General features: G+C 72.8%; 10 protein-coding genes (2 of these 10 cut by a window edge). 2 read left to right on the forward strand and 8 right to left on the reverse strand.

The window, feature by feature from the left end:
• The 8 genes from OHA17_RS03930 to OHA17_RS03965 form a co-directional block, all read right to left on the reverse strand.
• A protein-coding gene (locus OHA17_RS03930) for an SDR family NAD(P)-dependent oxidoreductase (RefSeq protein WP_406504060.1) crosses the window boundary here: on the reverse strand, positions 1-8,606 show its 5' portion. It extends 550 nt beyond the left edge of the window; 8,606 of the gene's 9,156 nt are visible here — the first part of the coding sequence; the start codon lies at positions 8,604-8,606; its stop codon lies off the left edge, out of view.
• A gap of 36 nt (positions 8,607-8,642) precedes the next feature.
• Positions 8,643-15,056: an SDR family NAD(P)-dependent oxidoreductase gene (locus tag OHA17_RS03935; RefSeq protein ID WP_406504062.1), complete on the reverse strand. Its 6,414-nt coding sequence runs from the start codon at positions 15,054-15,056 to the stop codon at positions 8,643-8,645.
• Positions 15,057-15,067: 11 nt separating this feature from the next.
• A complete protein-coding gene (locus OHA17_RS03940) occupies positions 15,068-43,627 on the reverse strand; it encodes a type I polyketide synthase (protein WP_406504065.1) in 28,560 nt (9,519 codons plus the stop codon).
• Positions 43,628-43,981: 354 nt separating this feature from the next.
• On the reverse strand, positions 43,982-44,713 hold the full coding sequence (locus tag OHA17_RS03945; protein ID WP_406510628.1) for a LuxR C-terminal-related transcriptional regulator: 732 nt from the start codon (positions 44,711-44,713) through the stop codon (positions 43,982-43,984).
• A gap of 326 nt (positions 44,714-45,039) precedes the next feature.
• The gene (locus OHA17_RS03950) at positions 45,040-47,742 is read right to left on the reverse strand and encodes an AAA family ATPase (RefSeq protein ID WP_406504067.1); all 2,703 of its coding nucleotides are present in this window, start codon (positions 47,740-47,742) and stop codon (positions 45,040-45,042) included.
• A gap of 3 nt (positions 47,743-47,745) precedes the next feature.
• Positions 47,746-50,544: an AAA family ATPase gene (locus OHA17_RS03955; protein ID WP_406504069.1), complete on the reverse strand. Its 2,799-nt coding sequence runs from the start codon at positions 50,542-50,544 to the stop codon at positions 47,746-47,748.
• A gap of 19 nt (positions 50,545-50,563) precedes the next feature.
• A complete protein-coding gene (locus tag OHA17_RS03960) occupies positions 50,564-53,467 on the reverse strand; it encodes a helix-turn-helix transcriptional regulator (protein WP_406504071.1) in 2,904 nt (967 codons plus the stop codon).
• 405 nt (positions 53,468-53,872) lie between these two features.
• Positions 53,873-54,904, reverse strand: a complete 1,032-nt coding sequence (locus OHA17_RS03965; RefSeq protein ID WP_053730243.1) for a GDP-mannose 4,6-dehydratase — start codon at positions 54,902-54,904, stop codon at positions 53,873-53,875.
• Positions 54,905-55,300: 396 nt separating this feature from the next.
• On the opposite strand from OHA17_RS03965, the gene OHA17_RS03970 reads away from it, so the two are divergent.
• Positions 55,301-57,091 (forward strand): ABC transporter ATP-binding protein, encoded by a 1,791-nt coding sequence (locus tag OHA17_RS03970; RefSeq protein ID WP_406504073.1) that lies wholly within the window; start codon positions 55,301-55,303, stop codon positions 57,089-57,091.
• Positions 57,088-57,671: the start of an ABC transporter ATP-binding protein gene (locus tag OHA17_RS03975; protein WP_406504075.1), read on the forward strand. 1,240 nt of this gene lie beyond the right edge of the window; only the first 584 of its 1,824 coding nucleotides appear in the window; the start codon lies at positions 57,088-57,090; its stop codon lies off the right edge, out of view. Before OHA17_RS03970 ends, OHA17_RS03975 begins: the two co-directional genes overlap by 4 nt.

Here is a 57,671-nt window from a genome sequence, read left to right on the forward strand (position 1 = left end):
ACCCGTTCCCCGGCGGCGAAGCCGACCAGGGGCAGCGCGCAGACGTGCCGTTCGCCCCGGAAGGGTGCGGCGAACCTGGCGTACTCGTGGACGCCGCCGTTGGCGGTGGGTGTGCTGACGCAGATCATCCGCGGTTCGGCGGGGCCTTCGGCGAGCGTGGTCGGCAGCGGCAGTTCCTCCAGTTCGGCTGTGTTCTCGAAGGTCTGGCGCAGGCCGGTCAGGGCCCGCAGCATGAGCCTGGCCTCCGGGAACTTGCCGTTGTCCATGGCGTCGAGGAACAGCCGCTCCAGCGAGTCGGGTTCCGGCCCGGCCAGGAGCAGGCTCCCCGCGGACGCGGAGCCGGCGAGTCCGGGCTGTACGGCGAATTCGCTGCGCAGCCGTGCGCCGAGGTCGGCGGAGGTCTTGGTGTCGAAGACCAGTGTCGCCGGCAGTTGCAGTCCGGTGGCCGTGGCGAGCCGGTTGCGCAGCTCGATCGAGGTCAGCGAGTCGAGACCGAGCTCGTAGAAGTCCCGGCGGGGCTCGATCTCCGCCGGGGACGCGTAGCCGAGGATGAGGGCGGCCTCGCCGCGGACGAGGTCGACGAGGTGGCCGACGCGCTCGCCTTCCGGCAGCTCCAGCAGTTGCTGGGCGATGGTGGCCGGGGTGCCGGACGTGCTCGTGGCGTTCGAGGCGGTCCGCCTGCTGTGGCGGACCAGGCCGCGGAACATCGGGGGAATCTCCCCCTGCGGCACCCGGGCGCCGGGGATCAGGCCCACCGCCATCACGACGGGCTCGACGTAGTCGCGAGCGCTGTCGAACAGTTCCATGCCCTCCTTGATGGAGACCGGCGCCATGCCGTTGAGCCGCATGCGCGCCACGGTGGCCTGGTTCAGCGATTCGGCCATGCCGCCGCCGTCCCAGTGGCCCCACACCAGCGACTGGCCCGGCAGGCCCAGGGCGGCGCGGTGCCGGACCAGGCCGTCGAGGAAGGCGTTCGCGGACGCGTAGTTGGCCACGCCCGGGGCGCCCAGCACGCCGGAGACGGAGGAGAACATGATGAACCCGGCCAGGCCGAGGTCCTTGGTGGCCTCGTGCAGATGCCAGGCGGCGTCCACCTTCGGGCGCAGCACCGGCGTCAGGCGCTCCGGAGTCAGCGCGGTCACCACGCCGTCGTCGAGGACACCGGCGAGGTGGACGACCGCGGTCAGCGGGTGCTCCGCCGGGATGGCGGCCAGGAGTCCGGCGAGCGCGTCCGGGTCGGCCGTGTCACAGGCCACGATCGTGGGCAACGCGCCCAACTCCCGCAGTTCCTCGGCGAGTTCGTCCGCCCCGGAAGCCTTCGGGCCGCTGCGGCTGACCAGCAGCAGGTGCCGGGTACCGTTCGCGGCGAGCCACCGGGCCAGTTCGATGCCGAGGCCGCCGGTACCACCGGTGATCAGTACGGTCCCCTCGGGGTCCCACTGCGACGGCCGTGTCTCGGCGTCGGTGGGCAGCCACGCCAGCCGCCCCATGAGCACCGCCTTGTCGCGCACGACGAACTGGGTCTCGCCGGAGGGCAGCAGGCCGGGCAGCGCCTCGACGAGCACCGCCAGGTCGCCGCCGTCACCGTTCTCGTCCAGCTCCTCGACGTCGGCCAGGACGAAGCGGCCGGGGTGTTCCGCGATCGTCGAGCGCACCAGGCCCCAGAGGGCGGAACCGGCCAGGTCACCGCCGTCCACCGCACCACGCGTCAGGAACACCAGCTGGGAGGTGGTGAAGCGCGCGTCGGCGATCCACTCCTGCGCCAGCAGCAGGGCCTGGGTCGTCAGCTCGTGCACGGCCGCCGGGAAGCCGTCCTGCGCGCGGGGCACGGGAACCACGACCAGGTCCGGGGTGCCCGTGATGTCGGCGAGTGAGGCGGTTCCCAGGGGCGCCAGGACGGTGCTCCGGAGATCGGGTACGTCCTCTGTGCGCGGTGCCGGGATCCACTCCAGGCGCAGCAGCCGGTCCCGCTGGCTGCGGACGGCCCGCTTGGGAGCTTCCGCCAGGGCGCGCAGTGTGAGGTGGCGCGCCGACAGGACGGGTTCCCCGGCGGCGTCGACCGCCGTGACGCTGACGGAGTCCGCACCGGTCTTCGTGATCCGTGCCCGTACCGCCGAGGCGCCGGAGGCGTGCAGCGACACGTCCTTCCAGGAGGCGGCGTAGGAGAGGCGCTCCTCGTCGCCCGCGCCGCTGAACGCGGTGCCGTGCAGGACCGCTTCGAGCAGTGCCGGGTGCAGGCCGAAGGACGGGGCGTCGGAGGCGAGGCCGTCCGGGAGTTCGGCTTCGACGAACGTGTCGTCGCCGCGGACCCAGGCCGCTTGCAGCCCGCGGAAGGCGGCGCCGAACTCCGTCCCGTCGTAGTAGCCGTCCACGTCGACGTCGGAGGCGTCGCGGGGCGGCCAGTCGGACGCGTCGAAGTCCGCGGTGTGCTCGCCGGTGGTGAGGGTGCCGGTGGCGTGCCGGGTCCACGGTTCGTCCGGTGTGGCCTGGGGCCGTGAGAAGAACCGGATCTGCCGGTCGCCCTCGTCGTCGGGGGCGCCCAGCCACACCTGGAGCACCAGGGCCGTGCCGTCGGTGAGCGCCAGCGGTGTGTCGAGGGCGAGTTCGGCGACGCGGTCGCAGCCGAACTGGTCGCCGGCCCGGACGGCCAGTTCGACGAAGCCGGAGGCCGGGAAGACGGCCGTGCCGCCCGCCACGTGGTCCTTGAGCCAGGGGTGGGTCTCCATCGACAGGCGGCTGGTGAACAGCATGCCGTCGCCGTCCGCCAGCGGCACCGCCGCGCCGAGCAGCGGGTGCTCGGTGGGCAGCAGACCCGCGGAGGTCACATCGCCCGCCAGTGCCCTGCGCTTCGGCCAGTACCGCTGGCGCTGGAACGGGTAGGTGGGCAGGTCGACGTGGCGGGCGCCGGTGCCGTCGAAGATCCTGGCCCAGTCCGCGTCGACTCCGGCGACGTGCAGCTGCGCCAGGGTGGTGAGCAGGGCCGTCTCCTCGGGGCGGTCCTTGCGCAGGGCGCTGACGGCGACGACGGCGCCGACACTGCCGTCGGTGCCATCCACGTTGTGCGGGACCATCCCGGTCAGTGCCCCGTCGAGGCCCAGCTCCAGGAAGGCCGAGACGTCCTCGGCGGCCAGGGTGCGTACCGCGTCGGCGAAGCGGACGGGCTCGCGGACGTTGCGGACCCAGTAGTCGGCGCAGCGCATCAGGTCGTCCGAGGCCCGTTCGCCGGTCACGGTCGAGACGAGGGGGATGCGCGGCTCCTGGTAGGTGAGGCCCTCGGCCACCTGGCGGAATTCGTCCAGGATCGGGTCCATCAGCGGGCAGTGGCCGGCGACCCGCACCGCCACCTGCCGCGTCTTGCGGCCCTCGGCGGCGAATGCCTCGGCGATGCGCTGTGTGGCGGGTCCGTCGCCGGCGATGACGACGGCCTGCGGTCCGTTGATCGCCGCGATCGAGACGCCGTCGACGAGCCGCGCGGTCGCCTCCTTCTCGCTCGCCTGGATCGCCACCATGATGGCGCCCTGGCCCTCAAGGGTGTTCATCAGCCGCCCGCGGGCGGCCGCCAAGGTGCAGCCGTCCTCCAGCGAGAGGACCCCGGCGACGTGCGCGGCGGCGATCTCTCCGAACGAGTGCCCGCCGACGAAGTCGGGGCGGACGCCCCAGGATTCGACGAGCCGGAACAGCGCCACCTGGATGGCGAACATGGCCGGCTGGGTGAACACGGTCCGGTCCAGCCGCTCGGCGTCGGTGAGCATCACCTCCCGCACCTCGTCGTCGAAGTGGGCCAGTACCGCGTCCAGTGCCTCGGCGAACACCGGGAACCGGTCGTACAGTTCGCGGCCCATCCCGACCCGCTGCCCGCCCTGGCCCGGGAAGAGCATCGCCAGCGAGCGGTCCTCGGCCGTACCGCGCGCCACCTCGTCCCCGGCCAGCAGCACCGCGCGGTGCTCGAACAGCGGCCGCCCGGTGGCCAGCGAGAAGCCCACGTCGGCCGACGCGAGTTCCGGCCGCTCACCGACCCAGTCCCGGAGCTGCCCGATCCCGTCGGCCAGCGCCTGGGGCGACCTGCCCGACACCAGCCACGGAACGGCCTGCGGCTCGACGGGCCGGGTGTCCCGGTCCGGCCGCTCGGCGCTCTCCGGTGCCTGTTCGAGGATGGCGTGGGCGTTGGTGCCGCTCATGCCGAACGAGGAGACCGCGCCGCGGCGCGGGCGGCCGGTGTCCGGCCAGTCGGTCTGCTCCGTGAGGAGCTTGACGTCGCCCGCCGTCCAGTCGACGTGCGAGGAGGGCGTGCCGATGTAGAGGGAGCGCGGCAGCACACCGTGCCGCAGCGACAGGACCATCTTGATGACGCCGGAGACGCCGGCCGCCGCCATGGTGTGGCCGATGTTCGACTTGAGCGAGCCCAGCATCAGCGGCTGTCCCTCGGCCCGGTCCTGACCGTAGGTGGCGAGCAGCGCCTGGGCCTCGATCGGGTCGCCCAGGGCCGTGCCGGTGCCGTGCGCCTCGACGGCGTCCACGTCGCCCGTCGAGAGCCCGGCGTTCGTCAGGGCCTGGCGGATGACGTGCTGCTGGGACGGGCCGTTGGGTGCCGTCAGGCCGTTGGAGGCGCCGTCCTGGTTGACGGCCGAGCCGCGGACGACGGCGAGGATCTCGTGTCCGTTGCGGCGGGCGTCGGACAGCCGCTCCAGGACGAGTACGCCCACACCTTCGGCCCAGCTCGTACCGTCGGCGTCGTCGGAGAACGCCTTGCAGCGGCCGTCCGACGCCAGCGCACCCTGCCTGCTGAATCCGGCGATGCTCATCGGCGTGGACAGCAGCGTCACGCCGCCGGCCAGTGCCAGCGAGCATTCGCCGCTGCGCAGTGCGTGGGCCGCCAGGTGGAGCGAGACGAGCGAGGAGGAGCATGCGGTGTCGACGGTGAGGGCCGGGCCCTCCAGGCCGAACGTGTAGGAGAGCCGCCCGGAGAGGACGCTGCCGGCGAGCCCGGTGCTGGCGTGGGCCTCGACGTCCTCGCTGGAGTTCATCAGGATGCTGCCGTAGTCGGAGCCGCTGGTGCCGACGAAGACGCCGGTCTCGGTGCCCCGCAGGGACACCGGGTCGATGCCGGCCCGCTCGATGGCCTCCCAGGAGGTCTCCAGCATCAGCCGCTGCTGCGGGTCCATCGCCATGGCTTCGCGAGGGGAGATGCCGAAGAAGGGGGCGTCGAAGTCGCCGAGGTCGTCCAGGAAACCGCCCCTGGACGAGGAACTGCGGCCCTGGTCGCCCTCCGCCCCGCCGAGCAGGGTCTCCAGGTCCCAGCCGCGGTCCGTCGGGAAGGCGGAGATGCCGTCGCGCCCGTCGACGACGAGCCGCCACAGGTCCTCCGGGGACCGAACATCGCCGGGCAGCCGACAGGCCATGCCGACGATGGCGACCGGATCGTCGGCGGACGCCGTGCTGATCGCGGCGGGGGCGTGAGCCTCGTCGTGCTCGTCGAGGAGGACGGCGATGAGGTGGCCGGCGAGTGCGGTGGGGTTGGGGTAGTCGAAGACGAGGGTGGCGGGCAGCCGCAGGCCGGTGGCCGTGGAGAGCCGGTTGCGGAGTTCGACGGCGGTCAGCGAGTCGAAGCCCAGGTCGTGGAAGTCCCGCCGGGTGTCGATCGCCTTGGCCGAGGCGTGCCCGAGCACGGCGGCGGCCTCGGTCCGTACGAGATCGACCGTGAAGGCGCTCCGCTCGTCCGGGGTCAGCTCCGTCAGTCGCCGGGTCAGTCGCAGGACCGCTTCGGTGTCGCCAGCGGAGACGGCGGCCGTACGGCGGGCGCCCTTCTCGCCGGAGTCGGCGAGGGTCAGCGTGGCGCCCAGCAGCGGGTGCTCCGCAGACCGAAGACCCGCACCGGTCACATCCCCGGCGAGGCCGGCAGGCCGGGGCCAGTACCGCTCGCGTTGGAAGGGATAGGTCGGCAGGTCCACACGGTGGGCGTCGGTACCCACGAACCACGCGGCCCAGTCCACCGCCACACCCATCACATGCAACCGCGCCAACGCCGTCAACAGCGCCAACTCCTCAGAACGGTCCTTACGCAACGCACTGACGAACACCGCAGCCTCGTCCGCACCATGCTGCGCCATCGCCGTCAACACACCATCCGGACCCAACTCCAAGAAGACCGACACACCTTCAGCCTCAAGCGCCCGCACACCATCCGCAAAACGCACCGTCTCCCGCACATGCCGCACCCAGTAATCAGGCGAGCACACCAACTCCCCGGAAGCGAGTTCCCCCGTCACGTTCGAAACGATCGGGATCTCCGGCGCCCTGAACGCCAGCCGCTCCGCGACCTTCCGGAAGTCCTCCAGCATCGGCTCCATCAACACCGAATGGAAAGCATGACTCACCGACAGCCGCCGCGACTTGTGCCCCTCACCCGCCAACTCCCCGGCCACCCGCAGCACCGCGTCCTCAGCCCCCGCGATCACCACCGCCTCGGGACCATTGACCGCCGCAACCGACACCCCGCCGACCAACCACGGCCGAACCACACTCTCAGCAGCCTCAACGGCCACCATCGCCCCACCCACCGGCAACGCCTGCATCAACCGCGCCCGCGCCGCCACCAACACACACGCATCCTCCAGCGACAACACCCCCGCCACATGCGCCGCCGCAACCTCACCAACAGAATGCCCAGCCACAAAGTCCGGACGCACCCCCCACGACTCCACCAACCGGAACAACGCCACCTCGAAGGCAAACAACGCCGGCTGCGTAAACCCCGTCTCGTCCAAACCCTCCACATCACCAAACATCACGTCCCGAAGCCCAACCTCGAAACGCTCCAACACCGCATCCAACGCCCCCGCAAACACCGGAAACCGGCCATACAACTCCCGACCCATCCCCACCCGCTGCGCACCCTGCCCCGAGAACAACACCGCGGTCTTTCCGGCCGTGTCCTCGGCGAAGCCGCGTGCTACCTCGACGGTCTCGTCGCCCTCGGACAGCAGTACCGCACGGTGCTCCAGGTGCGCCCGGGTGGTGGCCAGCGAGAATCCCAGGTCGATCGGCGACAGACCGGTCAGCGCGGTGATCTGCTCGCGCTGTGCGGCGAGCGCATCCTCGGACTTGCCCGATACCAGCCACGGCACGACCGCCGGCACAATCACCGGCGCGAGCTTCGGAGCGGTCTTCGGCTCACGGTCGCCCTGCTCGTTTTCGTCCTGCTCGGTCTCGTCCCGCTCGCCGGGTTCCTCGGCGAGCGGTGCCTGTTCAAGGATGACGTGGGCGTTGGTACCGCTGATGCCGAACGACGACACCCCGGCCCGCCACGGCCGGTCGGCCCTGGGCCACTCCCGGGACTCCGTCAGCAGTTCCACCGCACCGGATTCCCAGTCCACATGCGACGACGGCACATCGGCGTACAGGGTCTTCGGCAGGACGCCGTGCCGCAGTGCCAGGACCATCTTGATGAGTCCGGCCGCGCCGGCGGCCGCCTGCGTGTGGCCGAGGTTGGACTTCACCGAGCCGAGCAGCAGCGGGCGTTCGGGGTCGCGGTCCTGGCCGTAGGCGGCCAGCAGCGCCTGGGCCTCGATCGGGTCGCCCAGGGTCGTGCCGGTGCCGTGCGCCTCGACGGCGTCCACGTCCGAGGGGGAGAGACCGGCGCTCGCCAGGGCCTGCTGGATCACCCGCTGCTGGGACGGCCCGTTGGGGGCCATCAGGCCGTTGGAGGCGCCGTCCTGGTTGACGGCCGAGCCCCGTACGACCGCGAGCACGGGGTGCCCGTTGCGGCGGGCGTCGGAGAGGCGCTCGACGACGAGGATGCCGACGCCTTCGGACCAGCCGGTGCCGTCGGCGTCGTCGGAGAACGCCTTGCACCGGCCGTTCGCCGCCAGCCCGCCCTGCCGGGTGAATCCGGCGAAGCTCATCGGCGTCGACATCACCGTCACGCCGCCGGCCAGTGCCAGCGAGCACTCGCCGCTGCGCAGTGCGTGGGCCGCCAGGTGGAGCGAGACGAGCGAGGAGGAACACGCGGTGTCGACGGTGAGGGCCGGACCCTCCAGCCCGAAGCTGTACGAGAGCCGCCCGGACAGGATGCTGCCCGCCAGTCCGGTGCTGCCGTGGCCCTCGATGTCCTCGCTGGAGTTCAGCACGGCATTGATGTAGTCGACGCCGCTCGTGCCCACGAAGACACCGGTCCGGGTGCCCCGCAGGGAGACCGGTGCGATGCCAGCGCGCTCCAGTGCCTCCCAGGAGGTCTCCAGCAGCAGCCGCTGCTGCGGGTCCATCGCCACGGCTTCACGGGGCGAGATGCCGAAGAAACCCGCGTCGAACGAGGCGGCGTCGACGAAGCCGCCTTCGGCGGTGGCGCTGCTGCCGCCTCCCTCACCGCTGAGAATGTCGAGGTTCCAGCCACGGTCCGTGGGGAATGCCGAGATGCCGTCGCGACCGTCGTCCAACAACTGCCAGAGGTCTTCCGGTGAGCGAATTCCGCCCGGCAGCCGGCAGGACATTCCGACAACGGCTATCGGCTCCTGCTTGGCGGACTCGGCCTCCCGCAGCCGCTGGCGGGTCTGGTGCAAGTCGTTCGTGACCCACTTGAGGTAGTCGACGAGCTTCTTGTCGTTCGGCATGACGTGGAACCTTCCGTGTAAATGCGTGGGCCTGACTCAGAGTTCGCTCTGCCGACCGAGCTCGTTGTCGATGAAGGCGAAGATCTCGTCGGTGCTGGCGGATTCGATCCGCTCGGAGACCTCCTCTCCGTCCTCCTCCGCCGGGTTCCCGCGCCAGTCGTCCAAGATCTGTGCCAGGCGGCCGACGACGGCGGCCCTGGTACGGGCGTCGGGCTCGCTGACGGCGAGCGCGGAGCCGAGCCGTTCCAGCTCGGCGAGGAGGTCCGGACCCGTGGCGGACTCGTCCACTAGCTGCGAGACGAGGTGGTCGGCGAGTGCGACGGGGTTGGGATAGTCGAAGACGAGGGTGGCGGACAGTCGCAGGCCGGTGGCCGTGGAGAGCCGGTTGCGGAGTTCGACGGAGGTCAGCGAGTCGAAGCCCAGGTCGTTGAACTCCCGCCGGGTGTCGATCGCCTTGGCTGAGGCGTGCCCAAGCACGGCGGCGGCCTCGGTCCGTACGAGGTCGGTCATCATGCGCGTACGGTCCTCCGCTCGTGCCGCCTGTAGCCGGTGGCCGAGCGTTGTGGCCGCTTCGGCGCCGCCCGCTGCCGTACGGCGGGCGCCTTTGAACAGGCCCCGCAGCACCGGCGGTACGGTGCCGCGGCTCCGGGCGCCCGTGGTGACCGCTCCGATGGGGACGAGGTGCCCCCCGTCGATCGCGGTGGCGGCGTCGAACAGCGCCAGTCCCTGCTCGACGGTCAGCGGCGTGGCTCCGGCTGAGGCGATCCGCTGTACATCGACGTCCGACAGCGTGGCGGTCATGCCGCCGCTCGGGGCCCAGGCGCCCCAGGCGAGGGACTGGGCGGGCAGGCCCTGCGCCGTACGGTGGCGGGCCAGTGCGTCGAGGAAGACGTTGCCCGCGGCGTAGTTGCCCTGTCCCGAGGTGCCGAGTACGCCCGAGACGGACGAGTACAGCACGAACGCGGCGAGGTCGAGGTCCTTGATGGCTTCGTGCAGATGCCAGGCCGCGTCCACCTTCGGACGCAGTACGGCCGACAGCCGCTCGGGCGTCAACGACGCCACCACACCGTCGTCCAGGACACCGGCGGTGTGGATCACCGCGGTCAGCGGGTGCGCGGCGGGCACCGCGCCCACTGCCGCGGCCACCGCCGCCCGGTCGGCCATGTCGCACGCGAGGAGGGTCACCTCGGCGCCGTGTGCGGCCAGCTCCTCCTGTAGGTCGGTGGCACCAGGGGCGTCCGGGCCGCTGCGACTGACCAGCAGCAGGTGGCGCATGCCCCGCTCAGTCACCAGGTGCCGGGCGAGCTCGCGAGCCAGTCCCCCGGTACCACCGGTGATCAGCACCGTGCCGTCCGCAGCCCAGGCGCGCGGCAGGGTCAGCACGATCTTCCCGATGTGCTGCGCCCGGCTCATGAACCGGAACGCCTCCGGCGCCCGCCGCACATCCCAGGAGGTCACCGGCAGCGTCTTCAACGCCCCCTGCCCGAACAGCTCCAGCAGTTCGGCGAGCATCCCTCGCACCCGGTCGGGGCCCGCGTCGGCGAGGTCGAACGCCTTGTAACGCACCGGGGCGACGGCCCCGGGCTCACGGATGTCGGTCTTGCCCATCTCCAGGAAGTGGCCGCCCGGGGCGGTCAACCGCAGCGACGCGTCGACGAATTCGCCCGCCAGGGCGTTGAGGACCACGTCCACACCGCGGCCACCGGTCACCGCCCGGAAGCGCTCCTCGAAGTCGGTCGTGCGGGAGGAGGCGATGTGGTCGTCGGCGACACCCAACTCGCGCAGCGTGTCCCACTTGCCCTCACTGGCCGTGGCGAACACCTCGGCACCCAGATGCCGAGCCAACTGAATCGCCGCCATACCCACACCACCGGCACCGGCATGCACCAGGATCGACTGGCCGGACTGGAGATCTGCGAGGTCCCTCAAGGCGTAGAGCGCGGTCAGGAAAACCAGCGGCATCGAAGCCGCCTGCTCGGGCGTCCAGTTCTCGGGGATCCGGGTCAACAGCCGCTGATCGGTCACCGCGACCGGGCCGTAGCCGCCGAAGACCATGCCCGTCACACGGTCGCCCGGGTGCAGTCCGCGCACGCCGGGCCCCGTCTCGGTGACCACACCGGCCGCCTCGGCACCCAACAGCCCGGCCTCACCCGGGTACATGCCCAGGGCATTCAGAACGTCGCGGAAGTTGACGCCGGCAGCCTGCACCCGGATCCGGACCTGGCCCTCGGTAAGGGGCTCCAGGATCTCCGGGCAGGGAGCCAGGACCAGGTTGTCCAGGCTGCCCTTGGCTGCACTGTCCAGCCGCCACGGCACGTCGGCGGGCGGCAACAGCCCCGCACTGCTGCCGAGCCGGGCCAGGCGCGCCACCCGGAGAGCACCGTCGCGGACCACGAACTGGGCGTCGTCGGTGGCCAGCAGACCCGCCAGGTCCGCAAGCACCCCGGCCAGGTCTCCGTCCTGCCCGTCTTCGAGGTCCAGGAGCACGATCCGCCCGGGATTCTCCGACTGCGCCGACCGCACCAGACCCCACACCGCGCCCGCGGCCACATCCCGTACGGACTCGCCCTCATCGGCGGAGACGGCACCGCGGGTGACGAACACCAGACGTGACGTGGTGGATTCCTCCCGGCCCGCCCACTCTTGGAGCAGGCCCAGGACCCAGGAGGTGAGTTCGTGCGCCACGGCCGGCACATCATCGCCCGCACCACCGGACACGGGCACCACCACGAGGTCCTCGTCCCCCGTCAGGTCCGCCAGGGACGCGACCGACGCACCCACACCCAGCTCATCGGCGCCCAGGCACACACACCGGAGTTCGGCAGGCTGCACCTCGGGCGCCGCCACCCAGTCCAGCGACAGCAACGCGTCGTACTCCGCGCCGCGCTGCCCCGCCAACCGGCCGGCTCCGGGGGCCTGGTAGGTCCGCATCACCATCGCCTCGGCGGACAGGACGGGGGCGCCTTCGACGTCGACGGCCGCGATGGACACCGAGTCGTCACCGGTCTTCACCACCCGGACCCGCAGCACCGCCGCTCCCCCGGCATGCAGCGACACACCCCGCCAGGCGAACGGCAGGAAATCGTCGTGCTCGCTGCCGACCCCGGCCAGTCGGTGGGACTGGAGCACCGCATCCAGCAGCGCCGGATGGATCCCGAAGGACTCGGCCTCCTCGGCGGCCGGGGCCGGCAGCGCCACCTCCACGTAGGCCCCGGCCCCGTCCTCGCACTGCCACACCGAGCGCAGGCCCTGGAAGGACGGGCCGTACCCGGTCCCGTCGTAGAAGCCCTCCAGATCCACAGCCACCGCGTCCTGTGGCGGCCACACCTGGGAACCGAAGTCCGCGATCCGCTCACCACTGGTCAGGGTGCCGTGAGCATGCTGAACCCACGGCTGATCAGCGGATCCGTCAGCGGCTCCATCGGCCCGCGAGTACACCGAAATCGTCCGGGCACCCGCCTCGTCCGGAGCACCAACCAGCACCTGGACCTGTGCGGCACTCTCATCCGTGAGCACCAGAGGAGTCAGCAGCAGGAACTCCTCGACCCGGTCGCAACCGGCCTGGTCACCGGCGCGCATCGCCAGCTCCAGGAAGCCGGTGGCCGGGAAGAGAACGCTGCCCCCCATCCTGTGGTCGGCCAACCACGGATACGCCTGCAACGACAGCCTGCCCGTGAACAGCACCTCGCCGGAGTCGGCGAGGGTCAGCGTGGCGCCCAGCAGCGGGTGCTCCGCAGACCGAAGACCCGCACCGGTCACATCCCCGGCGAGGCCGGCAGGCCGGGGCCAGTACCGCTCGCGTTGGAAGGGATAGGTCGGCAGGTCCACACGGTGGGCGTCGGTACCCACGAACCACGCGGCCCAGTCCACCGCCACACCCATCACATGCAACCGCGCCAACGCCGTCAACAGCGCCAACTCCTCAGAACGGTCCTTACGCAACGCACTGACGAACACCGCAGCCTCGTCCGCACCATGCTGCGCCATCGCCGTCAACACACCATCCGGACCCAACTCCAAGAAGACCGACACACCTTCAGCCTCAAGCGCCCGCACACCATCCGCAAAACGCACCGTCTCCCGCACATGCCGCACCCAGTAATCAGGCGAGCACACCAACTCCCCGGAAGCGAGTTCCCCCGTCACGTTCGAAACGATCGGGATCTCCGGCGCCCTGAACGCCAGCCGCTCCGCGACCTTCCGGAAGTCCTCCAACATCGGCTCCATCAACACCGAATGGAAAGCATGACTCACCGACAGCCGCCGCGACTTGTGCCCCTCACCCGCCAACTCCCCGGCCACCCGCAGAACCTGGGACTCCTCCCCCGCGATCACCACCGCCTCGGGACCATTGACCGCCGCAACCGACACCCCGCCGACCAACCACGGCCGAACCACACTCTCAGCAGCCTCAACGGCCACCATCGCCCCACCCACCGGCAACGCCTGCATCAACCGCGCCCGCGCCGCCACCAACACACACGCATCCTCCAGCGACAACACCCCCGCCACATGCGCCGCCGCAACCTCACCAACAGAATGCCCAGCCACAAAGTCCGGACGCACCCCCCACGACTCCACCAACCGGAACAACGCCACCTCGACGGCAAACAACGCCGGCTGCGTAAACCCCGTCTCGTCCAAACCCTCCACATCACCAAACATCACGTCCCGAAGCCCAACCTCGAAACGCTCCAACACCGCATCCAACGCCCCCGCAAACACCGGAAACCGGCCATACAACTCCCGACCCATCCCCACCCGCTGCGCACCCTGCCCCGAGAACAACACCGCGAGCGAGCGGTCCGCCTCCGCACGGCCCCGGGCCGCCTCGGACAGTTCGCCGTCGGGGCACTGTGCCAGCAGCACGGCGCGGTGCTCGAAGACCGAACGGCCCGTGGCGAGCGAGCAGCCGACGTCCACCGGGGACGCCGCGCCGCTGACCGTGGAGATCCGCTCGATCTGGGCCGCCAGCGCCGGTTCGGACTTGGCGGACACCAGCCACGGCACGACAGCGGGTGCCACTCCCGGTTCGGTTTCCGGCTCTTCGGCCTGCTCCGGCTGCTCCGCCTGCTCGATGACGACGTGGGCGTTGGTGCCGCTGATGCCGAACGACGACACACCAGCCCGCCACGGCCGGTCGGCCTTGGGCCACTCCCGGGACTCCGTCAGCAGCTCCACCGCACCGGACGACCAGTCCACATGCGACGACGGGACGTCCACGTGCAGCGTCTGGGGCAGCACACCGTGCCGCAGCGCCAGGATCACCTTGATGATCCCCGCCACTCCCGCCGCGGCCTGCGTGTGGCCGAGGTTCGACTTCACCGACCCCAGCAGCAGCGGGCGTTCGGGGTCACGGTCCTGACCGTAGGCGGCCAGCAGCGCCTGGGCCTCGATCGGGTCGCCCAGCGGCGTGCCGGTGCCGTGCGCCTCGACCACGTCCACGTCCGAGGCCGACAGCCCGGCGCTCGCCAGGGCCTGCCGGATCACCCGCTGCTGCGACGGCCCGTTGGGGGCGGTGAAGCCGTTGGAAGCGCCGTCCTGGTTGACGGCCGAGCCCCGTACGACCGCGAGCACGGGGTGCCCGTTGCGGCGGGCGTCGGAGAGGCGCTCGACGACGAGGATGCCGACGCCTTCGGACCAGCCGGTGCCGTCGGCGTCGTCGGAGAACGCCTTGCACCGGCCGTTCGCCGCCAGCCCGCCCTGCCGGCTGAACTCCATCAGGGAACCGGGGGACGACATCACGTTCACGCCGCCGACCAGGGCCAGCGAGCACTCGCCGGCCCGCAGGGCGTGGGTCGCCGTGTGCAGGGCGACGAGCGAGGAGGAGCACGCCGTGTCGACGGTCACCGCCGGGCCTTCCAGGCCCAGCGTGTAGGACAGTCGGCCGGACGTGGCGCTGGCGGCGATTCCGGTGCCGATGTCGCCGGTGGCGTCGGCCAGCGAGCGCACCAGCAGGTAGGCGTAGTCCTGGCCGTTGGTGCCGACGAAGACACCGGTGCGGCTACCGCGCAGGGTGGTCGGGTCGATGCCGGCGCGCTCGATGGCCTCCCAGGAGGTCTCCAGCAGCAGCCGCTGCTGCGGGTCCATGGTGACGGCTTCGCGCGGGGAGATGCCGAAGAAGTCGGCGTCGAAGTCCCCCACGCCGTCGAGGAAGCCTCCTTCCTGGCTGACGGCGTTGCCGCGGGCGTCGACCCCGGCGTCCCGCAGGGCGTCCAGGTCCCAGCCGCGGTCCGTGGGGAACGCGCCGATCGCGTCCTTGCCCTCGGCCAGGAGCTCCCAGAGGTCCTCGGGCGACTGCACGCCGCCCGGGTACCGGCAGGCCATCGCCACGATCGCGATCGGTTCCGTGGCCGCGGCAACGAGCTTGTGGTTCTGTCGGCGCAGGTGCTCGGCTTCCTTCAACGAGGCGCGGAGGGCTGCGACGACGGTTTCACTGGATGTGGTCATGGTCCGCTCTTTCAGCTCTTTCCACGCTCTTGGGAGGAGTTGCCGTCGAGTGCCGCCTGCACCAGGTCGGCGACGTCCATCGCGTCGATCGACTCGTCGTAGGCGCCCGCTGCCGTCGCGGAGACGGCCTCGCCGTTGGACGCCGCGGTCTGCTCCGCGGCGAGCTTCATCAGGGGTTCGAGTACGCCGATCTCCCGCAGTTGGTTCAGGGAGACGGAGGCGAGCAGGGCCCGGATGCCGGCGGAGTCCGGGTCGCCGTCGCCGGTGTGCTGGCCCGGCTCCTCGTCGGGGACGAGCCGGCTCAGGATGTGGTCTGCCAGCTCGGTGGGGTTGGGGTGGTCGAAGACGAGCGTGGCGGTCAGGGTCAGTCCGGTGGCGGCGCCGAGCTGGTTGCGCAGTTCGACGGCGCTGAGGGAGTCGAATCCGAGGTCGCGGAACGCCCGGTCGGCGCCGACGACATCGACGGTGGGGTGTCCCAGTACAGCCGCGGCTCGGCTCCGGACCAGGTCCAGTACGGCCCGGGCGCGCTTGGCGGGCGGCAGGTCCATCAGCTTCTCGCGCAGTGCGTCGCCGGTGGCGCCCTCCCCGGTGTCCCCCGCCGTCTGATGCTCGGTGCCGGTCGGCTGACCGAGGAGCGGGCTGGGTCGTACGGCGGTGAAGGAGCGGACGAACCGGTCGCGGTCGATGTCGGCGACGACCTCGGTGGGCCGCCCGTCCATGACGGCCCGGCGCAGCGCCACGACGGCGAGGTCCGGGTCCAGCGGGCGGATGCCGGTGCGCCGGGCCGCTTCGGCCGCCCGGTGGTCGGCGGCCATTCCGTCGCCGCCCCACACGCCCCAGGCGAGCGAGGTGGCGGCCAGGCCCTGGGCGCGGCGCTGTTCGGCGAGCGCGTCCAGGTAGGCGTTGGCGGCGGCGTAGTTGGCCTGGCCGGCGTTGCCGACCGCTCCGGAGGACGAGGAGAACAGGGCGAACACGGCCAGGTCCAGGTCCCGGGTGAGGTCGTGCAGGGCCAGGGCCGAGGCGGCCTTGGCGCGGAAGACGGCCTCGTAGCGGTCCGGGGTGAGGCTGTCGAGGACACCGTCGTCCAGGACGCCCGCCGTGTGGATCACGCCGGTCAGCGGCGCCTCGTCGGGGATCGCGGCGAGGACCTCGGCGAGCGCGTCGCGGTCGGTGGCGTCGCAGGCGGTGAGGGTGACCTCGGCGCCCAGTGCGGTGAGTTCGGCCCGCAGTTCGTCCGCGCCGGGGGCGTCGGCGCCCCGGCGGCTGACGAGCAGCAGGTGCCGGGCGCCCGCCTCGGCGAGCCGGCGTGCCACGTGGCTGCCCAGGGCTCCGGTGCCGCCGGTGATCAGGACGGTGCCGGTGGGGTTCCACTCCCGCGTGCCGGGGCCGGCCGGTACGGGGACCAGTCGGCGGCCGAGGGCGGCGGAGGGCCGGATCGCGATCTGGTCCTCGCCGCCGGGAGCCGCGAGGGTTTCGGCGAAGCGGGCCGCGGACCGCGCGTCGAGGGTGTCGGGCAGATCGATCAGACCGCCCCAGCGCTGCGGGTACTCCAGGGCGGCGACCCGGCCCAGGCCCCATACGGCGGACTGGGCGAGCCCGGGTACCGGCTCGGCGGGCGTGGTGGCGACCGCGCCGCGGGTGACGCACCACAGGGGTGCGGCGAGGTCCGCGTCGCCGAGCGCCTGGATCAGGGCGGTGGTCAGGGCCAGTCCCTCGGGGGCTTCCGCGCCGTGTCCGGGTGCGGCGGCGAGGGCGAGCAGCGACACCACTCCGGTGAACTCGTGTCCCTCGGCGGCCAGTTGACGCAGTCGTGCGGCCAGCGCCGCACGGTCGGGGCCGGGCACTTCCAGGCGTACGGTGTCCGGGCCCAGGGCGGCGACGGCGTCGGCTGCCCAGGGGTCGTCGGAGTGACCGGCCGGGAGCACGGCGAGCCAGGTGCCGGCCGGGGTGCGGGCGGGTTGCGGGGTCAGTGGCTGCCAGATGATCTGCTGTCGCCAGCCGTCGACGGTGTGCTCCTCGCCCCGCCGGCGGCGCCAGTCCGCGAGCGCGGGCAGCACCTTGGCCAGTGCGTCGCCGTCGACGTTGAGGGTCGTCTCCAGCGAGGCGAAGTCGGCCTCGTGGACCGCCGACCAGAAGCCGCCGTCCGCGGCGCCCGGCGCTGCGGGGTCGGCGGCCGGCTGGGTGGCCGGCCAGTACCGCTCGTGTTGGAAGGGATAGGTGGGCAGGTCGGTGCGGTGGGATGCGGTCGCGGTCCCGTCGAACAGGGCGTCCCAGTCGGGGGCGGCTCCGTCGACGTACAGCCGGGCGAGGGCGCTGACCAGGGACTCCTGCTCACCGCGGTCCCTGCGCAGCGCCGGTACGGTGACCGGCCGCGCGGGCAGGGCGACCAGGGTGTCCTGGGCCAGGGCGCCGAGTGAGCCGTCGGGGCCGAGCTCCAGGAAGGCGGTCACGCCGCGCTCGGCCAGGGTGCGGATCCCGTCGCCGAAGCGGACCGTTTCGCGGACGTGGCGCACCCAGTAGTCCGGGTCGCACACCTGCTGTTCGGTGGCCGCCCGGCCGGTCACGTTGGACACGATCGGGATCGCCGGAGCGTGGAAGGCAACGCTTTCGGCGACGCGTCGGAAGTCCTGGAGCATGGCATCCATGTGCACGGAGTGAAACGCATGGCTCACCCGCAAACGCGTAGTCTTTCGCCCGTCGGCGGTGAACTTCTCCGCGATGTCGGACACGGCGGCCTCGTCGCCGGAGAGGACCACCGACCGCGGTCCGTTGACGGCGGCGAGGGACACGCGGTCGGTCAGATGCGGCCGGATCTCCTCCTCGGTGGCCTGTACGGCGACCATGGCGCCGCCCGTGGGCAGGGCGTTCATCAGCCGGGCCCGTGCGGCCACCAGTCGGCACGCGTCGTCCAGAGAGAGGACCCCGGCCACGTGCGCGGCGGCTATCTCGCCGACGGAGTGCCCGGCGGCGAAGTCCGGGCGGATGCCCCAGGATTCGACCAGGCGGAACAGCGCCACCTCGATGGCGAACAGTGCGGGCTGGGTGAAGCGCGTCTCGTTCAGCCGCTCCGCGTCCTCGAACATGACGTCCCGCAGGGGGAGTTCCAGTTCCGTGTCCAGGCGTGCCGTCACCTCGTCGAGGGCCTCGGCGAACACCGGGTAGCGGGCGTGGAGTTCCCGACCCATGCCCACGCGCTGCGAGCCCTGGCCGGAGAACAGCACCGCGAGCTTGCCCCGGCGCTCCGCCGCCCGGCCGTGCAGGACCTGGGGGGTGTCGAGTCCGTCGGCGAGCGCGGCCAGGCCCGTGAGCAGTGCCTCGCGGTCTTCGGCGAGGACGGCGGCCCGGTGGGTGAAGGCCGATCGGGTGGTGGCCGTGGACAGCGCGAACTCGGCGACGGTGAGGTCGGGCCGGGCGGCCACGTAGGCGTGCAGCTGTCGGGCCTGGGCCCGCAGTGCATCCGGCACGGTGCCCGTCACGGGGACCGGCAGCGGGCCGGCTGTCCCCTGGGGGTGCGCGGGCTCGTCCGTCGTGGTCTCCGCGGGCTGCTCGATGATCACGTGGGAGTTGGTGCCGCTGGCGCCGAACGCCGAGATGCCGGCCCGGCGCGGGCGTCCCGTACGCGGCCAGTCGGCCGCTTCCGTCAGGAGTTCGACGGCTCCGGCGGACCAGTCGACGTGTGCCGACGGCTCGTCGATGTGCAGGGACCTGGGCAGCACGCCGTGGCGCATCGCCAGCACCATCTTGATCACACCGGCGACGCCGGCGGCCGCCTGGGTGTGGCCGATGTTGGACTTCACCGACCCCAGCAGCAGCGGCAGTTGGGGGTCACGGCCCTGGCCGTACGTGGCCAGCAGCGCCTGCGCCTCGATGGGGTCGCCCAGGGTGGTGCCGGTGCCGTGCGCCTCCACGGCGTCCACGTCGGCCGGCGCAAGGCCCGCGTTGGCCAGTGCCCGCTGGACGACACGGCGCTGCGAGGGACCGTTGGGCGCGGTGAGGCCGTTGCTGGCGCCGTCCTGGTTGACGGCCGAGCCGCGCAGCACCGCGAGGACCTGGTGCCCGTTGCGGCGGGCGTCCGAGAGGCGTTCCAGGACGAGGACGCCCACGCCCTCGGACCAGCCGGTGCCGCCGGCGGCGGATGCGAACGGCCGGCAGCGGCCGTCCGGGGCTAGGGCTCCCATCTCCCCGAACTCGACGAAGTTCACCGGGCTGGACATCACCGTCACACCGCCGGTGAGCGCGAGGGAGCACTCGCCCGCCCGCAGGGCCTGGGCGGCCAGATGGAGTGCCACCAGGGACGACGAGCAGGCCGTGTCGACGCTGACGGAGGGGCCTTCCAGGCCGAAGGTGTAGGACACCCGGCCGGAGAGCAGGCTCGCCGACTGCGCGGTCTGCGCGTGGCCCAGCTGGCCGGCTTCGGGCCGGTAGTCGCCCGATCCGCCGCCGACGAACACGCCGGTGTCGCCGCCGCGCAGCTGCGCGGGGTCGATGCCGGCGCGCTCCAGGGCCTCCCAGGTGGCTTCCAGGAGGATGCGCTGCTGCGGGTCCATCACCATCGCCTCGCGCGGGGAGATCCCGAAGAATCCGGGGTCGAAGTCCGCGACGTCGTAGAGGAATCCGCCTTCGCTGGTGACGGTCCGGCCGCGGCCGTCCCGGTCGCCGTGCAGCAGTCGGTCCAGATCCCAGCCGCGGTCCGTGGGGAAGCCTCCGATGGCGTCGACTTCGCCCGTGACCAGCTGCCACAGGTCTTCGGGCGAGCGGATCCCGCCCGGGTAGCGGCAGCTCATGCCGACGATGACGACCGGGTCCTCGGCGGTGTGGGAGTGCTGCGCCCGTGCCGCCGCGCGGAGTTCTTCCGCTGCCTCGCCGAGGAGTTCGGCCCGCAGGTGGCCGGCGAGTGCCTCGGCCGTGGGGTAGTCGAAGACGAGGGTGGCGGGCAGGGTCAGGCCGGTCGCGGTGGCGAGCTGGTTGCGCAGGTCGACCCCGGTCAGCGAGTCGAAGCCGAGGTCCCGGAACGCCTGGCCGGAGGGTACGGCGTCGGCGTCCGCGAACCCGAGCACCGCGGCGACCTGGGCGCGGACGAGAGCCAGCAGGACCTCGGTGCGTTCCGCGTCGGGTCGGGCGGCGAGTTCGGCCCGCAGGCCGGTCGCGGTGCCCGCGGTGCCCGGCTCGGTATCGCCCGGCTCCGCCAGTGCCTCGTGGGCCTCGGGCAGCTCCGCGAAGAGGGCGCTGCGCCGGTTGCGGGTGAAGGCGGGCACGAACCGGTCCCACTGGACGTCGGCCACCGTCACCGAGGGGGTGTCGGTGCCGAGCGAGCGGGCGAGCGCGGTCAGGGCCCGGGCGGGGTCCATCGGGGGCAGCCCGTTGACCCTCAGGTGGGTGGCCAGGCTGTCGGACTCGGTGTCGGCCCAGCCGCCCCAGGCGACCGTCACGGCAGGCAGTCCGCGGGTGCGCAACGTGCGGGTCAGGGCGTCGAGTTGGGCTCCGGCCGCGGCGTCGGTGGCCCGGCCGCCGGCACCCCAGGTCCCGGCGATCGAGGAGAAGAGGACGAACGCGTCCAGGGGACGGTCGCCGGTCGCCGCCTCGGTCACCTCCGCCAGGTTCGCCACGTCGGCGCGCAGCGCGGCCAGGGCGGCGTCGGGCTCCTCGGTGTCGGACGGCGTTTCGGCGTAGACGACGGCGGTCAGCGGTGCCTGTGCCGGCAGTGCGGCGAGCGTGGTCAGCAGTGCGTCGCCGTCGGTCGGGGCGCAGTCGAGCACCGTCACGGGTACGTCGAGGCCGTCGAGTGCGGCGTGGGCCCGTGCCGGGTCCGGTGCGGTGGGGTCGGCCAGCACCAGGTGCTGGGCGCCCTGTTCGGCGAGCCAGCGGGCGCAGTGTCCGCCGGTGCCGGCCGCCGGGCCGACGATCAGGACCGTGCCGGTCGGCTGCCACGGGGTCGCCGGGCCGTCGTTGGTGGCGCGCACCAGTCGTCGCCCGAAGAGGCCGGAGGTCCGCAGCGCCACCTGGTCCTCGTCGCCGATGCCCGCGAGGACGGCCCGGAACCTTTCGGTCGAGCGCCGGTCGAGCACCTGCGGCACGTCGACCAGGCCGCCCCAGCGGTCCGGGTGGTCCAGGGCGGCGACCCGGCCGAGCCCCCAGACCGTCGCCTGGGCCGGGCTGACCTCGGTCTCGGAGCGGCCCACCGACACCGCGTCGCGGGTGACGCACCACAGCGGGGCGTCGATTCCGGCGGCCGCCAATGCCGCCATCACCTCGTTCGGCCAGGCCGGTCCGGCGGGGACGGCGTCGGCGTACGGGGCCGCGAGCAGCGAGACCACGCCCGCGAACTCGACGTCCTGTGCGGCGCGTTCGGCCAGTGGACCGCCGAGTGCGGCGCGGTCGGTCGGGTCGGCTTCGACGACGACGGCCGACTCGCCGAGGGCCGCGAGGACGGCGGCGGTCCACGCGTCGGCGGCGCCGCCCGTCGGGACGAGCGCCAGCCACCGTCCGGTGAGGGTGGCGGGCGGGGTGCCGGTCAGCGGGGTGAAGGTCACGCGGTAGCGCCAGCCGTCGACGGCCGAGCGTTCGACGCGCTTGCGGCGCCAGGCGGACAGGGCGGGTACGAGGGCCGACAGTGCGGCGTCGTCCAGTTCGAGGCCGTCCGAGAGCGACGAGAGGTCCGCGCGCTCCACGGCGTCCCAGAACTCGGCGTCCACGGAGTCCTGCGGGCCGCCCTGAACGTGCCCGGCGGCCCCGGCCTCCGGCCAGTACCACTCCTGCTGGAAGGGGTAGGTGGGCAGGTCCACGCGGCGGGCGCCGGTACCGGCGAAGGTCCCCGACCAGTCCACCCCGACGCCCACGACGTACAGGTGGGCGAGCGCGGTGAGCAGCGCGGTTTCCTCGGGCCGGTCCTTGCGCAGCGCCGGAACGGCGGTCGCGGCACCGGCCAGGGTGTGCTGGGCCATCGCCGTCAGCACCCCGTCCGGACCCAACTCCAGGAAGACCGAGGCGCCTTCCGCCTCAAGCGTCCGCACACCGTCCGCGAACCGCACGGTCTCCCGCACGTGCCGCACCCAGTAGTCGGGCGAGCACACCAGTTCCTCGGCGGCGAGATCCCCGGTCACGTTGGACACGAGGGGGATCTGCGGAGCGTCGTACGACAGCCCCTCGGCCACCCGCCGGAACTCCTCCAGCATCGGCTCCATCAGCGGCGAGTGGAAGGCATGGCTCACCGTGAGACGCTGTGTCTTGCGGCCCTCGTCCGCCAACTCCCCCGCGATCCGGAGGACTTCGGCTTCGTCACCGGCGAGGACGACCGCCTCGGGGCCGTTGACCGCCGCGATCGACACCCCGTCGACCAGTCGCGGCCGGACCGCGCTCTCAGCGGCCTGGACGGCCACCATCGCACCGCCCGCAGGCAGCGCCTGCATCAGCCGCGCCCGGGCCGCCACCAGCGCACAGGCGTCCGTGAGCGAGAACACCCCGGCCACGTGCGCCGCCGCGATCTCACCGATCGAGTGCCCGGCCACGAAATCCGGCCGGACGCCGAGGGACTCGGCCAGTCGGAACAGTGCCACCTCGATCGCGAACAACGCCGGCTGGGTGTACCCGGTCTCGTCCAGGCCCTCCGCGCCGCCGAACATCACCTCCCGCAGCGGACGCTCCACCGCGTCCCCGGCCTCGAAGTGCGCCAGCACCTCGTCCAGGGCCGCCGTGAACACCGAGAACCTGTCGTACAACTCCCGGCCCATGCCCACCCGCTGGGCACCCTGGCCGGAGAACAGCAGGGCCAGTTTCCCGTCGGCCTCCTGGGCGACACCGCGTGCGAGTTCCCGTACGCCCGCTGCGTCGGCCGCGAGGACCGCGCGGTGGGCGAACGTCGAACGGCCGGTGGCGAGGGAGTGGCCCACGTCGAGCGGTGACGTGCCGGTCAGCGCCGAGACCTGCTCGATCTGTGCCGTCAGCGCGGCCGCGGACTTGCCCGACACCGGCCAGGGCACGAGGCCCGGCAGCGTGGCGGGCTCCGGTGCCACCCGTTCCTCGGTGTCCGGTGCCTGCTCGATGATGACGTGGGCGTTGGTGCCGCTGACGCCGAAGGCGGAGACGCCGGCCCGCCGGGCGTGCCCGGTCTCGGGCCACTCCTGCTGCTCGGTGACGAGCGCGACCGTGCCGTCGGTCCAGTCGACGTGCGAGGACGGGGAGTCGATGTGCAGGGTCTTGGGCAGGACGCCGTGGCGCATCGCCAGGAGCACCTTGATGGTGCCGGCGACGCCGGCGGCGGCCTGGGTGTGGCCCAGGTTCGACTTGACGGCGCCGAGCAGGAGCGGGTGTTGCCTGTCCTGCCCGTAGGTGGCGATGAGGGCGCCTGCCTCGATGGGGTCACCGAGGGTGGTGCCGGTGCCGTGGGCCTCGACGACGTCGACGTCGGCGGGGGTGAGGCGGGCGTCGGCGAGGGCCTGGCGGATGGCGCGCTGTTGGGCCCGTCCGCTGGGCGCGGTCAGCCCGTTGGAGGCGCCGTCCTGGTTGACGGCGGTGCCGCGCACGATGCCCCATACGTCGTGGCCGTTGCGGCGGGCGTCGGAGAGCCGTTCCAGGACGAGGACGCCCACGCCCTCGGACCAACTGGTGCCGTCGGCGGCGGCGGCGAAGGGCTTGCACCGCCCGTCGGGGGCCAGTCCGCCCTGGACCGTGAACTCGGTGAAGGAGCCGGGGCTGGACATGACCGAGACGCCGCCGGCCAGGGCGAGGGTGCACTCGCCGTTGCGCAGCGCGTTGGCGGCCAGGTGCAGGGCGACCAGCGCGGAGGAGCAGGCGGTGTCGACGGTGACGGCCGGGCCCTCCAGGCCGAACGCGTAGGAGAGGCGGCCGGACATGACGCTGGCGGTGTTGCCGGTGGCGACGTGGCCGCGGAGGTCGGCGGTGCCGGTGCCCTGGCGCAGGAGCGTGGCGTAGTCCTGGCCGTTGGTGCCGACGAACACGCCGGTGCGGCTGCCGCGCAGGGTGGTCGCGTCGATGCCGGCGCGCTCGAACGCCTCCCACGAGGTCTCCAGCAGCAGTCGCTGCTGCGGGTCCATGGCCAGCGCCTCGCGGGGCGAGATGCCGAAGAAGCCGGCGTCGAAGAGGCCGACGCCGTCCAGGAATCCGCCTTCGAGAGTGGCCGAGGCGCCCTGGGCGAGCGCGTCGAGGTCCCAGCCGCGGTCCGCGGGGAAGCCGCTGACCGCGTCCTCACCGCGGCTCAGCAGCCGCCATAGGTCCTCGGGGGACCGTATGCCGCCGGGGAAGCGGCAGTTCATGCCGACGACGACGATGGGATCGTCGTCCGCCGCCCGGCCGGCCGGGGCCGGGATGTCGGTGTCCGACTCGGGCAGGGTGCCGAGGAGTTCGGCGAGCAGAAAGTCGGCGAGTGCGGTCGGGGTCGGGTAGTCGTAGACGAGGGTCGCGGGCAGTTTCAGGCCGGTGCCGACCGTGAGGGTGTTGCGCAGTTCGACGGTGGTCAGCGAGTCGAAGCCGAGGTCGCTGAAGGCGCGTTCGGCGCCGATGTCCGAGGTGCCGGTGTGTCCGAGGACCGCGGCCACCTGGGTGCGTACCAGGTCCAGGACGAAGCTCGGGCGGGCGGCCGGGGAGAGTCCGGCGAGCCGCCGGTGCAGGGCCGGTTCCCGTACGGCGGCGTGCGGTGTCCCGGCGGACGGTGTGGTGTGGCGCAGTGCGGGCAGGTCGCCGACGAGGGGGCTGGGGCGCGTTGCGGTGAACACCTCCGCATAGCGCGGCCAGTCGATGTCGGCGAGGGTCGGCGTCGGGGCACCTTGCTCGATCGCCCGCCGCAGGGCGGTGAGGGCGAGGTGGGGTGCCATGGGGACGAAGCCGCCGCGGCGGATCCGAGCCTGGACGCCGGTGCCGTCGGCCGCCATACCGGTCTCGGCCCAGGGGCCCCAGGCCACCGAGGTGGCGGGCAGGCCGTGGGCGCGACGCTGTTCGGCGAAGGCGTCGAGGAAGGCGTTGGCGGCCGCGTAGTTGCCCTGGCCGGGTGCGCCGAGGGTGCCGGCGACGGAGGAGAAGAGCACGAACGCGCTCAGTTCCTGGTCGCGGGTGGCCTCGTGCAGGTTGAGCGTGGCGGTGACCTTGGCGTGCAGGACCGCGGTGAACTGCTCGGCGGTGAGGGTGTCCAGGGTGCCGTCGGCGACGGTGCCGGCGGTGTGGAACACCGCGGTGAGCGGGTGCTCGTCGGGGATCGCGGCCAGGACGGCGGTCAGCGCGTCGCGGTCGGCGGTGTCGCATGCCGCGAGGGTGACCTCGGCTCCCAGCTCTTCGATCGCCGCGGCCAGTTCAGCGGCGCCGGGGGCGTCCGCGCCGCGGCGGCTGACCAGCAGCAGGTGCGGGGCGCCCGCCTCGGCCAGCCATCGGGCGACGTGTCCGCCGAGCGCGCCGGTGCCGCCGGTGACGAGCACGGTGCCGGTGGGGTTGAAGGTGCCTGTACCGGGGGCCGGTTCGGCTCGGTGGTGGGCCAGGCGTCGGGCGAACGCCCCGGTGGTGCGCAGCGCGAGTTGGTCCTCGCCGCCACTGTCGGCGAGGACGGCGGCCAGGCGGCGCAGGGTGCTGCCGTCGAGCTCATCGGGCAGGTCGATCAGACCGCCCCAGCGCTGCGGCTGCTCCAGTGCGGCCACCCTGCCCAGGCCCCAGACGGCGGCCTGGGCAGGGTGGACCGGGTGTTCGGTGCGGTCCACGGCCACTGCGGTGCGGGTCACGCACCACAGGGGGGCCGCGATGTCCGCGTCGCCCAGGGCCTGGACGGCGGTGGCCGTCAGCAGCAGACCCGTGGTCGTGGTGGCAGTGACGTCCTGGGTGTCGTCGCCGGTGGTGGCCAGCAGGGACAGGACGCCCGTGAACTCGCCGTGTACGGCGGTCAGTTCGCGCAGCCGGTCGGTCAGGTCCCGGCGCTCCGGGGCGGTGACGACCAGGCGTACGGAGTCGGTGCCCAGCACACCGGAGGCCGCGTCGAGCCATCCCGGCTCGCCGTCGGCGGGTGCGAGCACCAGCCAGGTCCCGGTGGGGCGTGCGGTGGCCGGGGCGGCCAGGCGCTTCCAGGTGGTGCGGTAGCGCCAGCCGTCGACGGTGGAGCGCTCCCGGCTGCGGCGCCGCCAGGAGGAGAGGGCCGGGACGACGGCGGTGAGGGTGTCGTCGTCCAGGTCCAGCGACGAGCCCAGGGACTCCAGGTCCGCCCGCTCGACGGCCGACCAGAAGTCCGCGTCCGCCGCGTCGGCGGGGTCGGCGGGTGCGGTGGTTCCGGTGGCCGCCTCGGGCCAGTAGCGCTCGCGCTGGAAGGGGTAGGTGGGCAGGTCGATCCGGTGGGCTCCGCTGCCCGCGAACACGGCGTCCCAGTCGACCCGTACCCCGTGGAGGTGCAGGTGGGCCAGTGCCGTGGTCAGGGCCGGGGCCTCGGGCCGGTCCCGGCGCAGTGCCGGGACCGCGGTGGCGTCGGTCTCCTGGTCGGTGCCCTCGCGTACCGCGCCGCTGAGCACGGCGTCCGGGCCGAGCTCGAAGAAGGTGCGCACGCCGTGCTCGGTGAGATGCCGTACGGCGTCGGCGAAGCGGACTGTGCCGCGGACCTGTCCCGTCCAGTACTCCGGCGCGGCGAGTTCTTCGTGCGTGAGGAGCGTTCCGGTGACGGTGGACACCAGCGGCACGGTGGGTGCGTGGCAGGTGACGGAGCGGACGGCGTGGGCGAAGTCCGCCAGCATCGGGTCCATGTGCGGCGAGTGGAAGGCGTGACTGACGCGCAGTCGCTTGGTGCGGCGGCCCTGCTCTTCGAAGTGCGCCGCCACGGCGAGCACCGCGTCCTCGTCGCCCGAGACGACCAGGGAGGTCGGGGTGTTGACGGCGGCGACCGTGGCTCGTCCCTCGTACGGGGTGAGCGCGGCGGCCACTTCGTCCTCGGTGGCTTCGACGGAGGCCATGGCGCCGCCCTGGGGCAGTGCTGCCATCAGCCGGCCGCGGGCGGCGACCAGGGTGCAGGCGTCCTCCAGGGAGAGGACTCCGGCGGCGTGTGCGGCGGCGAACTCGCCGATGGAGTGGCCCGCGACGTAGTCGGGGCGCAGGCCCCAGGACTCGGCGAGGCGGAACAGGGCCACTTCGAGGGCGAAGAGGGCAGGTTGGGTGTAGCGGGTGTCGTCCAGCAGCGCGGCCTCGGGTGAGCCCGGGGCGGCGAAGAGGATCTCCCGGAGCGGACGGTCGAGTTCGAGGTCGAAGCGGGTGAGTACGGCGTCCAGTGCCTGGGCGTAGACCGGGTGCTGGTCGTAGAGCTCGCGTCCCATTTCGGGGCGCTGGCTGCCCTGGCCGGTGAAGAGGAAGGCCAGCCGGCCGTGGTCCGGGCGGCCGGTGAGCAGCCCGGCGTCGGGGGTCGCGTCGCGCAGCGCGGTCAGGGCCCGGGTGAGGGTGTCGGGGTCGTCGGTGAGGACGGCCGCGCGGTGCTCCAGGGCGGCCCGGGAGGTGGCGAGGGAGAACGCGAGGTCGGTGAGCGGGAGTTGGGGGTGGTCGGAGAGGTGGGTCAGGAGCCGTCCGGCCTGGGCGCGCAGGCCCGCTTCGGTGCGTCCGGACAGGACCAGGGGGACGGGGGTGAGGTCGGCCGGGCGGGCCGGTGCGGTGGCTGTGTTTGCGCCGTCTGCCCCGGCTGCCTCGGACCGGTCTGCCGGGGCCTGTTCGAGGATGGTGTGGACGTTGGTGCCGCTGAGCCCGAAGGAGGAGACGCCCGCGCGGCGCGGGTGTCCGGTGCTCGGCCAGGGCAGCGGCTCGGTGAGCAGTTGGAGGGCGCCGGAGCTCCAGTCGACGTGCGAGGAGGGCCGGTCGATGTGCAGGCTCCGCGGCACGGTGCCGTGGTGCATGGCCATGACCATCTTGATGATGCTGGCGACGCCGGACGCCATCTGGGTGTGGCCGATGTTGGACTTGACAGAGCCCAGCAGCAGCGGGTGCTCGGGGTCGCGGCCCTGGCCGTAGGTGGCGAGCAGGGCCTGCGCCTCGATGGGGTCGCCGAGGGCGGTGCCGGTGCCGTGTCCGTCGACGACGTCGATGCTGTCGGGGTCCACGTTGGCGTTGGCCAGGGCCTGGCCGATGACACGCTGCTGGGACGGGCCGTTGGGCGCGGTCAGGCCGTTGGAGGCGCCGTCCTGGTTGACGGCGGAGCCACGGATGACGGCCAGGACCCGGTGCCCGTTGCGGCGGGCGTCGGAGAGCCGTTCGACGAGGACCAACCCGACGCCTTCGGCCAGGCTCATGCCGTCGGCCTGGTCGGAGTACGCCTTGCAGCGGCCGTCGGCCGCCATCGCGCGCTGCCGGCTGAAGCCGACGAACGCGCCGGGCGTGGACATGATGCTGACGCCGCCCGCGAGGGCCAGGGAGCTCTCTCCGTTGCGCAGGGACTGGCAGGCCAGGTGCAGGGCGACGAGGGAGGAGGAGCAGGCGGTGTCGAGGGAGACGGCCGGGCCCTCGAAGCCGTAGGTGTAGGAGAGCCGGCCGGACAGGACGCTGGAGATGGTGCCGGTGATCAGGTGTCCCTCGGCGCCTTCCGGGCTGGCGCCGGAGGCTCCGTAGTCCTGGTAGCTGGCGCCGATGAAAGTGCCGGTGCTGCTGCCGCGCAGGGTGGCGGGGTCGATCCCGGCACGCTCCATCGCCTCCCAGGAGGTCTCCAGCAGCAGGCGCTGCTGGGGGTCCATGGCGAGGGCCTCGCGGGGCGAGATGCCGAAGAAGGAGGCGTCGAATTCGGTGGCGTCGTGGAGGAAGCCGCCCCGGGTCGAGTAGGTGTGGCCGGCCCGGTCGGGGTCGGCGTCGTAGAGGCCCTCGGCGTCCCAGCCGCGGTCGGTGGGGAACTCGCTGGTGGCGTCGCCCCCCTCGGCGACCAGGCGCCACAGGTCCTCCGGTGAGCCGATGCCGCCGGGGTAGCGGCAGCTCATGCCGATGATGGCGAGGGGCTCGTCGTTGGCGGCGGCGGTGTGCGTGGCCGGGACGGTGGTGCCGGTGGCGGACCCGGCGAGGGATTCGCGCAGGAACGCGACGAGGGCGAGCGGGTTGGGGTGGTCGAAGACCATGGTGCTCGGCAGGGCCAGCCCGGTCACGGCGGCGATCCGGTTGCGCAGGTCGACGGCGGTCAGCGAGTCGAAGCCGACGTCGCGGAAGGCGCGTTGTTCGGAGAGCACGTCGGGTGAGGCGTGGCCGAGTGCGGTGGCGGCCTCGCCGCGGACGAGGTCCAGCAGGAGCCGGTCCTGTTCGACGACGGCCAGCCCGCGCAGCCGGGTGGCGAACTCGCTGCCGGAGTCCTTGGTCTGGCTGGCGTCGTCCTCGACGAGTCGCCGGACCTCGGGCAGGTCCGCGAAGAGCCGGGTGGGCCGCGCGGCGGTGAAGACGGGGTAGTAGCGCTCCCAGTCCACGTCGGCGACGGTCAGCAGCGTCTCGTCGTCGTCGAGGGCCTGGCGCAGGCCGGTGAGGGCCAGTTCGGGGTCCATGAAGACCAGTCCGCTGCGGCGGATCTGGCCGGGGTCGACGCGGCCGAGCTTGAGGTCGTCGGCCCAGATGCCCCAGGAGACGGCGGTGGCCCGGGCGCCGCGGGCGCGGCGGTGTTCGGCCAGGGCGTTGAGGTGGGCGTTGCCGGCGACGTAGGCGGCGTGGGCGCCGCTGCCCCACATGCCGGCGGTGGAGGAGTACAGGACGAAGGCGTCGAGGTCGTCGCCGAGGAGTTCGTCCAGGTGCCGGGCGCCGTTGACCTTGGCGTCCATGACCTTCGCGAAGTCGTCGAGGGTCGTCTCGTCCAGCGTCGCCAGCTCGATGGTGACGGCGGTGTGCACGACGGTGCGTACGGTGCGGCCCTCGGCCGTGAGCGCGGTGAGCATCTGGGCGACCGCGTCGCGGTCGGTCAGGTCGCAGGCGACGACGCTGGCCTCGCAGCCCAACTCGGCGAGTTCCCGGACGAGTTCGTCGGACCCGGGGGCCGCGGGGCCACGGCGGCTGGTGAGCACTACGTGCTCGGCGCCCTGCTGGGCGAGCCAGCGGGCCAGGTGCGGGGCGAGGGTGCCGGTGCCGCCGGTGACGAGGGTGGTGCCCCGCGGCGTCCAGGGGCGGGCCGGAGCCGGGTCCGCGGGGGTGGCGCGTACGACGCGGCGGGCGAGGACGCCCGAGGCGCGGACGGCGAGTTGGTCCTCGCCGGTACGGCCGGTCAGGACCGCGGCCAGACGCTCGGCGGCCCGCCGGTCCAGTTCCTCGGGCAGGTCGACCAGGCCGCCCCAGCGCTGTGGGTGTTCGAGGGCGGCCGTCCAGCCGAGGCCGAGGATCTGGGCCTGGTCGGGGCGGGTGAGCCGGTCCGCGCGGCCGGTGGAGACGGCGCCCTGGGTCAGGCACCACAGCGGCGCGTCGATGCCGGCGTCGCCGAGTGCCTGCACGAGCGTGACGGTCAGGGCCGTCGCGCGGCTGAGCGCCGGATGGTGCGGGCTCGGCTCCTCGGCCGCGGCCAGCAGGGACACCACGCCCGCGAGGTGCGCGGTGCCGTCGAGTTCCGTGAGGCGCGCGGCCAGGGTCGCGCGGTCCGTGCAGGCGTCGTCCAGGACGAGGGTGCGGGCGTCGGCGCCGTGCGCGGTGAGGGCGCCGACGAGGTCGTCGTCGGTGGTGCCTTCGGCGGTGACGACGAGCCAGGTGCCGGTCAGTGCCGCCGTGGGCAGGGTGGTCAGCGGCTGCCAGGTGGCGCGGTAGCGCCAGGAGTCGACCGCCGCCAGGTCGCGCCGGCGTCGGCGCCAGTCGGAGAGGGCCGGAAGGACGGGCTCCAGGGCGGCGCGGTCCAGGCGCAGGCGGGAGGCGAGGGAGTCGACGTCGTCCTCTTCCACCGCCGTCCAGAATTCCGCGTCCACCGGGTCCGCTGCGGGCCGGTCCTGGGACCGGTCGGGGATCGCCCACAGATGCTCGCGCTGGAAGGCGTACGTGGGCAGCGGTACCCGGCGGGCGCCGGTGCCGGCGAAGACTGCGGACCAGTCGACGCCCGCGCCCCGGACGAAGGCTTCGGCGAGGGAGGTCAGGAAGCGGTCGGTGCCACCCGCGTCGCGCCGGAGGGTGCCGAGCACCGCGGCCGCGCCGCCGGCTTCCTCGGCCGTCGCCTGGATGCCCATGGCGAGTACGGGGTGGGAACTGACCTCGATGAAGAAGCGGTGCTCCTGGGCGAGGAGTTCACCGATGGCGGGCTGGAAGCGGACGGTCTGCCGCAGGTTGGTGTACCAGTAGTCGGCGTCCATGCCGGTGGTGTCCAGCCAGTCGCCGGTCACCGTCGAGAAGAAGGGCACCTGCGCGGGGCGGGGGCGCACCGGCGCGAGGACGCGGTGCAGTTCGTCCCGTACCAGCTCGACCTGCGCGGAGTGCGAGGCGTAGTCCACGGCGATGCGCTTGGCCCGGACGTCCTCGGCGACCAGCTCGGCCTGTAGGGCGTCCAGCGGCGCGGTGGCACCGGAGACGACGGTGGACCGGGGGCCGTTGACCGCGGCGATCGACAGGTCTTCGTACCCGGCGGCCCCGGCGAGGCGCTGTTCGACGTCGGCGGCGGGCAGCGGGACCGACATCATGCCGCCGGATCCGGCCAGCCCGCGGGCGATGGCCTGGCTGCGCAGCGCGACGACGCGGGCCGCGTCCTGAAGGGAGAGCGCCCCGGCGACGGCCGCCGCGGCGATCTCCCCCTGCGAGTGGCCGACCACGGCGTCGGGGGTGATGCCGTGCGAGGTCCACAGTGCGGCGAGCGAGACCATGACGGCGAAGGAGGCGGGCTGTACGACGTCGACGCGGTCCAGCGTCGGCGCGCCGTCCACCTGGCGCAGCACGTCGAGCAGGGACCAGTCGACGAACTCCGAGAGGGCGGTGGCGCATTCGGTCAGGCGCTCGGCGAAGACCGGGGACTCGTCGAGGAGCCGCGCTCCCATGCCGACCCACTGGGAGCCCTGGCCGGGGAAGACGAAGACGGTCCTGCCGTCGGTGTCGGCCGTGCCCTGGACGACGCCGGGCGCGGAGCCGCCGGTGGCGAGGGCGTCGAGGGCCGCGCGCCGGGTCCGCTCGTCGGTGCCGACGACGACGGCGCGGTGGTCGAAGAGGGTGCGCGCGGTCACCAGGGAGTGGCCGACGTCGAGGGCGCCGGGTGCCTGTTCGTCGTCGAGGTGGGCGGCGAGGTTGGTTGCCTGGGCGCGCAGCGCGCCCGGGGTGCGGACGGTCAGCATCCAGGGGATGGCGTCGCCGGCCGGGGGCACCGGCCGCTCAGGGGCCGCCTCCTGCGGGCGGGGGGCTTCTTCGAGGATGGTGTGGGCGTTGGTGCCGCTGATGCCGAAGGAGGAGACCGCGCAGCGGCGCGGGCGCTCGCCCTCGGGCCAGTCGGCGGGCTCGTGCAGCAGGGCGACGGTGCCGGAGGTCCAGTCGATGTGGCTGGAGGGGGTGTCGGCGTGCAGGGTGCGCGGCAGTGCTCCCCGGCGCAGGGCCAGGACCATCTTGATGACGCCGGCGACGCCGGCCGCCGACTGGGTGTGGCCGATGTTGGACTTCACGGAGCCCAGCAGCAGCGGGCTCTGCGGGTCGCGGTCCTGGCCGTAGGTGGCGAGCAGGGCCTGCGCCTCGATGGGGTCGCCGAGGGCGGTGCCGGTGCCGTGGGCCTCGACGGCGTCGATGTCCTTCGGGGCCAGCCCCGAGTTGGCCAGGGCCTGGCGGATGACGCGCTGCTGGGAGGGGCCGTTGGGGGCGGACAGGCCGTTGGAGGCGCCGTCCTGGTTGATGGCCGAGCCGCGGACGACGGCGAGGATCTCGTGTCCGTTGCGCTGGGCGTCCGAGAGGCGCTCCAGGACGAGGATGCCGACGCCTTCGGCGAGGGTCATACCGTCGGCGCCGTCCGAGAACGCCTTGCAGCGGCCGTCGCCGGCCAGGGCCCGCTGCCGGCTGAAGGCGATGAACGGGTTGGGGTTGGTCATCACGGTCGCGCCGCCGGCCAGGGCCAGGGAGCTCTCGCCGTTGCGCAGGGACTGGCAGGCCAGGTGCAGGGCGACCAGGGACGAGGAGCAGGCGGTGTCGACGGTGACCGCCGGTCCTTCGAGGCCGAAGAGGTAGGCCAGGCGTCCGGAGAGCACGCTGGGGCTGGTGCCGGTCACCAGGTGGCCGGCGGAGCCGTCCTCGACGCCGAGGCCGTACTCCTGGTAGGTGGAGCCGATGAAGGTGCCGGTCGCGGTGCCGTGAACGTGGCTGGGGTCGATGCCGGCCTGCTCGAACGCCTCCCAGGTGGTCTCCAGCAGCAGCCGCTGCTGGGGATCCATCGACAGCGCTTCGCGCGGCGAGATGCCGAAGAAGGAGGCGTCGAACTCGCCCGCGTCGTGCAGGAACCCGCCCTGGGTGGAGTAGGTCGTGCCGGGGTTGTCCGGGTCGGGGTGGTAAAGGCCGGTGTTCCAGCCGCGGTTGACGGGGAAGTCGGTGATGGCGTCGACGCCGTCGCTGACCAGGTCCCACAGCTGCCGCGGGGAACGGACGCCGCCGGGGAAGCGGCAGCTCATGCCGACGATGGCGATGGGCTCGTCGAAGCCCCCCGAGGGAACGGCCACGGGCGTGGCCACGGCGCCGTCGGTGCCCAGGAGTTCCGCACGCAGGTGGCGGGCGAGGACGGTGGGGGTCGGGTAGTCGAAGACGAGGGTGGCGGGCAGGGCCAGGCCGGTGAGGGCGGCCAGCCGCTTGCGCAGTTCCACGGCGGTCAGCGAGTCGAAGCCGGCGTCGCGGAAGGCCCGCCGCTCCGAGATGGCGTCCGCGGAGTCGTGGCCGAGGGCGATGGCCGCCTCGGCACGTACCAGGTCGGCCAGCAGCCGCGTCTGCTCGTCCTCGTCGAGGCCCCGCAGGCGGGCGGCGAATTCGGGTGCGACGCTCGCGTCCTCCGTGCGGGCGAGGGCCCGGACCTCTGCCAGTTCGTCGAAGAGGGCGCTGGGGCGGGTGGCGGTGAAGACGGGGTGGTAGCGCTCCCAGTCGATGTCGGCGACCGTGACGGTGACGTCCTTGTCGACGACGGCACGGCGCAGTTCGGTGAGGGCGTTCGCGGGCGCGAGGAAGCGCAGGCCGCGCTTGTGCAGTGCGTCGGCGACCGCCTCGTGGGTGGCCATTCCGGCCTCGGCCCAGGGACCCCAGGCCACCGAGGTGGCGGGCAGGCCGCGGGCCGCGCGGTGCTCTGCCAGGGCGTCGAGGTAGGCGTTGGCGGCGGCGTAGGCGCTCTGCCCGGCGCTGCCCCACACTCCGGCGATCGAGGAGACCAGGACGAAGAAGTCGAGGTCCTGGCCGTCCAGGAGGCTGTCGAGGTGGGCCGCGCCGAGCATCTTGGCGGCCATCGCCTCGGCGGCGGCGTCCAGGGGGGTTTCGGCCAGGGAGGCGTTCTGGCCGACGCCGGCCGCGTGCACGACGCCGGTCAGCGGGTGCTCCGGGGGTACGGAGGCCAGGAGTGCGGCGAGCGCGCCACGGTCGGCGGTGTCGCAGGCCGCGATGGTGGCCTTGGCCCCCAAGTCCCGTATTTCTGCGGCCAGTTCGGCCGCTCCCGGGGCATCAGGGCCGCGGCGGCTGGTGAGGAGGAGGTGGTCGGCGCCGCTGCGGGCAAGCCAGCGGGCCGCCTCGGCGCCGAGCGCTCCGGTGCCGCCGGTGATGAGCACGGTGCCGCCCGCGGTGAAGGCGTCGGCGGGGGGCAGTTCGGCCTGCGGGTGGCGCACCAGGCGCCGGCCGAGCGCTCCGGTGGCCCGGAGGGCGATCTGGTCCTCGCCGCCCCGTGCGGCCAGCGCGCTGACGAGGTGCTGGGTGGCGGGGGCGTCGAGGGCGGCCGGCAGGTCGATCAGGCCGCTCCACAGCTGCGGGTGCTCCAGGGCGGCGACCCGGCCCAGTCCCCAGACCGCGGCCTGGAGGGGGTTGGTGAGCGGGTCGTCGGAGCCGGTGGCGACGGCGCCGCGGGTCAGCGTCCACAGCGGGGCGGCGAGGTCGATGTCGACCAGTGCCTGGGTCAGGACGAGGCTCAGCGCGAGCCCGGTGGGCAGCTCGGCGCCGGCCTCGGCGCCGGGCCGGTCGGCGAGCGGGAGCAGGGACAGGATGCCGGCGAAGGCGCGGTTCTGCGTCCGTACGGCGTCGAGCCGGGCGGCGAGTTCGGTGCGGTCGCGGCAGGCGTCGTCCAGGGTGAGGGTCTCGAACTGGGCGCCGTGGCCGCGCAGTGCGTGCAGGATCTCGTCGCTGTCGATGCCCTCGGCGGTGACGAGCAGCCAGGTGCCGTCGAGTACGGGCGCGGCGGCCGCCGTCGCGGGACGCCAGGCGACGCGGTAGCGGGTGGAGTCCAGCAGCGCCTTCTCGTGCCGGTGCTGGCGCCAGGAGGACAGTGCGGGCAACAGCGCGTACAGGGAGGCGTGCTGTTCGTCGCGCAGCCCGAGGAGAGTGGCCAGCTCTGCGGCGTCGCCGCGTTCGACGGCGCCCCAGAGCTCGGCGTCCGCGGGGTCGGCGGCGACCGGCGCGAGGCCGACCGGGGCCGGTTCGGGCCAGTAGCGCTCGTGCTGGAAGGCGTAGGTGGGCAGATCGACCGGGTGTGCTCCGGTGCCGGCGAGGTACGCGGGCCAGTCGACGGCCGTGCCACGCACGTGCAGGCGGGCCAGGGCGGTGGCCGCACAGCGCTCCTCGCCGCGCCCGGCGCGCAGCAGCGGGACGATGTGCGCGTCCGCCGCGTCGCCGAGGGCTTCCTGGGCGGCGGCCGACAGCACGCTGTCGGGGCCGACTTCGAGGAAGGTGCCGGCGCCGGAGTCGTGTGCGGCGCGCAGGGTGTCGGCGAAGCGGACGGCGCCGCGGGCGTGCGCGACCCAGTAGTCGGCGGAGCGCAGTTCGTCGTCGGTGGCGGGTCGTCCGGTCAGGCCGGAGATGACGGTCACGTCCGGCGCATGGTAGGTGAGCTCGGCCGCGACCTCGCGCAGCCCGTCGAGCGCGGGCTCCATGAGCGGCGAGTGGAAGGCGTGGCTGACCGTCAGGCGCTTGGTCTTGCGGCCCTGGGCGGCGAAGTGGGCGGCGATCTCCTCGGCGGCGGCCAGGTCTCCGGCGACCACGACGCTGTGGGGGCCGTTGACGGCGGCGAGGGAGACCTCGTGCTCGCGCCCGGCGAGCAGCGGCGCCGTCTCGTCCTCGCCGGCCTGGAGGGAGATCATCGCGCCGCCGGCGGGCAGCGCCTGCATCAGCCGTCCCCGGGCGGTCACCAGGCGGGCCGCGTCGGACAGCGAGAGGACGCCCGCGACATGCGCGGCGGTGATCTCGCCGATGGAGTGGCCCAGCAGCACGTCGGGGCGGATGCCCCACGTGCCCAGCAGCCGGTGGAGCGCGACCCCGACGGCGAACAGCGCGGGCTGGGTCCACTCGGTGTGGTCCAGCAGCGCCGCCTCGGGGCTGCCTTCCGGGGCGAACAGGACGTCCTTGAGGGGACGGTCCAGGTGCGGGTCGAGGGCGGCGGTGACCTCGTCGAGGGCCTGGGCGAACGCGGGGAAGCGGGCGGCGAGTTCACGGCCCGCGCCGGGGCGCTGGCTGCCCTGCCCGGAGAACACCACGGCCAGCTTGCCCGCGCCGCCGATCTCGCCCTCGGTGAGCGCGGAGCCGGGCCGGTCGGCGGCCAGGTCGGCGAGTGCACGCAGCAGTTCGTCGCGGTCGCCGGTGACGACGGCGCGCTGGTCGAAGGCCGTGCGCGTGGTGGCGAGGGAGAGCGCGACGTCGACCGGGTCGAGAGTGGGGCGCTCGTCGAGGAAGGACCGCAGGCGGGCGGCCTGGTCCCGGAGGGCCGCGCGGCTCTTGCCGGACAGCGTCCAGGGCACGACGGCCGGGGTGAGCGCCGGCTGTTCGCGCTGGTCGGGGACGGCCGACGGCTCCTCGACGATGAGGTGGGCGTTGGTACCGCTGAAACCGAACGAGGAGACGGCGGCGCGACGCGGTCGGCCGGCCTGCGGCCAGGGCGTCTCCTCGGTGAGCAGGCGCACCGCTCCGGAGCCCCACTCCACGTGCGAGGACGGCTCGTCGGCGTGCAGGGTACGGGGCAGCACGCCGTGGCGCATGGCCATGACCATCTTGATGACGCCGGCGACGCCGGCCGCGGCCTGGGTGTGGCCGATGTTGGACTTCACGGAGCCCAGCAGCAGCGGGCTCTGCGGGTCGCGGTCCTGGCCGTAGGTGGCGAGCAGGGCCTGCGCCTCGATGGGGTCGCCGAGGGCGGTGCCGGTGCCGTGGCCCTCGACCGTGTCGATGTCCGTGACGGACAGGCCGGCGGCGGACAGCGCCTGCCGGATCACCCGCTGTTGGGCGGGGCCGTTGGGGGCGGTCAGGCCGTTGGAGGCACCGTCCTGGTTGACCGCGGAACCGCGGACCACGGCCAGGACCTGGTGCCCGTTGCGGCGGGCGTCGGAGAGGCGTTCCAGGACGAGGACGCCGACGCCTTCGGACCAGCCGACGCCGTCGGCGCCATCGGAGAACGCCTTGCAGCGGCCGTCCGGAGACAGGCCGCGCTGCCGGGAGAACTCGATGAGGGCGCCCGGCGTCGACATGACCGTGACGCCGCCGGCGAGTGCGAGGGAGCACTCCCCCGCGCGCAGTGCCTGCATCGCCCAGTGCATGGCGACCAGCGACGACGAGCAGGCGGTGTCTACGGTGACGGCGGGGCCTTCCAGCCCGAGCGTGTAGGAGATCCGCCCGGAGGCGACGCTCGGGGCGGTGCCACTGCCCTGGTGGCCCTCGAACTGTCCGCCGGAGAGGACCGTGGCGTAGTCGTTGTACATCACGCCCGCGAACACGCCGGTCCGGCTGCCGCGCAGGGACGCCGGGTCGATGCCCGTGCGCTCGATGGCCTCCCAGGACGCTTCGAGCAGCAGCCGCTGCTGGGAGTCGGTGGCCAGGGCCTCGCGGGGGCTCATGCCGAAGAAGGCGGGGTCGAAGTCGGCAGCGGTGTGCAGGAATCCGCCGAAGCGGGAGTAGGAGGTGCCGATGCGGTCCGGGTCCGGGTCGTAGAGCGCGTCCAGGTCCCAGCCCCGGTCGGTGGGCAGGCCCGAGATGGCGTCGGTGCCCTCGCTGACCAGCTGCCACAGATCCTCGGGCGAGGCGACCCCGCCCGGGTAGCGGCAGCTCATGCCGACGATGACGATGGGGTCGTCGTGGGTGGCGGTGCCGGCGGCACGGGGAGCGCTGGTCGCGGTGGCGGCTTCCGAGCCCATGAGCTCGGCGAGGATGTGCGTGGCGAGGGCGTCGACGGTCGGGTAGTCGAAGACCACCGTCGCGGCGGTGCGCAGGCCGGTGGCCGCGCTGAGCCGGTTGCGCAGTTCGACGGCGGTCAGCGAGTCGAAGCCCAGCTCCCGCAGCGGGCGCCGCGCGTCGATGTCGGCGGTGCTGGAGTGGCCGAGTACGGCGGCCACTTGACCGGCCACGAGGTCGAGCACGACCTCCCGGCGGTCGGTCTCCGCCAGCCGGGACAGCTTCTGTACGAGGGTGACGGCGGTCTCCGAGGCCGAGTCCACCGAGCGGCGGGCCGGGGTACGGATCAGGCCGCGCCACAGCGGCGGTACCGCGCCCTGGGCACCTTGGAGGCGCAGGACGGACAGGTCGAGCCTGGTCGGCAGCAGGACGGCGGCGTCCATGGCGGTGGCGGCGTCGAAGAGGGCGGTGCCCTGTTCCACGGTGAGCGCCGGGGTGCCCATACGGGCCAGGCGCGCGAGGTCCTCGTCCGTCAGGCCGCCGGTCATTCCGGCGGTGGGCTCCCACGGGCCCCAGGCCAGGGAGAGCCCCGGCAGGCCCTGGGCGCGGCGCAGTTGGGCGAGCGCGTCGAGGAAGGCGTTGGCGGCGGCGTAGTTGCCCTGGCCCGCCGTGCCCACGGTGCCGGAGAGGGAGGAGAAGACGACGAAGGCGGCCAGGTCCAGATCCCGGGTGGCCTCGTGGAGGTGCCAGACGGCGTCGGCCTTGGGCCGCAGGACCGTGCTGATCTGCTCGGGGGTGAGTGACTCGATCACGCCGTCGTCGAGGGTGCCGGCGCTGTGCACGACGGCGGTGACGGGGTGCTCGGCGGGCACCCCGGCCAGCAGCCGGTCCACGGCGGCACGGTCGGCCAGGTCGCAGGCCGCGATGGCCACCTGGGCGCCGTGTTCGGTGAGTTCGGCCACGAGTTCTCGGGCGCCCTCGGCGTCGGCGCCGCGGCGGCTGACGAGCAGGAGGTGCCGTACGCCGCGCTCGGTGACCAGGTGCCGGGCCAGTACGCGGCCCAGGCCGCCGGTGGCCCCGGTGAGGATCAGGGTGCCCTCGGAGGCCCATTCCGCAGTGGTCTGCGATGCCTGGGCGCGGGCGAGCCGCGCGGTGAGCACGGCGGTGCCGCGGACGGCGGTCTGCGGCTCGTCCAGGGCCAGGGCCCGCAGCAGCGGCTGCGCGGCGGGCTCGTCGAGAGCGGGGTCGAGGTCCAACAGGCCGAAGCGGCCGGGGTGTTCGCTCTGCGCGACGCGCACCAGGCCCCAGACGGCGGCGGCCACCGGGTCCGGCGCCTGTCGGGCGTCGGTGGCGACGGCGCCACGCGTGACGAAGACCAGCCGGGACCCGGCGTACTGCTCGTTGTCCAGCCAGCTCCGCAGGCGTGCCAGGACGTGGGCGGTGCGGGCGTGCACGGAGGTGACGACCTCGTCACCGGTGTCGGCGTCCGCACCCGCGAGGGGGGCGAGTACCACGTCCGGTGCTCGGGTGCCGTCCGCGCCGGGCAGCGCCATGACGGTGAGGTCCGGCGACGAAAGCGCCCGCTCCAGGCCGAAGAGGTCCGGGCCGAGGACGCCGACCGAGGTGGGCGCCGTCTGCGGGGACTGGTGTGGTGCGGTCCAGCGCAGTTCGAACAGGGCTTCACGGACGAGGGAGTTGGCGGCGCCGAACCGCTCGTCGGGCACCGGGCGCAGGACCAGCGAGCCGATGGAGGCGACGGCGGCGCCGGTGGTGTCGGCGACGGCGATCGCCACGGCGTCGTCGCCGGCCGGGGTCAGCTTCACCCGGACCGTCGTCGCCCCGCTCGCGTGCAACGTCACGTCCTGCCACGAGAAGGGCAGGCCGCCGCGTGCGTGCTCGCCCAGGTCGGCGAAGGCCGCGGCGTGCAGGGCGGCGTCCAGCAGGGCCGGGTGGATCCCGAACGACGCCGCGGAGTCGGCGTCGGAGCCGTTCGTGTCGGGCAGCGTCACCTCGGCGTAGACGTCGTCGCCGCTGCGCCAGGCGGCGTGCAGGCCCTGGAACAGCGGGCCGTACCCGAAGCCGGTGTCGGCCATCCGGTCGTAGAAGCCGTCGAGGTCCAGCGGATGGGCGTCGGCGGGCGGCCAGGCGGTGGCGTCGAAGTCGGCGTGGTGCTCGCCGGCGACGAGGGTGCCTGAGGCGTGCTGGGTCCAGGGGAGTTCCTCCGGCCCGTCGGGGCGGGAGTGGACGCTGACGGCGCGGCGACCCGACTCGTCGGGGCTGCCCACCCAGACCTGCACCTGGACGCCGCCCTCCTCGGGCAGCAGCAGCGGGGCGGCCAGCGTGAGTTCCTCCACGCGACCGCAGCCGGCCTCGTCCCCGGCGCGCACGGCCAGCTCCAGGAAGGCGGTGCCCGGCAGCAGCACCGTGCCGCGTACGGCGTGGTCGGCGAGCCAGGGGTGGGTGCGCCGCGAGAGTCGACCGGTCAGCAGCAGGCCGTCGGAGTTGGCGACCGACACGGCCGCCGTCAGCAGCGGGTGGTGCGCCGCGCCCAGGCCGGCGGCGCGCACGTCACCGCCCGTCGCGGGCAGGCTCTTGGGCCAGTAGCGACGGCGCTGGAAGGCGTAGGTGGGCAGAGCGGTGCGCCGGGCGCCGGTGTCCTGGAAGTAGGGCTCCCACTGGACGGCCGCGCCGCGGGTGTGCAGGCCCGCCAGCGCGGTGGTGAGGGTCTCGACCTCGGGGCGGCCCGGCCGCAGCACGGCGAGCGTGGCGGAGATGCCATCGGCGAGGACGGCGTCGGCGGAGTCGGAGGCGCCGTCGGCGGTGCCGTCGGCGGTGCCGGTCGCAGCCAGGGAGTTCTGGGCCATGGCGGACAGGACGCCGTCCGGCCCCAGCTCCAAGAAGGTGGCGGCGCCGTGGCCGTGGAGCCAGTCGACGGCGTCGGCGAACCGTACGGTGTTCCGGGCGTGGTTCACCCAGTACTCGGCGGAGGTCAGCTGCTCCACCGTGGCGAGGGTCCCGGTCAGGCCGGAGACGACCGGGGTGACGGGCGCCTGGGGGGCGAGCCCGGAGACGACCGTGCGGAAGTCCTCCAGCATGGGGTCCATGAGCGGCGAGTGGAACGCGTGCGAGACGCGCAGCCGCTTGGTCTTGCGGCCCAGCGCGCCGAAGTGCTCCGCGACGGCGCTGACGTCGTCGGCCCGGCCGGCGACGACGACGGCGGCGGGCCCGTTGACCGCGGCGATCGAGACGCGGTCCGCCCGGTCCGCCAGCAGGGGCAGGACCTCCTCCTCGGTGGCTTCGAGGGAGACCATGGCGCCGCCTTCGGGCAGCGCCTGCATGAGGCGGCCGCGGGCGAGCACCAGGGCCGCGGCGTCGGCCACGGTGAAGACCCCGGCCACGTGCGCCGCGGCGATCTCTCCGATGGAGTGCCCGGCGAGGAAGTCCGGCTTGATGCCGAAGGACTCGGCGAGCCGGTACAGCGCCACCTCGATCGCGAAGAGCGCGGGCTGGGCGTAGCCGGTCTCGTCGAGCAGGGCGGCCTCGGGCGTGCCCTCGGGGGCGAACAGCACGTCCTTCAGGGGCCGTTCGAGCCCCTGGTCGAGGTGACTGACGACCTCGTCGAGGGCGGCGGCGAAGGCGGGGAAGCGGGCGGCCAGTTCACGCCCCATGCCCGGCCGCTGGGAGCCCTGGCCCGCAAAGAGGAAGGCGAGCTTGGACCGGGTCCGGGCGGTGTCCTGCACCAGGCCGGGGGCCGGCATGCCGTCGGCCAGCGCGGTCAGGGCGGCGCGAGCCCGGTCCAGGTCGGCTGCGGTGAACGCGGCGCGGTGCTCAAGGCCGGAGCGGGCCGTGGCCAGGGAGTAGGCCACGTCCACGGGCGCGAGACCGGGGTGAGCCGTGAGGTGTTCGAGCAGCCGCGCCGCCTGGGCGCGCAGCGCCTCGCGGGTGCGGCCGGAGACGAGCCAGGGGACGTCGCCGACCGCCAAGGATGCGTCGGCGGCCGGCGGCGCGGTGCCCTCCTGGTCGGCCTCGGGGGACGGGGCGGCCGGGGCCTCCTCCAGGATCGTGTGCGCGTTGGTGCCGCTGAGCCCGAACGAGGAGATGCCGGCGCGGCGCGGCTGTTCGCCCTGCGGCCAGGGGACTTGCTCGGTGAGCAGGCGCACGGCCCCCTGTGTCCAGTCGACGTGCGAGGACGGCGCGTCCACGTGGAGGGTGCGCGGGAGCAGGCCGTGCCGCAGGGCCAGCACCATCTTGATGACGCCGGCCATGCCGGCCGCCGCCTGGGTGTGGCCAAGGTTCGACTTGACGGAGCCCAGCAGGAGGGGGTGTTCGGCGTCCCGGCCCTGGCCGTAGGTCGCCAGCAGCGCTTGGGCCTCGACCGGGTCGCCCAGTGCGGTGCCGGTGCCGTGCGCCTCGACGACGTCGATCTCGTTGGCCGAGAGTCGCGCGCTGACCAGCGCCTGCTCGATGACGCGTTGCTGCGAGGGGCCGTTGGGCGCGGTCAGCCCGTTGGAGGCGCCGTCCTGGTTGACGGCGGAGCCCCGGATGACGGCCAGGATCTCGTGGCCGTTGCGGCGGGCTACCGAGAGGCGCTCCAGGACCAGGACGCCCACGCCCTCGGCCCAGCCGGTGCCGCCTGCGGAGTCGGCGAAGGAGCGGCAGCGCCCGTCGGCGGAGAGCCCGCCCTGGCGGCTGAACTCCACGAAGGTGGTGGGGCTGGACATCACGGTGACGCCCGCGGCCAGTGCCAGGGAGCACTCGCCCTGACGCAGGGAGTGGGCGGCCAGGTGCAGGGCCACGAGGGAGGACGAGCAGGCGGTGTCGATGGTGACCGCCGGGCCCACGGTTCCGAAGAAGTACGCGAGCCGGCCCGAGATGACGCTGGTGGTGGTGCCCGTCAGGGCGAAGCCCTGGACGTCGTCGTCCGGACCCACCCGGTACTCCTGGGGCATCGCCCCGACGAACATGCCTGTCCTGCTGCCCCTGACCGCCGCCGGGTCGATGCCGGACCGCTCGAAGGCTTCCCAGGAGGACTCCAGCAGCAGTCGCTGCTGCGGGTCCATGGCGAGTGCCTCGCGGGGGGATATCCCGAAGAAGGAGGCGTCGAACTCGGCCGCGTCGTGGAGGAACCCACCGGAGAACTCCCCCGCGTCCTCGGCCAGTTGCTCCCAGCCGCGGTCATCGGGGGAGGTCGTGATGCCGTCCCCGTCGGCGGCGAGCAGGGACCAGAGCTCCTCGGGGCTGCTCACGCCACCCGGGAAGCGGCAGCTCATGCCCACGATCGCGATCGGCTCGCGAGTCGCCGCCTCCAGCTCGCCCACCCGCTGCCGGGAACGCCGCAGGTCGGCGCCGGCCCGCTTCAGGTAGTCGCGGAGTTTCTGTTCCTGATCCATGTTCGCCACGTTCCAACCCATCTCAAGACCGTCGGACAGCAGAGGATTTCGAGGGGGACAGCCGGCACTGGGGACTGCTGTTCCACAGCTACTGAGTTATCTGCGTGCCCTGCACGAGGCAGCTCGACTTCCCGCACGCCACGCGCCCAGTCTCTATGGGGGTGACCATGGAATTCCGTAGAGTCGGCCGGGCCCGGGGCCGGCCGTGCGCAGACAGGCCGGAGGCGCCGCGGATGCTCGGCGGCACCCCCGGCGCCCAGTACCTCCTCGGCTCGCCCTTGGGGCAGTCCGGGTCGCAAAGGCAGACCTCGGCCCGCGTCCGCGCGGTGAACCAGCAGAATGCGGGTGGGAGCGTTACTTGATGAAGTCCTCAACGACGCGGGGCGGCCAGGTCCCCACCGTCAGCGCCCCCATCGCATACGCGCGGGAGACCAGCGCCGCGCGGTTGGGAGCCTTCAGTTTCCGCAGCAGACTGGTGACGTGATATTCCACGCCATGTTGGCTGAGATACAGACGGGACGCCAGCGGAACCGTGGACAGGCCCGCCGCGATTCCCTCCAGAATTCGCGCGTCGATCTCGCTGAGCAGTTTCCTTTTCGGTGCCACCAATGCGTCGTCCGCCGAGCTCTGGCCCGACTGCATCACCACGAGGACGGCGGCCGGGGCGGGGCCGTAGCCGCTCACGGCGGCGGCCGTGAGGCTGCCGGTGAACACGTCGCCGGTCGGCCGCAGCGCCACCACGTTCGTGGCGAAGCGGTCCCGGCGGCCCTCCAGGAGCCGCTCGAACTGCCGCATGAGCGGCTGCCGCACGCTGGGGTGCACCAGATCGCGGAAATTACGCCCGAAGATGTCGGGTGCCGCCGTCGAGGAATCGGAGGGGGGAGGGGCCAGTACATCGACGGAAGGTGCGGCGGGGGTCGCGAAGTGACGGAAGAAGTCCTGATTGGCCTGACGGATCGTCAGTGCCGGATCCAGTACGGATATGCACACGCTCGGCCACTCCTCCCCTCGGACCGCCGTACCGGTCGCGCCGACCGTACTGTGGCCTGCCGAAAACTGCAGAGAATCCACCAGAGCAGGAAGCATCAAGGGACTGACATCCTTTCCAACCCCCGTATGTGAACCAAAAATCAAGAGACATCGAGCGAGAAGGAGAGAACCGGAGAATGAAGCGGGCCACGGGAACCGAGGGCCGCCCGGAAGCTGCCGGAAAGAAATTCCGAACTCCCCGACACAATTGACACTAAGGACCGATCTGAGCAAGCGTCAACGTTGACCCGTGCCCCACCCCTAATCCTGTGGTCTCACACTCCCGCACGGTACGGTCCGCCTCGACCTTTCGGCTCCCCGAACACTCCGAACTCCTACCGCCGGTATCCCCCGCACCGTAAGAGACGCTCCTCACGACGCACTCAGTGCGACCCGAGTGCGCTCTGGCCTGCGAGCAGCTCCCGTCGCCCTGAGACGCCCAACTTCCGGTAACACGACGTCAGGTGCTTCTCCACCGCACGGGTGCTCACGCCCAGTTCATCGGCGATTTCCTGATTGGTCAGACCCCGGCTCACCAGGGAGACAACCTTGCGCTCGCCTTGGGTGAGCGGTGCCTCCTGGCTGGGGGCGGCGGTTCCCAGGGCCGCGCGGGCGCGCTCAGTCAGCCAGGGGGCGCCGCAGGCGGTGGTGAGATCAACGGCCTCATGCAGCACCGTCCTCGCCTCCTTGCCGTTCTCCAGAGTTCGACCCAACTGGAGCAACGTACGGGACAGCTCAAGCGTGTTGGCGGACGTGCGAAGGATCTCGGCGGACTCGCGCAAGGCGGGTTCGCCGCCTCCACCGGGCAGGAGGGCGTTCAGGCGCAGGGCACGGCCGAGAGCGGCGGGAGCCGCCCACTGCCGCGCCCAGGTCAGTTCCTCCTTCGCCAGGGCCAGAGCCGGCCGGGTCTCGCCCAGCCGGTGGTGCAGGACGATGGCGCGGGGCCGCCAGGGGAAGAGGACGGAGTTGCGCCAGCCGGCCGATTCCAGTTGGCGGCCGCAGGCCAAGAGGGCTTTCAGGGCGGCGGCGCCGCGGCCGCGGCGGGCGACGAGCGAGGCCTTGAGGAGTTGTCGGATGGCCGTCATGGCGAGGCTGGCCGGCCAGCACCTCCCGGGGTCCTCAAGGAGACGTTCGATCAGCTGGATGTCGCCGGACTCCATGGCCACCGCGGCCCGGACGAACGTGGTCGGCACGCGCCAGTCCTCGTCGGACAGTCCGGCGGCCCGGTCGGCCTGTTCGCGGGCCTGGGTCAGGCGCCCACAGGCGAGCTGGATCAGGGCGTTCTCGGCGTGCACCCCCGCATGCGGGCGCTCGGTGTGCTGCTCGCAGGACAGGCGGGTGTTGATGCCTTCCACCGCGTCGGCGGCGTACAGGGCCACCGCGACCAGCGGTAGTGCGATGCGGGCGGGTTCGGAGGTCACCGGCTCGCATTCCAGGATCTGTCCGGCCAGGGCTGCGACCTCCGGTGCCGGCAGGGCACTTGAGAGGACCCCCGCATTGTTCAGGACGGCCACCAGTTCGCGGGCGCCGCCGGTGTCCAAGGGGGGCGGGGTGCCGAGTGAGCGCAGGCGTTCCACCGCGCCGGTCAGCTCCGCCGGGTTCTCGTGCCCGGCCTGCCACAGGCGCGCTTCCAGGCGCAGGGCGATATCGCTGGGACACCTCTGGCTCGGCTCTGTGGGCTCGAAGTCCTCGGAGACGTTGCGCAGCAGGTCCACCGCCGAGGAGGTTTCGTCGCCGAGGAAGCTGGGCGGGATGAGCAAGGTAGCCGCGGCCCGGTCGGTGGCCGACGACAGCAGGCGGACGGCCTGGCTGATGTGGCGTTCGCAGGCGGCGGGGTCGATGCCGCGTTCGGCTTTGGCCAGGTCGATCAGCAGGCGCGCGCGTTCGCCGTCGCCCGCGGTGCTCTCCAGCAGGGCGCGCCGCAGGTAGCGGGCGGCGGCGTCCGGCGCACTGCGGCACAGCGCGGCGTCCGCTGCCGTCCGTAGCACCCCTATGGCCCACGGACGCCGGGTGTCGATGACCCCCATCAGCAGGTCCGCGACGTGTTCGGCCGGGCGGCCGGCCTGGTGGAGGATTTCAGCCGCGGCGTCCCGGGAGCGTTCGCGTTCGGCGATGGTGAGGGCGGAGTCGACGGCGTGGCAGACGACATCGTGGAGGAAGCGTGGGGTGTCGTCGTGGGGGGCGAGCAGGCCGAGGCGGTGCAGGGCGCGCAGGGCCCGCTGGTAGCCGATGGTGTCCAGTCGTGCGTGGCGCCGGACGAGCTCGGGCTCGCCGTGGTCGCCGAAGGCAGCGATGGCCGCGGCCAGGTCGCGTACGGGGGCGGGCTGTGTGTGGAGGCAGCTGGTCAGCCGGTCGCGGAGCTGGGTGGGGCACAAGGTGCGGGCCTGGTCGGCCTGGTCGGCGGTGGGGCGGTGGCCGTTGAGAGCCTGGTCGCGCAGGACGGACTGGAGGAAGAGGGGGTTGCCGGCGCAGGTGTCGTGGCAGGCGAGGGCGTAGCTGTCCTCGGCGGGTTCGCCCAGCTGGTGGTGGATCAGGGCCCGGGTGCCGTCGAGCGAGAGCGGGGCGGGGCGCAGGATGTCGGCGGCGTCCGCCAGGTCGCCGACGAGCGGGTGCCGGGCTCGGGGCTCGCCGTCACGCAGGGTGCACACGAGGGCGGCGCGCATCCCGTCCGTGCGCCGGGTCAGGTAGGCGAGCCAGCGCAGGGAGGGAAGGTCGACCCACTGCAGGTCGTCGACGAGGAGGAGTACGGGGGTGGTGGCGCAGGCTTCGGCGAGTATCGACCGCAGGCCGTGCAGGACGGCTTCGGAGGCGGGGACGTTGTGGTCGCCGGGGGTGGGGAGGTCGTCGGGTAAGAGGGGGCCGAGGAGCTGGTGGACGATGCCGAAGGCGAAGTCCTGCTCGACAGAGGCGGCGTTGGCCCGTAACACCCGTAAGTTGTCGGGGGGAGGGGTGCCGGCCTCGTCGAGGAGGGAGGACCGGCCGATGCCCAGAGGGCCGGTCACCAGCAGTACGGAGGAACGGCCCGCCTGTGCCTGACGCACTGCGGTGCCGATCCGGGCCAGTTCGGATTCCCGCTCAAGCAGCATCGATCATGTCCTTTCCATCGGCCGGCTCCGCGCACGGAGCTCCTGGCGTGAGGTGATGCGCAGTTTCTTGTACGTGCTGCTCAGCCGCAGCTCGACGGTGCGCCGGCTCACCGAGAGCTGTTCGGCGATCTCGCGGTTGCCGAGGCCGCAGCGGGCCAGTTCGGCGGTCCGCCGCTCGGCGGGTGAGAGGACGGCCCACTCCTTGGGGAGGGTGGAGTCGTCGTCGGGCGTGGCGGTCTGTTCCAGCCGGGTGGCCAGCCACCGCGCGCGTTCGGCCAAGCGGCTGGAGGTGTGAGTGACGGTGTGGCGGGACAGTTCGGTCAGCAGACGGGCCGCGGTGGTGCGGTCGCCGTTGGTGGCCTCTTCCGTGGCGATGTCGGCCAGGGCCCAGGCATAGGCGAGCTTGTTGGGCCCACGAGGGACGGGGGTGAATTCGCGGGGTCCGGCGGCCGGTTCGCGCGGGGCGAGGGATTCGGCGCACAGTTGGGCCAGGCCCAGTGCGCTCGGGGCGCCCCAGCGGCGGGCGAGGGTGAGGTCCTCGCTGATCAGGCGCTGGGCCTGTTCCCGGTCGCCGAGGGTGAGACAGGCTCTGGCGGCCAGCGAGCGCCACGGCAGCACAGCGGGGTTGATCCACTGTCTGCGCAGCAGCCATCTTCCGGTCTCTTTGAGCAGTTCGACGGCCTCGACCCAGCGTTCTTCGTCGATGGCCACGCGGGCGCGAGTGAACACGAGGAAGGGCCAGTGGACGCCGCATTCGGATCCGGGCGGTGCCGGGGCGTCGTACAGGGCACGGGCCTGGTCGCGTTGGCGGGTCTCCAGGGCGATGGCGGTGCGTACGGCCATGTGGTGCGGGACGGCCAAAGGGTGCCAGGCAGCGGCGGGCAGCGCCCGTTCGGCGCCGTCCACCGCGCGTTCGGCGGCGTCCAGGCGGCCGCCGCGCATGTGCAGTTCGGCGTGCAGAACCAGCGCGCGGGCGAGCGTGGGGCGGCGGTGGCGGCGGCGCAGTTCGGCGACGATGGCGGCGAGGTGGTCCTCGGCTTCGGTGGCGGCGTCGGTGAGCCAGAGTGCTCTGACGGCGACCAGGCGGGGGATCACGGGTGCGTCGTGGCCTGCTTCCAGAGCCCGGCGGGCCAGCTCCGCGGCCTGTTCGCGATACTCGCCGCGGGCGGCGAGCTGCCCGGCGCGGAGGCCGGCCTGAGCGGGGACGAGGGGGTGTTGGGGCAGGGCGGGGACACCGGCGGCGGGGACGTCGGCGGCCTCGGGCCCGGCCTGGGCGGCGTACCAGTACAGCGCGATCAGGTCGTCGCGCTCTCTGCCGTGGGCGGTGGCCAGGGCCTGGGCGGCGACCCGGCTGCCCCAGGCAGCGTCGCCGCGGGCCAGGCCCATGTCCAGAGCCTGCAGGCGCAGTTGGGCCCAGCGTTCACCCTCGCCCGGGTTGTTGGCGACGGCGGCGAGCCTGTGGTCGCTCGCTTCGGGGGAGGTCATGGCCTCGACGCCGGCCAGGTCGAGGCTGGTCTGTGCGCGCTGAGCGGGGTGCTGGGGCTCGTCGAGGGCGCGGTTCAGCCAGGCGGCGGCCCGGGCGAACTCACTGCGGCGCATGGCGGCGCCGAAGCTGCCGTGCAGGGCTTGGACCGCCCAGGGCTCGCCGATGGGGGGTGCATGGAGGAGGAAGGCGGCGATGTCCTCGTCGCCGGCGCCGGTCCGGTGGGCGAGGTGGGCGGCGCGGGCATACAGGGCGGCGCGTTCGTCGGTCGGCGTGTCCTCCAGGATGCGGGCCCTGACGACGGGCAGGCGGATGCGTTCGTGGGGGCCGTCGGGGACGGTGAAGCCGGCCGTTTCCAGCGCCGCGCGCAGCTGGGACTCTCGTACGGTGCGCAGCCCGGCCAGGGAGGAGATCAGGGTGAAGTCCAGCAGGTCGCCGCCGACGGCCAGCGCGCGCAGGGCGGCGGTGGCCTCGTCGGTCAGGCCCCGCAGGGCGCGCCCCGCGCGCTCGCCGATGATGCCGGTGATCAGAGTGTGCAGCTGCGGGATGAGGTCGGCGGTGGGGCGGTGACCGGCGTCTGCCAGGCAGTGCAGTGCCGCGTGCAGTACGGCGGGGCTGCCGTGGGATACCTGGGCGGCCGCGGCGGCGAACGGCTCGTCGCAGGGGGCGCCGAAGATCATTTCAGCGAGGGCGGCGACCGCGCGGGGGCTCAGCGCGCGGACGGTGAGGTGGCGGGTCAGCCGTGCGGAGGGGGCGGTGTCGGTCAGCCAGTCGGGGCCGTGCGGGTCGGTGCCGGTGCGGCCGACGAGCAGTACGAGGGGGAAGCCCGCGGACAGGCGGCGCACCAAGGCCTGTAGCCAGTGCAGGGAAGCCGGGTCCAGCCACTGCGCGTCCTCCACCGTCACGAGTGTGGGTATGCGGCGGGTGGTGTGCAGGAGTTCGAGGAGGCCCGGCAGGCCGTCCGGCTCGCGGTACTCGCGCAGTACCCGAAGCGCGCGTTCAGTCACCTCACCCAGCTGGGTGAGAAGCTGGATGACGGCTCCGTGCCGAAGGTCGCGTTCGGCCGGGGAGCCGCTGACGCGCAGGACGCGTACCGCGCGCTCCTCGGCGAGCCGGGCGGTCCACCGTAGCAGGGCGTTGTGGCCGAAGCCGGGGCGGCCGGTCACCGAGACGACGGCAGGGTGGCCTTCGCCGAGAGCGGCCACCACCTCCGTCAACTCTGCTTGCTCCTGCTCGCGTTCGAGCAGAGGCGAGTCGGTGCGTCGACGCCCCGCCCACAGGAACCCAGCGCATGGCTGTTCGTCGTTCAGTCCCGCCACAGACGCCTCCTCGGTCCGCTCACCCAAAGCCCTGTCCGCCTGGCCGCGGTGCCGACCGTGGCGCCCGAGCTCCGCGGACGCCCGAGGAGCGGAGAACCTCGGCGAGCTGTGCGCGCTCGGCGACGCCCAACTTGCGGTACACGCTGGTCAGATGCATCTCGACGGTGCGTAGGCTGACGTACAGCGACTGCGCGATCGAGCGGTTGCCGGCGCCGCCGGCGGCGAGACTGGCGACCTTGCGTTCCATGCTGGTGAGCAGGTCCAGGGGCGAGCCGGTCATCTTGCGCATGCGGCCACCCGCGGCCACCAAGGTGGCGCGGGCATCCCGGCCCAGCGCGAGGGCGCCGCAGCGCTGGGCGAGACCGGCCGCGGCACGCAGGTGCTCGCGCGCGGCGGGTCGGTCGCCGTCCGCCAACAGGACCTTTCCCAGGACGAGTTCGGCGCGGGCGTGCTCGACGCGGGCCGGTGAGGAGGCCAGTTCACGCACCGCCTCGCCCAGCAGTTCCACGCCGCCGTCACCGGGGGTGGCCACGCCGCGGGCCAGGGCGGCCAGGCCGAGGACGCGCGGGGTGCCCCACTGTCGTGCCAGCCGGGTGCCGTGCGCGGCGGGCTCCTGGGCCTCTTCCGCGCGGCCAAGCTCCGCGAGTACGCAGGCCGCCTCCACCCACCAGGGCAGGTATGCCGCGTGGTGCACTTCGGCCTCCTCCAGTGACCTGCCGCACTCACGGAACAGTGCCAGTGCGCCCTCCGCGTCCCCCAAGGCGCGGCGGGCTCGGCCGTGGGCCATCAGGTAGCGGTGGTGGGTCCACACGTACTCCTCACGCCGGGCGGGCTCGATGCTGGTCAGCAGCGCCTCGGCGGACGCGGCCTCGCCCCGGTCCACCAGTACGCCCGCCAGGGCCAGGCGCGGCAGGACCATGACCTCGCCCCACCGTTCCGCGCTGCTGATTCGGACCGCCGTACTGGCATCCGCGAGCGCGTCCGGGAGCGCTCCCAGGCCGTGCTGGATCCCGGCGCGGATGGAGAGGGCCAGGGCATAGGTCCATATGGCGGAGTTCTCCCGGCCGTGGCGCAGGACGCGGTCCAGCGCGCGAAGCGCGTCATCGGTGCGGTCGGCGAGGTCGAGGACGATGGCGGAGTTGATCAGGGACCAGCTCTTCAGCGGCAGTTGGGGGCAGGAGCTGGCACGCAGTGCGCGATTCACGGACGGTTCGGGGGGTTGGTCGTCGAGTGCCGTCAGTACGGCCATGGCCGCCAGCTTCTGGCACTGGGCGGGGGTGTCGCCCTCAGGCAGGGTCATCGCCGCGGCCCGCTTCCGTGTCGCGGCGAACGTGCTGCGGCCGTGCGAGCCGACGATCAGGAGCACCGACTCGACGAGCGTCCGCAGTTCGCGGTCGGCGGGCAGGGGGTCGGGGCCGAGTTCGGTATCGAGCGCGTCCAGGACGTCTTCGAGGATGTCCAGGGCGACGGAGATCTCGCGTGCGGCCAGGCCGGTCGTGCCGAACTGCGCGGCGATCCGCGCCCGAGTGCGTACGTCGACACTCGGCGCCAGCGCTTCGCGGAGCAGGCCGATGGCCTCGGGCGGGGCGGTCTCGGCCAGTGATCTGGCCAGCCGGAAGCGGACCTCCACGCTGTCGGGGTCCACTTCCAACACCCGGTACAGGTAGCGGGCCGCGGCTTCCGGGGCGCCGAGCTGCTCGGCGCGGGCCGCGGCTTCCAGCAGCACGCCGGGCATCCATGGTTCGGGGATCGAGGGCACGTGCAGGAGGTGGTCGGCGACCTCTTCGGCGGGTCGGCCCGCGTCGCTCAGCAGCAGGGCTGCCCGTGCGTGGAGGCTCGACAGCGCTTGGGCGTCCAGGGGCGCCAGTACCGCGGCTCGCACCGCGCCGTCCGCCAGGTGCCGGCCACCGGGCACCAGCAGTCCGGCCTCACGCAGCACCGTCAGCGCGTCCGCGACGACGTCGGCGGGGACGGCGGCCAGGGCGCCGACGTGGTCGGTCCCGCTCGCGCCGAGGACCGCCACCGCCCGTGTGACCTGTTCGACCCAGGGTGGCCGGCGGTCCAGGAGTTCGCGTGCCCAGGACGCCAGGACGCGACCGCCGGTCTCGGCGATCCGGTCGGCACCACCCACGTCCGGACCGGTGCCCTCGGCACGCAGTTCGCGCAGCAGCCGGCCCAGAAGGCGGGGGTTGCCGCCGGTCGCGGCCCGCGCGCGGGCGAGGAAGACGGGGGCGGCGGGTGCCGGGAAGAACCCGCGGACGATCTCCGCGACATCCGGCTCGGTCAGCGGTCGCAGGCGCAGCGTCGTCGTGCGGCGGTGGGTGGCCAGGTCTGTCAGGGCGTGGTGGGCCGGGGTGCGGCGGGTGAGGGCGGCGGCCTCGGCCTGCTGCGTGAGGACGACGAGCAGGGGGAGGCCGCCGGACCGGCGCAGCAGGAAGTCCAGCCAGCGCAGGGAGAGTTCGTCGCAGTGATGGATGTCGTCCAGGGCCAGGACGAGCGGGCGGCGGCTCAGCATGTCCAGCACGAGGCGGTGCAGGCCGTGGAAGACGTGCTGGACAGCCGGGGCGTGCGGCGACTCACCGGCCGGCGCGCCGGGGGTGAGGGCGGGCAGGGCGTGGCGGGCGGCTCCTTCAAGTGGGGCGCCCTGTGCGATCGAGCCGAGCAGGGCGCGTACCCCGCTGAATGATGCGCTCGACGCACCCTCCTCGCAGCTGGCCTGCAGAACCGTCGCGTGTCGACCGGCCTGCCCACTGAGGAAGGCGTGCAGGAGGGCGGACTTGCCGATTCCGGCCGGGCCGGTCACGACTACCGAGCAAGCGCGCCCGGAACGCGCATTGCGGGCACAGCGGTTGAGCTCGCGCACGACGTCGCCTCGGCCGACCAAGGCGCCGCCTAAGTCAGAATCTACGCTCTGGCTCCGCACCCTGGGACTCCTCGCACCTCGGAGACACAACGCATGTGACGGGCATCACCACATCGCACCAAAAATCACTCTAAAGGGTGATGTCCGACGTGCGCCAGAGTACATGATCTACGGAACCCCTGGCCAGCAACGCTCCTCGTCACGCGGGCTCCACGTCCGCGGAACTCCTTCCGCGGCGGTCGTCGTGGCCCTGCTGCCTCCTCCTGGCGATGGTGCCAGACCGGTCCGCCGGGATACGGCGGTCGGTCGCGGCCTTGTGTTGCACACACCCATTCCACAGGGAGAACTACGCGAAATCCCGTAGTGTCCTTGGCGCCGCGTGGCGGCGCGGTCGCCGTATCGAAGCGGTACGGGATACACCCGGGCACACTCCGTGCGCCGAGGTATCCCGTGGGCGCGGGCGGACTACCAGCTGCCGGCCAGCAGCAGATCCCCGTACTCCCGCTCGCGGGATGCCTGGCGCAGATCGGAGTCGACCATCATGCGCATCAGTTCGGGAAAGTCGACGGTGGGCTCCCAGCCCAGCTGGGTGCGGGCGCGCTCGGCGTCCGCACAAAGGATTTCCACCTCGGCCGGGCGCACCAGCGAGGGGTCAATGCTGACGTAGTCCTCCCAGTTCAGGTTCACATGCTCGAAGGCGATGCGGACGGCGTCGCGGACCGAGTGCATCTGGCCGGTGCCGATCACGTAGTCGCTCGGCTCGTCCTGCTGCAGCATCAGATGCATGGCGCGGACGTAGTCTCCGGCGAAGCCCCAGTCGCGCACGGCGTCGAGGTTGCCCAGGGACATCTTGTCCTGGTAGCCGAGCTTGATACGGGCTACCGCGAGGGAGATCTTCCGGGTCACGAACTCCGCTCCACGGCGCGGGGATTCGTGGTTGAACAGCATGCCGGAGACCGCGTACATGCCGAAGGACTCACGGTAGTTGCGGGTGATGAAGTGCCCGTAGGTCTTCGCCACGCCGTAGGGGCTGCGCGGCCGGAAGATGGTGGTTTCGCACTGCGGGGTCTCGGCGACCTTGCCGAACATCTCCGACGAGGACGCCTGGTAGAAGCGGATCTGGCTACCGTCGCCGTTGCGCGAGCCGTTCAGGCCGCTGACCATGCGGATCGCCTCGAGCATGCGCAGTACGCCCATGCCGTTGATCTCGGTGACGAGTTCGGCCTGCTGCCAGGACATCGGCACGAAGGAGATCGCGCCAAGGTTGTAGATCTCGTCGGGCTGCACCTTGTCGACAGCTGATACCAGGCTGGCCTGGTCCATCAAGTCACCGTCGACGAAGGACAGATCGGAGACGAGCCGGCTGACCCGCGACTTCCGGGGATTCGCCTGACCCCGCATCAGGCCCCACACGTGGTACCCCTGCGCGAGCAGGTGCTCGGCAAGATAGGAGCCGTCCTGCCCGGTAATTCCGGTGATCAGCGCACGCTTGGACATCTCATTCCTTTCCTCCGCACAGAACAGACCGCCCAAACGCAGAGCCGAGTCTGCTACTTGAAATGTTGGCCACTCAAGCTGTTGGCCACTTGGTGTCGAATGGCGTCGAAAAAACCGCGGTCCGGACGCCGGGTAAGCGCACGCTTCCAAGCGGCCGGTCGTGGTGTCAAGAAATTTCGGGAACACTACGGAATTCCGGAGTCCCCACCAGCGTCATTTCTTGGCCTGTGCGGGAGGCGGCGCCGCATCCGGTACGGCCCGCGGCACCCCGCCACCGGACACTACGAATTTTCCTGTGCCAGGTGCGCTGCACTTTCCGGGTGTGCCCCGCCCAGGCCCGGTGGGCGCCTCATCCGCGCCCCGACCGGACCTGCCCGTCTCCTGGAGCGTCGCCCGGTGCTGTTCAGACTCCTACGAACCCAGCTGCGTCCCCACCGGCGCTTCGTCGCCCTGCTGGGGCTGCTGCAACTGGCCCAGATCCTGGCCACCTTGGCCCTGCCGACGCTGGGCGCAGCGGTCATCGACAACGGCGTGGTCAAGGCCGACAGCGGCTACATCACCCGGACCGGCCTGGGCATGCTGGCCGTGGCGCTCGTACAGGTTGCGGCGTCCGTGGGTGCGGTGTCGCTGAGCGCGCGTACGGCCATGGCGATGGGCCGCGACCTGCGCTCGGCCGTCTTCCGCCGGGTGCTGGACTTCTCGGCGCGCGAGGTCGGGCAGTTCGGCACTCCGTCGCTGATGACGCGCACCGTCAACGATGTCCAGCAGGTGCAGATGCTGGTGCTGTCCGCGTTCGGCGTCGTCGTGTCGGCGCCCCTGATGTGTCTGGGAAGCATCGCGCTCGCACTCCGGCAGGACATTCCGCTCTCTCTGCTCCTGGTGACGCTGATGGTGGCCCTCGGAATGTCATTCGGCCTCATTCTCGGCCGCACCGATCCGTTCTACGACCGTATGCAGAAATACTTGGACCGCATCAACGGCCTGCTGCGCGAACGCATCACGGGAGTCCGCGTCGTACGAGCTTTTGTGCGCGACGGCCACGAAGGCGCAAGATTCCGCCGCACCAATTCCGAATTGTGTGACGTCTCGTTGCACGTCGGCCGCATGCTGGCCACCATCGTTCCCGTCGTGCTGCTGGTACTGAACGCCTTCATGGCGGCTGTGGTGTGGTTCGGCGCGCACCGCATCGACGCCGGGGCGATGCGGTTCGGTGCGCTCAGCGCGTTCCTGAGCTATCTGATGCTGATCATGATGTCGGTGGTGATGGTCACCTTCGTGTGTCTGGCGATGCCGCGGGCAAGGGTCTCAGCCGAGCGCATCCAGCAGGTGCTGGCGACCGAGCCGAGCGTGACGACACCGCCGCGGCCCGTACGCGCCGTGCCCGCGCCCGGCCAACTGGCCCTGTACGGCGCCGGGTTCAGGTATCCGGGAGCGCAGGAGCCGGTGCTGAGCGGGATCGACCTGAGCGCCGGCCCCGGCGAGACGGTGGCGATCCTCGGCAGCACCGGCAGCGGCAAGACCACCCTGCTCAATCTCGTGCTGCGGCACTTCGACGCCACCGAGGGCCGCGTCCACGTGGGCGGCGTCGACGTCCGCACACTGGACACGGAGGTGCTGCGCCGCACCGTCAGCTTCGTCCCTCAGCGGGCGTACCTCTTCTCCGGCACCGTCGCCGGCAATCTGCGCTTCGGCAACCCCGACGCCACCGACGACGAGCTCTGGCACGCGCTGGAGATCACGCAGGCCCGGGATTTCGTCGAGCGCCTGCCGCAGAGACTGAACTCACCGATCACGCAGGGCGGCACCAATGTGTCCGGCGGACAGCGGCAGCGCCTGGCGATCGCCCGCGCCGTGCTGCGCAGGCCGGACATCTATCTCTTCGACGACTGCTTCTCCGCGCTGGACCATGCCACGGACGCCGCGCTGCGGGCCGCGCTGGAACCGGAGATCTCCCGGGCGACGGTACTCACCGTCGCCCAGCGCGTCAGCACCGTCCAGCACGCACAGCGCATCGTGGTCCTGGACGCGGGCCGGGTGGTCGCCACCGGAACGCACGAGGAGCTGCTGCGCACCAGTACGTCGTACCGGGAGATCACCCGATCCCAACTCACCGCGCTCACCGGCCACTACGGCGGCTCCGGCCCCGGACACCGGAACCGCCACGACCCCTCAGGAGGCCGCCCATGAGCTCGGCGGACAGCTCTAGCCGCGGGCGGCATGGCCCCGCCCGCCGCACTCTGGCACTGCTGCGGCCGCACCGCGCCCCGGTCGCCTTGGCGGTCGCCCTCGGCATCGGCGGCGTCGCGCTCAACGCGGCGGGCCCGATGCTCCTCGGCAAGGCCACGGACCTCGTCTTCGACGGCATCCGGCACACCCGTGGATCCGGCGGAGTCGACTTCGACGGGATCGCCCGTGTGCTGCTGATCGCGCTGGTGTTCTTCGCGGCCGCCTCCCTCCTCACCCTCCTCCAGGGGCGACTGGTCTCGGCCGTCGTACAGCGTGTGGTCTTCGCGCTGCGCCAGTCCGTGGAGGCCAAGCTCGCCCGCCTGCCGCTGCGGTACTTCGACCGCCACCCGGCAGGTGAGCTGCTCAGCCGGGTGACCAACGACGTCGACAACCTCCAGCAGACCCTCCAACAGACCCTCAGCCAGCTGATCACAGCGATGTTCTCCGTACTGAGCATGCTGGTGCTGATGCTCGTCATCTCGCCGCTGCTGGCACTGATCATGGTGGCCTGTGTACCGGTGTCCGCCATACTCGCGGCCCG

Origin of the sequence: Streptomyces sp. NBC_00212 (assembly GCF_045206365.1) — a bacterium.
Taxonomy (GTDB): Bacteria; Actinomycetota; Actinomycetes; order Streptomycetales; family Streptomycetaceae; genus Streptomyces.

Bases quoted from the DNA above. Each gene is read 5' to 3' on its own strand.
- OHA17_RS03935 (WP_406504062.1), bottom strand. From the start codon at position 15,056: ATGACCACATCCAGTGAAACCGTCGTCGCAGCCCTCCGCGCCTCGTTG.
- OHA17_RS03940 (WP_406504065.1), bottom strand. From the start codon at position 43,627: ATGGATCAGGAACAGAAACTCCGCGACTACCTGAAGCGGGCCGGCGCC.
- OHA17_RS03945 (WP_406510628.1), bottom strand. From the start codon at position 44,713: ATGCTTCCTGCTCTGGTGGATTCTCTGCAGTTTTCGGCAGGCCACAGT.
- OHA17_RS03950 (WP_406504067.1), bottom strand. From the start codon at position 47,742: ATGCTGCTTGAGCGGGAATCCGAACTGGCCCGGATCGGCACCGCAGTG.
- OHA17_RS03965 (WP_053730243.1), bottom strand. From the start codon at position 54,904: ATGTCCAAGCGTGCGCTGATCACCGGAATTACCGGGCAGGACGGCTCC.